52 protein-coding genes (2 of these 52 only partly in view) are annotated in these 57,671 nt (G+C 45.2%); 27 read left to right on the top strand and 25 right to left on the bottom strand.

Annotated features, from left to right (window positions below; genetic code table 11):
- The 3 genes from ACH59B_RS01525 to ACH59B_RS01515 all read right to left on the bottom strand — a co-directional run.
- Positions 1–72: the 5' end (the start) of a LacI family DNA-binding transcriptional regulator gene (locus tag ACH59B_RS01525; protein ID WP_404303177.1), read on the bottom strand. 951 nt of this gene lie to the left of the window's left edge; 72 of the gene's 1,023 nt are visible here — the first part of the coding sequence; it begins with the start codon at positions 70–72; its stop codon lies off the left edge, out of view.
- Between the two features lie 167 nt (positions 73–239).
- Complete coding sequence (locus ACH59B_RS01520) at positions 240–1,082, bottom strand: aldo/keto reductase (protein ID WP_019685849.1); 843 nt, start codon at positions 1,080–1,082, stop codon at positions 240–242.
- Between the two features lie 31 nt (positions 1,083–1,113).
- Positions 1,114–2,310, bottom strand: a complete 1,197-nt coding sequence (locus tag ACH59B_RS01515; RefSeq protein WP_019685848.1) for an MFS transporter — start codon at positions 2,308–2,310, stop codon at positions 1,114–1,116.
- Positions 2,311–2,450: 140 nt separating this feature from the next.
- On the opposite strand from ACH59B_RS01515, the gene ACH59B_RS01510 reads away from it, so the two are divergent.
- Positions 2,451–2,816, top strand: coding sequence for a helix-turn-helix domain-containing protein (locus ACH59B_RS01510; RefSeq protein WP_013368959.1), 366 nt, complete (start codon positions 2,451–2,453; stop codon positions 2,814–2,816).
- Between the two features lie 81 nt (positions 2,817–2,897).
- Here ACH59B_RS01510 and adhP read toward each other — a convergent pair whose 3' ends face one another.
- The gene (adhP, locus tag ACH59B_RS01505) at positions 2,898–3,914 is read right to left on the bottom strand and encodes an alcohol dehydrogenase AdhP (protein ID WP_016820203.1); all 1,017 of its coding nucleotides are present in this window, start codon (positions 3,912–3,914) and stop codon (positions 2,898–2,900) included.
- A 242-nt stretch (positions 3,915–4,156) separates the two neighbouring features.
- On the opposite strand from adhP, the gene ACH59B_RS01500 reads away from it, so the two are divergent.
- A complete protein-coding gene (locus ACH59B_RS01500; RefSeq protein WP_045244955.1) occupies positions 4,157–4,990 on the top strand; it encodes a carbonic anhydrase in 834 nt (277 codons plus the stop codon).
- A gap of 260 nt (positions 4,991–5,250) precedes the next feature.
- Positions 5,251–5,778 carry a hypothetical protein gene (locus ACH59B_RS01495; protein ID WP_143069152.1) on the top strand — a complete coding sequence of 176 codons (528 nt, stop codon included), beginning with the start codon at positions 5,251–5,253 and terminating at the stop codon, positions 5,776–5,778.
- A gap of 107 nt (positions 5,779–5,885) precedes the next feature.
- Here ACH59B_RS01495 and ACH59B_RS01490 read toward each other — a convergent pair whose 3' ends face one another.
- Positions 5,886–7,172, bottom strand: coding sequence for a Gfo/Idh/MocA family protein (locus ACH59B_RS01490; RefSeq protein WP_017425665.1), 1,287 nt, complete (start codon positions 7,170–7,172; stop codon positions 5,886–5,888).
- Positions 7,173–7,309: 137 nt separating this feature from the next.
- On the opposite strand from ACH59B_RS01490, the gene ACH59B_RS01485 reads away from it, so the two are divergent.
- On the top strand, positions 7,310–8,146 hold the full coding sequence (locus ACH59B_RS01485) for an AraC family transcriptional regulator (protein WP_017425664.1): 837 nt from the start codon (positions 7,310–7,312) through the stop codon (positions 8,144–8,146).
- 9 nt (positions 8,147–8,155) lie between these two features.
- Here the strand turns inward: ACH59B_RS01485 and ACH59B_RS01480 are convergent, their stop codons facing one another.
- From ACH59B_RS01480 to ACH59B_RS01465, 4 genes are all read right to left on the bottom strand, one after another.
- Complete coding sequence (locus ACH59B_RS01480; protein ID WP_017425663.1) at positions 8,156–8,986, bottom strand: carbohydrate ABC transporter permease; 831 nt, start codon at positions 8,984–8,986, stop codon at positions 8,156–8,158.
- Complete coding sequence (locus ACH59B_RS01475; RefSeq protein WP_031462639.1) at positions 8,976–9,848, bottom strand: carbohydrate ABC transporter permease; 873 nt, start codon at positions 9,846–9,848, stop codon at positions 8,976–8,978. The genes ACH59B_RS01480 and ACH59B_RS01475 overlap by 11 nt, the downstream gene beginning before the upstream one ends.
- 38 nt (positions 9,849–9,886) lie before the next feature.
- A complete protein-coding gene (locus ACH59B_RS01470; protein WP_016820197.1) occupies positions 9,887–11,185 on the bottom strand; it encodes a sugar ABC transporter substrate-binding protein in 1,299 nt (432 codons plus the stop codon).
- A 267-nt stretch (positions 11,186–11,452) separates the two neighbouring features.
- Positions 11,453–12,010: an N-acetyltransferase gene (locus ACH59B_RS01465; protein ID WP_019685841.1), complete on the bottom strand. Its 558-nt coding sequence runs from the start codon at positions 12,008–12,010 to the stop codon at positions 11,453–11,455.
- Between the two features lie 352 nt (positions 12,011–12,362).
- Between ACH59B_RS01465 and ACH59B_RS01460 the strand changes: the two genes are divergently transcribed.
- The 3 genes from ACH59B_RS01460 (at position 12,363) to ACH59B_RS01450 (ending at position 13,772) form a co-directional block, all read left to right on the top strand.
- Positions 12,363–12,695 (top strand): hypothetical protein, encoded by a 333-nt coding sequence (locus ACH59B_RS01460; RefSeq protein ID WP_017425660.1) that lies wholly within the window; start codon positions 12,363–12,365, stop codon positions 12,693–12,695.
- Entirely contained in the window at positions 12,647–12,862 is a 216-nt protein-coding gene (locus ACH59B_RS01455; RefSeq protein ID WP_225164832.1) for a helix-turn-helix domain-containing protein, read from the top strand. The genes ACH59B_RS01460 and ACH59B_RS01455 overlap by 49 nt, the downstream gene beginning before the upstream one ends.
- 445 nt (positions 12,863–13,307) lie before the next feature.
- Positions 13,308–13,772, top strand: coding sequence for a hypothetical protein (locus tag ACH59B_RS01450; RefSeq protein ID WP_017425658.1), 465 nt, complete (start codon positions 13,308–13,310; stop codon positions 13,770–13,772).
- Positions 13,773–13,841: 69 nt separating this feature from the next.
- Here ACH59B_RS01450 and ACH59B_RS01445 read toward each other — a convergent pair whose 3' ends face one another.
- Positions 13,842–14,333, bottom strand: coding sequence for a hypothetical protein (locus ACH59B_RS01445; RefSeq protein ID WP_038978234.1), 492 nt, complete (start codon positions 14,331–14,333; stop codon positions 13,842–13,844).
- A 1,193-nt stretch (positions 14,334–15,526) separates the two neighbouring features.
- Here ACH59B_RS01445 and ACH59B_RS01440 point away from each other — a divergent pair.
- From ACH59B_RS01440 to ACH59B_RS01430, 3 genes are all read left to right on the top strand, one after another.
- Positions 15,527–15,859: a hypothetical protein gene (locus tag ACH59B_RS01440; RefSeq protein WP_017425654.1), complete on the top strand. Its 333-nt coding sequence runs from the start codon at positions 15,527–15,529 to the stop codon at positions 15,857–15,859.
- Entirely contained in the window at positions 15,811–16,026 is a 216-nt protein-coding gene (locus tag ACH59B_RS01435) for a hypothetical protein (RefSeq protein ID WP_225164831.1), read from the top strand. The genes ACH59B_RS01440 and ACH59B_RS01435 overlap by 49 nt, the downstream gene beginning before the upstream one ends.
- A 368-nt stretch (positions 16,027–16,394) precedes the next feature.
- Positions 16,395–16,793, top strand: coding sequence for a hypothetical protein (locus tag ACH59B_RS01430; RefSeq protein ID WP_017425652.1), 399 nt, complete (start codon positions 16,395–16,397; stop codon positions 16,791–16,793).
- A 28-nt stretch (positions 16,794–16,821) separates the two neighbouring features.
- Here ACH59B_RS01430 and ACH59B_RS01425 read toward each other — a convergent pair whose 3' ends face one another.
- Positions 16,822–17,184: a hypothetical protein gene (locus ACH59B_RS01425; RefSeq protein WP_017425651.1), complete on the bottom strand. Its 363-nt coding sequence runs from the start codon at positions 17,182–17,184 to the stop codon at positions 16,822–16,824.
- Between the two features lie 1,017 nt (positions 17,185–18,201).
- Between ACH59B_RS01425 and ACH59B_RS01420 the strand changes: the two genes are divergently transcribed.
- Positions 18,202–19,089 carry a copper amine oxidase N-terminal domain-containing protein gene (locus ACH59B_RS01420; RefSeq protein WP_017425650.1) on the top strand — a complete coding sequence of 296 codons (888 nt, stop codon included), beginning with the start codon at positions 18,202–18,204 and terminating at the stop codon, positions 19,087–19,089.
- Positions 19,090–19,742: 653 nt separating this feature from the next.
- Here the strand turns inward: ACH59B_RS01420 and ACH59B_RS01415 are convergent.
- From ACH59B_RS01415 to ACH59B_RS01375, 9 genes are all read right to left on the bottom strand, one after another.
- Positions 19,743–20,195, bottom strand: coding sequence for a hypothetical protein (locus ACH59B_RS01415; RefSeq protein WP_017425649.1), 453 nt, complete (start codon positions 20,193–20,195; stop codon positions 19,743–19,745).
- Positions 20,196–20,242: 47 nt separating this feature from the next.
- Positions 20,243–21,214 (bottom strand): ABC transporter ATP-binding protein, encoded by a 972-nt coding sequence (locus ACH59B_RS01410; protein ID WP_172494045.1) that lies wholly within the window; start codon positions 21,212–21,214, stop codon positions 20,243–20,245.
- A complete protein-coding gene (locus ACH59B_RS01405; RefSeq protein ID WP_017425647.1) occupies positions 21,201–22,238 on the bottom strand; it encodes an ABC transporter ATP-binding protein in 1,038 nt (345 codons plus the stop codon). Before ACH59B_RS01405 ends, ACH59B_RS01410 begins: the two co-directional genes overlap by 14 nt.
- A gap of 59 nt (positions 22,239–22,297) precedes the next feature.
- Positions 22,298–23,143, bottom strand: coding sequence for an ABC transporter permease (locus ACH59B_RS01400; protein WP_016820191.1), 846 nt, complete (start codon positions 23,141–23,143; stop codon positions 22,298–22,300).
- 4 nt (positions 23,144–23,147) lie between these two features.
- Positions 23,148–24,098: an ABC transporter permease gene (locus ACH59B_RS01395; protein WP_016820190.1), complete on the bottom strand. Its 951-nt coding sequence runs from the start codon at positions 24,096–24,098 to the stop codon at positions 23,148–23,150.
- A gap of 73 nt (positions 24,099–24,171) precedes the next feature.
- On the bottom strand, positions 24,172–25,791 hold the full coding sequence (locus tag ACH59B_RS01390) for an ABC transporter substrate-binding protein (RefSeq protein WP_019685838.1): 1,620 nt from the start codon (positions 25,789–25,791) through the stop codon (positions 24,172–24,174).
- Positions 25,792–25,950: 159 nt separating this feature from the next.
- Positions 25,951–26,313 carry a DUF1304 domain-containing protein gene (locus ACH59B_RS01385; protein ID WP_026065336.1) on the bottom strand — a complete coding sequence of 121 codons (363 nt, stop codon included), beginning with the start codon at positions 26,311–26,313 and terminating at the stop codon, positions 25,951–25,953.
- A gap of 135 nt (positions 26,314–26,448) precedes the next feature.
- Complete coding sequence (locus tag ACH59B_RS01380) at positions 26,449–27,960, bottom strand: PAS domain-containing protein (RefSeq protein ID WP_017425644.1); 1,512 nt, start codon at positions 27,958–27,960, stop codon at positions 26,449–26,451.
- A gap of 259 nt (positions 27,961–28,219) precedes the next feature.
- The gene (locus ACH59B_RS01375; RefSeq protein WP_017425643.1) at positions 28,220–29,473 is read right to left on the bottom strand and encodes a cation:dicarboxylate symporter family transporter; all 1,254 of its coding nucleotides are present in this window, start codon (positions 29,471–29,473) and stop codon (positions 28,220–28,222) included.
- A gap of 211 nt (positions 29,474–29,684) precedes the next feature.
- Between ACH59B_RS01375 and ACH59B_RS01370 the strand changes: the two genes are divergently transcribed.
- Together ACH59B_RS01370 and ACH59B_RS01365 are read left to right on the top strand one after the other, a co-directional pair.
- A complete protein-coding gene (locus ACH59B_RS01370) occupies positions 29,685–30,989 on the top strand; it encodes a sensor histidine kinase (protein ID WP_038978235.1) in 1,305 nt (434 codons plus the stop codon).
- Between the two features lie 5 nt (positions 30,990–30,994).
- A complete protein-coding gene (locus tag ACH59B_RS01365) occupies positions 30,995–31,924 on the top strand; it encodes a response regulator (protein ID WP_038978236.1) in 930 nt (309 codons plus the stop codon).
- Positions 31,925–32,026: 102 nt separating this feature from the next.
- Here ACH59B_RS01365 and ACH59B_RS01360 read toward each other — a convergent pair whose 3' ends face one another.
- Together ACH59B_RS01360 and ACH59B_RS01355 are read right to left on the bottom strand one after the other, a co-directional pair.
- Complete coding sequence (locus tag ACH59B_RS01360) at positions 32,027–32,509, bottom strand: MarR family transcriptional regulator (RefSeq protein ID WP_017425640.1); 483 nt, start codon at positions 32,507–32,509, stop codon at positions 32,027–32,029.
- 102 nt (positions 32,510–32,611) lie between these two features.
- Positions 32,612–34,105 carry a monooxygenase gene (locus ACH59B_RS01355; RefSeq protein ID WP_017425639.1) on the bottom strand — a complete coding sequence of 498 codons (1,494 nt, stop codon included), beginning with the start codon at positions 34,103–34,105 and terminating at the stop codon, positions 32,612–32,614.
- A gap of 306 nt (positions 34,106–34,411) precedes the next feature.
- On the opposite strand from ACH59B_RS01355, the gene ACH59B_RS01350 reads away from it, so the two are divergent.
- Together ACH59B_RS01350 and ACH59B_RS01345 are read left to right on the top strand one after the other, a co-directional pair.
- The gene (locus ACH59B_RS01350) at positions 34,412–34,909 is read left to right on the top strand and encodes a DinB family protein (protein WP_016820181.1); all 498 of its coding nucleotides are present in this window, start codon (positions 34,412–34,414) and stop codon (positions 34,907–34,909) included.
- A 185-nt stretch (positions 34,910–35,094) separates the two neighbouring features.
- Positions 35,095–36,294, top strand: coding sequence for an MFS transporter (locus ACH59B_RS01345; RefSeq protein ID WP_017425638.1), 1,200 nt, complete (start codon positions 35,095–35,097; stop codon positions 36,292–36,294).
- A gap of 23 nt (positions 36,295–36,317) precedes the next feature.
- On the opposite strand, the gene ACH59B_RS01340 is transcribed toward ACH59B_RS01345, so the two are convergent.
- Together ACH59B_RS01340 and ACH59B_RS01335 are read right to left on the bottom strand one after the other, a co-directional pair.
- Positions 36,318–37,139, bottom strand: coding sequence for an endonuclease/exonuclease/phosphatase family protein (locus tag ACH59B_RS01340; protein WP_017425637.1), 822 nt, complete (start codon positions 37,137–37,139; stop codon positions 36,318–36,320).
- Positions 37,140–37,144: 5 nt separating this feature from the next.
- On the bottom strand, positions 37,145–38,809 hold the full coding sequence (locus ACH59B_RS01335; protein WP_016820178.1) for a PTS transporter subunit IIBC: 1,665 nt from the start codon (positions 38,807–38,809) through the stop codon (positions 37,145–37,147).
- A 245-nt stretch (positions 38,810–39,054) separates the two neighbouring features.
- Between ACH59B_RS01335 and ACH59B_RS01330 the strand changes: the two genes are divergently transcribed.
- The 9 genes from ACH59B_RS01330 (at position 39,055) to ACH59B_RS01290 (ending at position 52,385) form a co-directional block, all read left to right on the top strand.
- Complete coding sequence (locus ACH59B_RS01330; protein ID WP_017425636.1) at positions 39,055–40,062, top strand: LacI family DNA-binding transcriptional regulator; 1,008 nt, start codon at positions 39,055–39,057, stop codon at positions 40,060–40,062.
- Between the two features lie 155 nt (positions 40,063–40,217).
- Complete coding sequence (locus ACH59B_RS01325; RefSeq protein WP_016820176.1) at positions 40,218–42,500, top strand: glycoside hydrolase family 65 protein; 2,283 nt, start codon at positions 40,218–40,220, stop codon at positions 42,498–42,500.
- 24 nt (positions 42,501–42,524) lie between these two features.
- A complete protein-coding gene (gene pgmB, locus ACH59B_RS01320; protein ID WP_017425635.1) occupies positions 42,525–43,190 on the top strand; it encodes a beta-phosphoglucomutase in 666 nt (221 codons plus the stop codon).
- 165 nt (positions 43,191–43,355) lie between these two features.
- Positions 43,356–44,834 carry a spore germination protein gene (locus ACH59B_RS01315; protein ID WP_017425634.1) on the top strand — a complete coding sequence of 493 codons (1,479 nt, stop codon included), beginning with the start codon at positions 43,356–43,358 and terminating at the stop codon, positions 44,832–44,834.
- A gap of 4 nt (positions 44,835–44,838) precedes the next feature.
- Positions 44,839–45,993, top strand: coding sequence for a Ger(x)C family spore germination protein (locus ACH59B_RS01310; protein ID WP_404303160.1), 1,155 nt, complete (start codon positions 44,839–44,841; stop codon positions 45,991–45,993).
- The gene (locus ACH59B_RS01305) at positions 45,993–47,111 is read left to right on the top strand and encodes a GerAB/ArcD/ProY family transporter (RefSeq protein WP_017425632.1); all 1,119 of its coding nucleotides are present in this window, start codon (positions 45,993–45,995) and stop codon (positions 47,109–47,111) included. The genes ACH59B_RS01310 and ACH59B_RS01305 overlap by 1 nt, the downstream gene beginning before the upstream one ends.
- Before the next feature lie 201 nt (positions 47,112–47,312).
- A complete protein-coding gene (locus ACH59B_RS01300) occupies positions 47,313–48,968 on the top strand; it encodes an SWIM zinc finger domain-containing protein (RefSeq protein ID WP_017425631.1) in 1,656 nt (551 codons plus the stop codon).
- Positions 48,965–51,928, top strand: coding sequence for a DEAD/DEAH box helicase (locus ACH59B_RS01295; RefSeq protein ID WP_404303157.1), 2,964 nt, complete (start codon positions 48,965–48,967; stop codon positions 51,926–51,928). The genes ACH59B_RS01300 and ACH59B_RS01295 overlap by 4 nt, the downstream gene beginning before the upstream one ends.
- Before the next feature lie 112 nt (positions 51,929–52,040).
- Positions 52,041–52,385 (top strand): hypothetical protein, encoded by a 345-nt coding sequence (locus ACH59B_RS01290; RefSeq protein WP_016820169.1) that lies wholly within the window; start codon positions 52,041–52,043, stop codon positions 52,383–52,385.
- 91 nt (positions 52,386–52,476) lie between these two features.
- On the opposite strand, the gene ACH59B_RS01285 is transcribed toward ACH59B_RS01290, so the two are convergent.
- Positions 52,477–54,570 (bottom strand): family 16 glycoside hydrolase, encoded by a 2,094-nt coding sequence (locus tag ACH59B_RS01285; protein WP_044786833.1) that lies wholly within the window; start codon positions 54,568–54,570, stop codon positions 52,477–52,479.
- Positions 54,571–54,911: 341 nt separating this feature from the next.
- Between ACH59B_RS01285 and ACH59B_RS01280 the strand changes: the two genes are divergently transcribed.
- The 3 genes from ACH59B_RS01280 to ACH59B_RS01270 all read left to right on the top strand — a co-directional run.
- On the top strand, positions 54,912–55,433 hold the full coding sequence (locus ACH59B_RS01280; protein ID WP_044786831.1) for a ClbS/DfsB family four-helix bundle protein: 522 nt from the start codon (positions 54,912–54,914) through the stop codon (positions 55,431–55,433).
- 75 nt (positions 55,434–55,508) lie between these two features.
- On the top strand, positions 55,509–56,144 hold the full coding sequence (gene udk / locus ACH59B_RS01275) for a uridine kinase (RefSeq protein WP_013368919.1): 636 nt from the start codon (positions 55,509–55,511) through the stop codon (positions 56,142–56,144).
- Positions 56,145–56,380: 236 nt separating this feature from the next.
- Positions 56,381–57,671: the 5' portion of a response regulator transcription factor gene (locus ACH59B_RS01270; protein WP_016820165.1), read on the top strand. 275 nt of this gene lie beyond the right edge of the window; the window shows 1,291 of its 1,566 coding nt (coding positions 1–1,291); the start codon lies at positions 56,381–56,383; its stop codon lies off the right edge, out of view.

Raw genomic sequence — 57,671 nt, 5'->3', positions numbered from 1 at the left:
GTTCAAAAAACGGGATACGGTGCTCTTGGATACACCAGCCATTTGGGCTATATCTGCAATTGTCTTATTCATGAGGTCCCCCGGAGATTTTCATTTTCATAAGCGTCCAAAACTTCTCATTTCATATAATTCTATAATACCATATGGCAGGATTGGATTGCTGTAGCTTCAGTTTCACTATGCACAAAAAGCCGTCCCTTCCATGAAGAAGGAAACGGCGTTTTATGATGGACTGAATTTTAAAAATCAAAGTTGTCCGGATCTGGACCTACCCGAAGATTGGCATTTAACTCCTGAATTTGATCCATATCCTCACGCGTCAATTCAAAGTCAAAAATATCGGCATTTTCGACGATTCGATGCGCCTTGGTGGACTTGGGAATAGTGACGACTCCCTGCTGTACATCCCAGCGTAAAATCACTTGAGCCACCGATTTACCGTGCTTGTTCGCTATGTCTTGCAGCACCGGATGATCGAGCAATTGACCCTGCATGAGCGGGGACCAGGCTTCCATTTGGATGTTGTTCTTTTGACAGAATTGCAGCAGCTCGGTTTGGGTTAGCTGCGGGTGAAATTCCACCTGATTGACCATTGGCTTGATTTCTGCATCCTGCATGAGATCTTCCAAATGATGAATTTGGAAGTTGCTGACTCCGATGGCCTTAATCCGTCCTTCTTTATACAAGGACTCCAAAGCTCTCCAAGCTTCTTTGTACTTCCCTTGAACCGGCCAATGAATCAGATATAGATCCAGATAGTCCAGTCCCAGTTTGTTTAGGCTTGCTTCATAAGCCGCTCGTGTCTCTTCATAGCCTAAATCTGCATTCCACACTTTGGAGGTGACGAATAGTTCTTCTCTGGACAGATTATTCTCCGAGAGGGCTTCCTGAATAGCCTGTCCTACACTGTTTTCATTCGCATAGATTGCCGCTGTATCTATACTGCGGTAGCCATGCTTTACAGCAGCCTTCACAGCATTGACCAGCTCTGAACCTTCTTCTACTTTAAATACCCCGATGCCAAACCAAGGCATGCGAACTCCGTTGTGCAATGTTGTTGTGCTTTGTAGGTTTTGTGTCATTTTGTATCTTCCTCTCTATTTTTTAAAAGTTTTAGCCTACCAAGGCGGTTGTATCCCTTTTTTCGAGCATACGACTCCAGACTGTCAGTAGAACCGCCACCAAAACCATTACCCCACCGACCCAAGTTGTATGCATGAGACCCATTGAATCTGTCACAATACCTCCCACATATGCTCCGATTGCGATCCCTGCATTGAAGGCCGCAATATTAACAGCAGAGGCGACATCGACCGCTTTGGGTGCAAAACGTTCGGCTAACATAACTACATACACCTGTAGACCAGGCACATTCATAAACGCAAGCAATCCCATAAAGAAAATCGTCACCAGACCTGCCGTTTGAAATGGCACGGTAAACCACAGCAGAAACAGGATCACAGCCTGAATCAAAAACATGTAAAACAAAGCTGAAAGCGGTCTGCGGTTCGCAGCTTTTCCACCGATGACATTCCCGATAGCAATGGCGATTCCATACAATAAGAGAATGAACGTTACCGTATTTTCTCCAAAACCGGTTATGTCATGAAGTAATGGAGATAAATAAGTAAACACGACAAATGTGCCCCCATATCCCAAGGCAGTAATGATAAATGCAAGTAGCAAGCGACCATTCGTAACCAGTTTGACCTGCTCGCTGAAAGGAGTCTTATTCCCTTTTCGGAGCGTAGAGGGCAGCAGAATCAGATTGGCAATGAGGGCCACAACACCGACGACCACAATAGCCATAAATGCAGCCCGCCAACCCCATTGCTGCCCAACGTAGGTGCCCAATGGTACCCCTGTCACGGTGGCAACGGTCAAGCCGGAGAACATAATCGAAATAGCACTCGCCCGCCGATCATCGGGAACAAGGTCGGCCGCGATGGTGGACCCGATGGACATGAACACTCCATGGGAGAATGCCGAGATGACACGTGCAATCAGCAGCAGGGTGATTCCGCTAGAGACCGCAGCAAGGCTGTTGCCTGCTATAAACACAATCATGATCCACAGCAGTAGCGTTTTACGAGGAACACTCGATGTTAACGAGGTCAACACAGGTGCCCCAATGGTAACCCCTAATGCATACAGCGTTACAGTTAGTGCGGACATTGTTACGGATATGTGCAAGTCTTCAGCGATCAGGGGAAGCAATCCTACGCTGATGAACTCAGTGGTCCCAATGGCAAAGGCGCTTACGGCTAAAGCCAGTAATGGCCAGATACTTCGTTTGGATTCTGGCGACATGTTTTTCACTCCTATCTATAGTAATCTTCGACCAGCAGATGTTATTATGAGTTATTCAATCAATTATGAACAGTACGTACTTTTTAGTGATATAGGTACCAAAAAGTACCCTACAGGTGACATACACGGAGGGATCGGCATTGGGGAAGAAAAAATACAATATCTCTGTTGAGGCGACATTAGAGGTGATCGGGGGAAAATGGAAGTGTGTGATTCTGTGTCATTTGACCCATGGAAAGATGCGAACAAGTGAATTAAAGCGAATGATGCCTTCCATAACACAAAAAATGCTGACTCAACAGCTTCGTGAATTAGAGGAAGACGGCATTGTCAATCGGATTAGCTATAATCAGGTTCCACCCAAAGTGGAGTACGAGCTTAGTGAATATGGATGTAGTTTGAAAAGCATTTTGGATTCACTTTGTGCCTGGGGAGAAAGACATATTATTAAAGAATACGGGGATAAATCTGCGGTTTTGGAGGATAACATTCTGAATAAGCTGTAAAGAAAAAAAAAAGCGTCTGCACTAGATTAGCAGGCGCTTTCTCTCTCTTACAATTCCAAGAGTTACGAATTGGACATCATTTTATTTGGTAAAATCAATGACCATACGTCCTTGGATTTTGCCATGCTCCATCTCTTCGAAGATCTCATTGATGTCTTCAAGCGGACGTTTTTGTACAAGAGGAACAACTTTACCTTCTGCAGCAAACTGGAACGCTTCTTTAAGGTCTTCACGAGTACCGACCAAAGAACCGATTACTTGAATGCCGTCCAGAACCAGACGCGGAATGTCCAGATCCATTTTATCGGTTGGAAGACCTACAGCTACGACACGCGCGCCAGCCTTCACAACGTCAATAGCTTGGTTGAAAGGTGTTTTGGCAACAGCAGTAACCACGGTTGCATCCAGACCAGCACCGTTCGTTAATTCCTTAGCTCGGGCGACTGGATCTTCTTTCATGCTGTTAACAATATAATCAGCACCAATTTTTTTGGCCAGTTCGAGTTTTTCATCACTGATGTCAAAGGCTACAACTTTAGCATTGAATACATTTTTAGCGTATTGCACAGCCAGGTTACCCAAGCCGCCGATACCGAAGATACCGATCCATTGTCCTGGTCTGATATCGCTTACTTTAACTGCTTTATATGTTGTAACCCCTGCGCAAGTTACACTGCTCGCAGCGGCAGGATCAAGATTATCTGGTACTTTGACCGCATAGTCAGCTGTGACAATACATTGTTCTGCCATTGCACCATCTACCGTGTATCCGGCATTTTTAACTTCACGGCACAAAGTTTCCCGTCCGGTTAAACAATATTCGCAGTGACCGCAGCTTTCGAACATCCAGGCAATACTTACGCGATCGCCAATTTTAAGACTGGTCACTCCTTCACCTAATTCAATGACTTTCCCAATACCTTCATGTCCCAGAACTCTGCCTGTGACATCACCGAAATCTGCATTTTTTACGTGTAAATCTGTGTGGCAAACCCCACAATATTCAACTTGGACTAACGCTTCCCCATGTTTCAGGGAGCGCAAAGGTTTCTCTTCTACACTAACTTTCTTGTCTTTTGTAACAATTGCTGCTTTCATGTAGATCTCTCCTTTGAGTGGATATGGAATTATTTTGTAACGCACACCCCACTATTATAGTTACTTCCCCCAAAGAGGACAAACAAATATTTCACCACTCCATTATTCTCTCTACATCCCGGTAATAATAAGCAACCATTTCTACCTTTTTCCTAAGTCCTTGTACCCTTGCAGGAACTTTGTACAATAATTTACAATGTAAAAAGTTTCACATACTCTATTTGGAAGAAGGATAAAGAAACATGAAAAAACATTGGAGAGGTTGCTTGTTCAGCATATTTTCCATAATCTTGGCACTGTCGGTAACAGGATGTACATCACCCACCACTTCTAGTACTACTCGCGCATCATCGTCATCAGCTAACAGCGCTCATGCAGTTGTTCAGAAAAGCCCGCACTGGTCCTACGAAGGGGATGAAGGACCGGAGCATTGGGGGGAGCTGGAAAAGGATTTTGTCGCTTGTGGTAACGGTCAGGAACAATCTCCCATCAACATAGAGCATTCCCATCTGGAAGCTTCGCATACGCAGCAGCCGTTGCAGGTTCATTATTCAACCACTAAAGTATCCATACTAAATAATGGACATACCGTCCAAGTCAATGCGGCTAGTCCCAGCAATAATATTGTCGTGGACGGCACTACATTCACCTTAAAGCAGTTCCATTTTCATCATCCAAGTGAACACCAAATAGACGGTAAAAATGCTGAAATGGAGCTTCATTTTGTTCATCAAAGCGACAACGGAAGCACAGCTGTCTTAGGGGTTCTTATACAAAGTGGCAAAGAAAACAAGGCCTTCAACCGCATCTGGTCCAAACTGCCAAAAGGTATCTCTCAAGAAGCGAACTTGGAGGGAGAAATAAATCTTGCCTCGCTGCTGCCAAAAGACCTGCACTCCGTTCGCTACAACGGATCACTGACTACCCCGCCATGTACAGAACATGTGAATTGGACGGTATTGGAACAGCCTATTGAAATGTCCGCAGACCAAATCAATCAGTTTGCTGCCATTTTTCCCGACAACCATCGACCTGTACAACAGCTGGGAACCCGTGAGCTGAAGACCGATAAATAATAAAATATGTCTGGACCAAAGTCTTCAGGCCAGTAGTAATACTGACCATCTTCATCACAGCGTCAGGAATCTTCACGATCAGATCAAGAGACACAGCCCCCCTCTTTCGGGTAGTTTCACTGTGTCTTTCCCACCGGTTGCCTTGTCACTCACTATAATATAAACGGGAATATAGTAGAAATTATGTGCCGATAACTAACACTCTCTAAATGAGAGCCACATACTTTATACTAACTATTTATAGTAAAGGAGTTGGCAAGATGTCTGTTAAAAGAGTTAGCCGCCGGACTAAAAAAGTTGTCCCTCCAATTCTTAGATATCGAACTAAACGTCAAACTAAATTTAGAGTTACTCAAGTACGTAACGGGAGTTTTGAAAATAGTTCCTTTTCGCCATGGCGTCCTGTAGGTAATGTATCTCTCTCGCGCGTTCGTCCTCATACAGGCAGGGCAAATGCCCGCTATTCGGTTCTGCCAGGTCAAAGTGCATCATTAACTCAAACTCTTTCTCTAAGTCCCTTTCGTTCATATCGATTAACATTTTTTGCTGAATCACCAAGTTCCACTGGTATCCTCCGGGTTAGACTTCTAGGTAGCACATTTTCAGGTGGAGTACTAAACCTCATAAGTATTCCTTCAGGAAGATACCAAAGTTATAGTTTGACTATTCCAGCAGCTTCTTTATTAGGCCGTTCAGTCTTTAATTTAGAATTCCAAGTTACTGGTACAGGAACAGGTTCCCAGCTGTCAGTATTAAATCTTGATACTGTTTCTATGGTTTCTATATAATAAACCAAATATAAAGGCCGCCTTATATATAATACAAACAAGAAGCCTCCTCATCCATCTGATAGAGGAGGCTTCTTGTTATTAAAGTTGCTGTCTACTTACCATCGTTATAATCGCACCAGTTGCTCCACCTTCACCGGCAGACCTGTGCGCATAGAGCGGTTGGCAGCGATGCCTGTTAAAATGGACCATGCGCCATCAATATGGGAGGCCGCACGATGAAACCGATCCTCTGCCGGCTTATCGAAAATATCCCGCAGCATGACCGGATCTCCTCCGCCATGTCCCCCCACGCCTTCCTCTACTTCGACCTCGTAAGGTGCTGCAAAGTGAGGATAGATCGTGATGGTTTTCTCTTTTAGCGCCCCCTCATCTGCCTTGCTGCCACCGGAATTAACATAGGATTGCTCGGACACCCGAACTTCCATCCGTCCCTTGGTGCCGTTAAATACGATGATAAAGCCCTCCCAAGGCATATAAGCGTTCAGTGAATAGTTCATTACCGTTTTATTCTGATACTTCACCATGACACTGAGCGTATCCTCAATACTGATATTGTCGCCAAATACGCTTTGGTCCCGCACATATCCATCCTCATGCTCCGCATCCAGATACATACTTTTTAGATGCTCGTTACGATCCAGGTGTAAGGCAAAAGGGTCATTCTCCGCCGCCTTGCTGCCGTAAGCCCGTTGATAGAACTCCGTCACGCCACGCTGCTCCGCATTCTCCCGGCCATAAAATTTCAAATCACCCAGCGCATACACCGTCTCCGGCTTCGAGCCAAGCCAGAAGTTCATCAGATCAAAATGATGGGTTGATTTGTGCACCAACAGACCGCCGCTATTGCGCTTGTCCCGGTGCCAGCGGCGGAAATAATCCGCGCCATGCTGGGTATTCAGCAGCCATTCAAAATTGACTGATAAGATGTCACCCAGTGTCCCGTCCATGATAACCTCACGGATTTTCGTATTATGCGGGGCATAGCGATAGTTAAAGGTGACGCGCAGTTTCCGTCCCGTGCGTTCTATAGCATCCAGAATGTCTTGGCATTTGTCCTCGTCAACTGTCATCGGCTTCTCGGAAATGACATCACAGCCCAGCTCCATCGCCCGGATAATATACCGATGATGCACCCGGTCAATGGTAGTGACGATGACGATATCCGGCTTCACCTCCGCGATCATCCGATCAAATTCGTGAGCTTTATAGGTTGGAATCAGCTGGTGCTCGTATTTCTCTTGCAACAGCCGATTGGCATAGTCCATTCTCGTCTGGTTGACGTCACAGAACGCGACCAGCTCTGATGTATCTTTGAAAACGGTAACAACTTCACCGTAAAAAAATTCAGCTCTTCCTCCGGTGCCCACAAGTGCATATTTGATTTTAGCCAATAGGTTCACACCCTTTACATGAATTACTTCTATTTTATAGTATAAGAAAGAGCGAAATCTTCGCTTTTATTGTGAATCGGTCCAAAAAGTATGCATATATTATCCTCATGAATATTTTCATAAAGGAGCACGTCGTTATGATCGCCACTCCCCATTTTGCTATCGAGCAAGCGCTTCGGACGGTGCCATTTAGCATGTCTGCTGACCATGTCCATCAAGCGCATGAAATCTATTATCTGCTGGCAGGAGAGCGTTACTACTACATTAATCAGCGTGTATACGCACTACAAAAGGGCGATCTGATCTGGATTAGCAAACATGATTTCCACCGTACGAGTAACAAAGGGAACGGCAGCCATGAGCGAATTTTGATCAACTTTGATGAAGCGTTTGTAGGCTCGTCCACGTCTGTCACTCCATCCGGCGATCAGAATCACCTGCTATTGCCTGAAAAAAGCTTTTTGCTTCGCCCCTCTGCAGCAGAACAACGCGAGTTGGAGCATCTGTTCCAGCAAATGCTGGATGAATACCATCAAGAGCATGCCTACCGATATATGTATCTTCAAAGCCTGCTGCTGCAGCTACTGATACGAATCCGCCGCATACAATCAGCGGCTCCTGAGACCATAGCGCCGGAACGCAGCGAGAAGCAGCAGCGCGTGTACTCGGTGATTGAGTATCTGCATATCCACTATGCCGAGAAGCTATCGTTGGAGCAACTGGCAGGACACTTTTATATTAGCAGCACATATCTGTGCCGCATTTTCAAGCAGACCACAGGTTTTACGTTGGTCGAGTATCTTCAGGATGTACGGGTCCAGCAGGCTCGGGCGTATTTGAAGGAAACAAACTGGAAAGTGACCGCCATTGCTGAAAAGACGGGCTTTGACAGCATTGCTCACTTTGGCCGTGTATTCAAGCATTTCACCGGGCGTACTCCATTACAGTATCGGAAAGTACACAAAAAGGAGTAGGGAAATGCCCTACCCCTTGATTCCTGTTAAGGTAATGCCTTCAATAATTTGCTTTTGGGCGATGATATAGACGATGAGCACCGGGACGACGGAGATGGTGGTACCTGCCATCATCAGTGACCAATCGGCGGTATATAGTCCTTTGAAATTGTTGAGCAAAAGTGGAACTGTAAATTTCTCTGGTGTATTGAGATAGATCAGCGGATCAAGAAAGCTGTTCCAGGCACCCAAAAAAGTGAAAATCCCGATCGCCGCCAATGCCGGACGAATGAGTGGCAGAATGACACTCCAGTAAATGCGAATGTATCCCGCCCCGTCCATGACTGCTGCTTCCTCCAGATCGCGTGGAATTCCCATGACGAATTGACGGAGCAAAAACACCGCGAATGCATTAAACAAGGCTCCAGGTACAATCAGAGACCAATGCGTATCCAGCCAGCCGATACGATCCATCACCAAGTAAAGCGGAATCATCGTTACCTGCTTAGGAACCATCATCGTAGCGAGGAACAAAATAAACAATATATCCGAACCCGGAAAACGGATTTTAGCAAAGGCATACGCTGCCATAGATGCGCTAATCAGCGTCGCTGTCACGATGATAAACGTAATGTAAAAGCTGTTCATGTACGCCTGCACGAAGGGCATGGCCTCCAGCGATGCCGGATAGTTGCTCCATACAAACGGATCGGGAATCCATTGTGGCGGAACGACAAAAATTTGAGAGATATCCTTTAAAGAACTGAGGATGGTCCATAGAAATGGAAAAAACATGATTAAAGAGCCGACAGCGAGCAGCACATGGCGCAGGAGCATCCTGCCTCTGCAACTAATCTCCATAGTGCACCCACCTCTTTTGCATTTTAAATTGCAGCAGTGTAAATATGAGAATAATAACGAACAAAATCATTGCCGCTGCCGCACTTTCTCCCATCGTGAAATCAATGAATGCCTGATCGTAAATGTGATACACAAGCGTATAGCTTGCTTTGGCTGGTCCGCCATTTGTCATGACGAACGCCTGATCGAACACCTGAAAAGAGCTGATGACCATCATAATGGTGACAAAAAAGGTTGTTGGTGACAATAGCGGCAATGTGATATACCTTAGCTGCTGGAACTTGCTGGCCCCGTCAATTTCGGCTGCCTCGTAATAGCTTTTGGAGATGCTCTGAAGTCCTGCCAAAAAAATGACCATGTTGTATCCCAGTCCCAGCCATATGCTAAGTAGGGCAATCGATGGGATCACCCAATGCGTATCGGTAAGCCACATCGGGCCTACAATCCCAATCGCTCGCAGCAAGTGGTTTAAAATGCCAAATTCACCATTCAGTATCCACATCCAGATGACCCCCACCGATACCGAACTGGTTACGACAGGCATGAAAAAAAACAAGCGATAGATTTCCCTGCCCTTCACTTTATTGAGTACGATGGCTACGAGCAGAGCCAACACAATCCCCACCGGAATGACCAGCACCATATAGTACACCGTATTAATGAGTGCCTTCCAAAAATCAGGATCAGATAATTGACCTTTAAAATTGTCCAAGCCGACAAACAAAGGTACCCCAAAACCATCCCAATTGACAAAGCTTAAGTAAAACGCATACAGCAAGGGCAGCAGTGAAAAACATAACAGACCAAGAAACTGGGGGCCAATAAATAGATAGCCCCACAGCGCTTGATGCTTTTTCTGCATCTTGTCACCTTCCTCCCTGGTCACGGCGCATCCCGTGTTTACTTGACCGCCTTGGATATGATCTGGTTCAACTTCTCAATAGTTGTCGCAGCATCCTGCTTGCCCAGGAACATCAGGTCAATGGTTTCCGTGATATCGGAGTTCAACCCGGGCACCTGTGCATCATATGCCAATGCGGAACCATAAGCATGCCCTTTATCACGTCCCTCAGTCAGATAGCCCGAGTGCTCAATCGTCGCCTTTTTCATGATGCTCTCATCTGCGGCAGCAAGCGTACCCATGGCATTGCCACCTTCAACCAGCCGCGCCTCCTGCCCTTTCACAGAGACGTAGAAAGCTGCCAGCTTCATGGCCTCTTGCACATGCGGACTGTTTTTGTTGACAGCTACATATGCAACCGGGATGGCGACAGGCTCATTTTTACCAGTGTTGGAGGGCCAGTAGATATAATCAAAGTCGAGGCTTTTATTTTGGCTAAACAAGGGCTCCAGCCATCTTCCTGCCGCCAGCATGCCGACCTGATTGGACATGAACATGGCATCTGCCCCCTGCCCTTTTGGGAGTGAGCCAAGGTATACCGCATTTCCCTTTTTCACCATATCGTACATAAAAGCGAACGCTTCCTTGCCCTTTTCATTGTGGTCCAGCACATACTTGCCTTGTTCATCAAAGATCCGGCCACCATTCGACCACACCCATGAATACCAGTGAGCCCACCAGTTTTCCGCAATATAGCCCTGCTTTCCGGCGGCCTTCAGCTTGGATGTAACCTCCTCAAAGGCGTCCCAGTTCCACTTGCCCTCATCATAGTATTCCTGCGGTGTTTTCACACCTGCTTCCTTAAATACCTTTTTGTTGTAGTACATGACCATCGGGTTTGAGTCAGGAGTGACCCCATAGATTTCCCCATCACGCTTGGCCGGACCCCATAATCCTTCCGGAAAATCCTCGGCCTTCACGTCACTTGCCTCACTTTTTAAAAATTCACCCAAAGGCTGCACCTGTTTTGCTCCGATCAAACGCGCAATCGTCGACTCATATGAATAAAAGACATCCGGTCCGCGACTTCCCTGTAGCTGTGTCAACAGCTTTTGCTCATATTGGTCTCCCGGTACTGGTACCAGCTTAACTTCGATATTCGGATTCTCTTTTTCAAATGCATCCAGTGCCCGCTGATACACCTTCACCTCCGCAGGGTTACCCCAAACCTGCATCGCAAGCCGCACCTTTTGTCCATCTGTATTCTCTATTTTGGGGGAAGTGCTGCATGCCGTTGCAAGTAAAAACAGAATGCTGAGGAAAAATCCAATTTTTATCCAACTCATGTAATTGTCCACCTTAACCGCCTCCTGTAGCTTCGCATGGTTGTATATCATCCTTTTTTTGAAGCGCTTACAAAACTTTCCCTATCATCATATGTAGAAGGAGAAAGCGCGATATCCCCATTTTCATTTTTATATAAATTTTTTTCTTTTGAGTGGCTCTGATATGACAGTAACCAAGAGAAAGACATCACGAGGACGTAAAGGTCTGCACAACAAAAAAAGAAGAATGCAGATCACCTGCTTCCTTCTTTTGTATTCCTCCAATTATGATTCCGTTTTCTATGACTTTATTAGCATCTTTTCAAAAGTGTTATAGCCATTTGTTTCGCCTATATAAGTATAGCCACATTGTTGGTAAAAACCGCTAAGCTTGTCATTGCCCGCAATACAATCCAGACGGATTCGATCCTTGCCTGCGAAGCGGATACCTTGCTCAATCCACTGCATAAGCTCACGGCCCAGTCCCTTCCCCGTGTTATCGCGATCTACAACCAAACGATGCAGATACACAGAGGTACCTCCCTCGGAATTCATCCCGTCTAATCCCCACAATCTACAATCCCAAGCACTGGGCTGCTGCTGTAAGATCACTGCGCCTGCCAAGCGATGATCGTCTGAGGTTCGGAAAATAACCACTTCTCCGCGTGAAATAGCACCACCCAGATTGTGATCATCTTCTCCTTTTAGTAATTTGCCCCATTGCGTGGAACCCTTGCTGTGCAGCCATCTGGCCGTCTTTAAAATTAACTCCTGAATCTCAGCCTGATCTTCATTACTTGCCTGATAAGCCACTAATCCTGGTTTGACGGATGGATCGACAATCGTCATTGATGTCATGCTGCACCTCAACTCTATTTTTTTATGTATAAAATATAGCATAAAAAAATAGAGTTTGACTTCATCTGTTCTTTTTTGCAACAGCGGTTCCTTCCGCTTGCCGGAAATGATTCTTTTTGCTCCTGCTCATCAGCCATACCAGCATACACTTGATCTTCTAGTAGTAGCTTTCCCATATCGCCCAAGCCCTTTACAGAATTTCAATGGTTTCTACACTGAAATTTCAAATAGTCTCAAAATAATATTATATTCGCTAAAAAAAGAATATTACTTCTATAAATTGGTTGTTATATTGATTTTGAGAACTCCTACCTTATATGTACGTATATGAATAAAAGGGAGGAAATTTCAGATGGGTGCTATCGAAGATTACCGAAGCGAGCTTTATAGAATTGCTTGGAGAATGCAGTATCGTACAAAACGCAATCGGAAACGTGAAATTTCTTTAGAATCCAAGCCTAATCTCTTTCAAACCTCGTTTTCGGAAGAGTCTGATAACAAAATAATGATGCAATCATATATTAATAGATTAAGGTCTGAGACAGGTAAAAAAGTCATCTATGAAATTTACATAAACGATAAAGCAGAAGGCCAAGTTGCCAAGGAACTCCATATTACACAACAGGCGGTGAACAAATGGAAAAAGAAGGCGCTTCACGATTTATGTCAGATGATGAGTTTATGAAATTAGTAGAACTCGCTCAAACCAAATCTGATGTAGAGGCTATGAATGCAATTTTCCAATATTTCGATCCAGATATTAAACGATTAAGTAAATTTATCCGGATGCCAAAAGAGGATGCCATCCAGACCATGAAAACTGAACTTCTAGAGTTCATCATGAAAAAATAATGTGTCCTTGGCGATAAGCTGCTTGTGGTTACTCTACCAGAGGCAGCTTATTTAGCTTTTGCTGTAGTCAAGTTGAAAAGGACTCCTCAACTCTTCTCACATCTTGAACATAATACAGGATAAATTAAAGATTTATCCCAGCACCTATTCTAGCTAGAGGGGCTATTCAAATTCAGAGGGGAATTTTCCTAATCTAGAAAAAATTCATATTCGGTTGTGTAGTTACAGCCCCCAACTCCTATATAAGTGTAGGGGATAATCGAGCAAAGTACATGAATTAAAAAATTTATGTACTTTGCAATTTTCATGATTTGGTTGTAATTTACAGCCTTAAATCACCTACATAAGTGAGAGGGAATTGAAGACTAGCATCAAAGAATGTGGAGCCATTTAGATGGTAGCGACTCCATCAATTCCTCACAAAAAATCAGGAGGGTGATATATTATGGCAAGATCACGAGAGTATGCAGCAACAGTAACGGCAAGTCCGTATCAATTACTAAAAATGAGTGAAGCACAACGTGTCGCATTAGAGAGCGGGAATTTCAGAGGTGGTTCTGCCAACACAGCTGCAATCGTAGCAGGGCTGACAGGAATAACAGCTACGGTTCTGGGGCTGGTCTTCGTTGCAAGCACACCAGTAGGGGTAGCAATGGGAATTGCTTCCCTCGCCTCTACGCTATTTGCCTCAGGCACGGGTTCGACAGTCGAAAATGTCATTAGCAACGGTATTGCGGGCATTGATAAAATCAACAATCAAATTGCCCTTTACGGTGGAAGATACGATCTTTATCAGATTAAATTCCCGTTCCTTGAGTACACTCTACAAGACGGTACCGTTATCCGTTTTATTTCGGGTAATGGCGTTGTGCAAAAAGCACACTCCGGAAATGGATGGGAAGTTTTCTAAGAATGATTCCCAAATAACTGAGAAAAAGGTCGGTTGAGTTTGACAACCGACCTTTTTTATACAAACTAACTACTCCTTCTGGAAAGGTTTATCGATTGAATTTTTGAACGAATGGTAGTCGAATTCGTTTGTTATCATATATTCCTGCCTATTATTTTTTTCCTGATCAAAGATAGATACTAACTTATTATTCTTAAATGTAATTTCATACTTCGATGTTGAATCCTGATTGCTTTTCGGGCGGATGATAATAGTATAGTAAAAAGGAACTTTATCCCCGTTATTCATTCCGTTTGTTTTTTTAAGCTCAATGCCAGATAATTGATCCAATATTGTTTTAACTCCACTCTTTTCCATCACATGCACGTTATAATCGGTTGGTTCATTAGTAATTTTAGTGTGCGTTCTTATGATCTGAAGGTAGACATTATCCATATCGACCTGATCTAACACAGCTTTTTGAATAGAGGTCTTTAAATTCAAAAAATAATAAGTGCCATAAATGCCCCATGCTAGTACTAAAACAATAACAACTGCAATCTTAATAGTTCGATTCTTCATCAATTCACTTCCTTATTTTTTAGTATGATCTCTTTAAAAATATAGCTACTGTAAACGAGGAAATAGGATTCACCGATTAGAAAAAGCAACTTATGTATCCATGTTTCTTGTGACATAATTAAAAATAGGATAATTCCCAATGAGATCATAACCATAATCACTTCTACAATCGTATCGGTTACATTACTGCTCCTATGCTTAATTTGGTATTTTTCGTACAACATCCGACCAATCAAACGGATGGCGTATATACCCATCAACCAATCATAAATATAATGGGGTGGATTATTATATACAATTCGCACTGTTAGGGTAGCCAAGAAAATTATCAAAATAAGAAAATTGGATTCTTCAGCTTCGTCAGCATAGTTCTCTCATCTCAATCCATTTACAATTATTATACATTATCTATTTGATATTTTCATAAAAATAAACATACTTCGCAAAAGAAGGTAATTTTTCGCAATAAAAGGGTGTTTCTGAATCATTCCAGGAGCACCCTTTTTTTATGAGCCGGTTGCAACCCTAAAGGCTGGTTAAAACCAGCCGGGGTATCTGTAGCAAGTAGAATGGCTGATCGGTAGGTAAGGGAGTGAGCCAAGACAAGAGCGGGGAGGCTGGCTCATGCTACTGCTCTAAGGCGGGAAGAGAGTCCATCTAAGAGCCAGTATATACCGCTGGGGCGCTATTCACGCCGATAACTAGAGCGCCTAAGCCGGGAGAGAGCACCCCGACCAAGGCGCTCTACGTTCCTGTCGTTCGTCTTACGCAGCCCACAGAGCGTAAGAGCTGTGGGCTGAATCAAAGAGGGCATGCATACATCATGAGACGCTACGCCGGAGCTTCGTTAATCAACATTGTATGCATGCAAAGAGCAGCACCATGATTCCGCTGCACTCCATCGTCGTGCCCCTGTAAAAGGCTAAATCCCTAGGAATTTTGAAGAGAAGTAAGGAGGTTCTTGAAGAAATCTAGGAACATGACTTGCTTCGCTGCAAGATATTTTCCCTGGTGTTCACTTATCACAGCCTACAAGAGCAAAAAGGAGATTTTCGATAATGTTACAATAACAGCAAACAAAATATATTTTTTTACAAAGAAGGAATCTTCATTCTATTTAACGGTTGTTAAATAGAATTTGATAACTCCCTCCCTTATATACACGTATATGAACATAAGGGAGGTAAATTTCGTTGGGAGCCATTGAACATTATAGACGCGAACTTTATAGAATTGCTTGGCGAATGCAGTATCGGGAAAAACGTGATCGCAAACGTGAAGTTTCTATGGAATGCAGTCCTGACCTCTTCCAACTCTCTTTTTCGGAAGAATCTGATAATAAAGTGATGTTACAATCTTATATTAATAAATTAGAGTGTGAAACAAGCAAAAAGGTCATCTATGAAATTTACATAAACGACAAAACAGAGGCCCAGGTAGCCAGAGAACTCAAAATCACTCAACAGGCGGTGAACAAATGGAAGAAAAAGGCTCTTTGCGAATTATGTCAGATGATGAGTTTATAAAGTTAGTAAAACTTGCCCAAACCCAATCCGATGTAGAGGCCATGAATGCAATCTTTCAATATTTCGATCAAGATATTAAACGATTAAGCAAACTTTTACGTATGCCAAAAGTGGATGCTACTCAGAGTATGAAAACCCAACTTCTTAAACTAATCATGAAAAAATAAGAAATCCTTTATCGAAAGCTGTTTCTGGAACCTACCGGAAGCAGCTTATTTCGTTTTTGCTTCGACATTCTTCAGCATGGGCTAAACAGTTCAAAAGGCATTTTCTTTGATCAGAAAAAAATTCATTGTGCGGTTGTGTAGTTACACTCCCCAACTCCTATATAAGTGTAGGGGATAAATCGGGCAAAGTACATGAATCTCAAAAGGTTATGTCTTCGCAGTTTCCGCAATTTGGTTGTAATTTACAGCCTTAAATCACCTACATAAGTGAAAGGGAATTGAAGACTGATATCAAATAAATGTGGAGCCATTTAGATGTCAGCGACTCCATCAATTCTCGTCTAAAAAAAATTTGGAGGTAGCTAAATATGGCACAAGTTCATTCTCAACACACACAATATCTTTCAAAAGATCAATTAAAGGAAATGGTCGAACAATATACTGGAAAATCGGCTTCTTCATTAGGATGGGCAATCGGTTCATTTGGAATTAAAATGTGTGCTAAAGCTATTCAGGCAAAACTTCCGCCTGTGGTCTATGCATGGATTGGGGCTATTACTACAGTTGTAGCTGGTGCAGCCCTTCTTCGTGATATCAGTACCTATACTGAAAGACAGGATTTTGTAGGCCTGCTGCAAAATCTTATCGACAATCCTAGACAGTTCAACAGATTCAAAGTAGTGTCAACAATTTGGATGGAATGGCATGAAGGCCCGACAATGGGATACTACACTTACTATACGACAGTTTCCTATGATGTAGCCTAAGAAGTAACACACAAAAAGAGAGGGTGGATCAATTCCACCCTTTTTTTATGATTTCTTTAGAATTTATGCCGATGTGAATGAGGAAATATGATTCTGCTATGAGAAAAAGCGACTTATGCCACCATGTTTCTTGTGACATAAATAAAAATAGGATAATTCCGAGTGAGATCATAAGCATAATCAGTTCTACAATCGTGTCGGTTATAATACTGGTTCTATGACTGTTCTGATACTTTTCGTACATCGTTCGACCAATCAAACGAACGGCGTATGCACCCATCAACCAATCATAAATATAGTCGGGCGGATTATTATATACAATTCGCACCGTGAAGGTAGCCAAGAAAATCATCAAAATAAGAAAAATGGGATTCTTCAGCTTCGTCAGCATAGTTCTCTCCTCTCACTCCATTTACAATTATTATACATTATCCGTTTAGAATTTTCATAAAATAAACATACTTCTCAAAAGAAGGTAATTTGTCACGATAAAGGGGTGTTTCTGGATCAATCCAGGAACACCCCTTTTTTTATGAGCCGTTTGAAACCCTAAAGGCTGGTTTTAACCGGCCGGGGTATCTATAGCAAATAGGCTCGCTGATCGGCAAGTAAGGGAGCGAGCAGGGAAGCTGGCTCATGCTAGTGACTCTAAACGCCCGCTTAAGAGTCAGTACGCACCGCTGGTCCGTTATTCACGCCGATAATTAGAGACGCTTAGGCCGGGCGAGAACACCCCGGCCAAAACGCTTTACGTTCCTGTCGTTCATTTCACGCAGCCCAGGGAGCGTAAGAGCCGTGGGCGGAATCAAAGATGGCAAGCACACATCATGAACCGCTACGCTAATCATCATGTATGCATGCACAGGGCAGTACCATGATTCCGCTGCGTTCCATCATTGTGCTATGGAAGTAGAGGCGAAGAAGAAGGGATGTTCATTCTATTTAACGGTTGTTAACTAAATTGATAACTCCCTCCCCTATGTACACGTATGAACATAAGGGCGGTAAATTTCGTTAGAAGTTATTGAACAGTATAGACGCTAACTTTATAGAATTGCTTAGCGAATATGGTATTGGGAAAGACGTGATCACAAACGTGAAATTTCTATGGAATGCAGTCCTAACCTCTTCCAGCCCTCTTTTGCGGAAGAATCTGATAACAAAGTGATGTTACAATCTTATATTAATAAATTAGAGTGTGAAGCAAGATTTCCGGAACTGCACTGGTTTAAGGGAAAATCAGGAATAAAGTAAGCCTGTCAGATACTAAAACAAGGATCTACAACAGTAAGAAGAGTCACGGAATTTGATTCATATAATCCATTTTATGTTATAATCATTAAATGGAGGCAACATTTATCTTTTTTATCCATCTATAACAACAAATACATTTTTGGAGGTAAAAAGAATGAATTTCATCTCAAAAATTGCATGTATTTCTGTTTTGAGTCTTACTTTAAGTGCGGGAGCAGTATGGGCTTCTTCGGTACATATTATCGTAAATAATTTGAATATCCCCTCTGATGATGTTTATCAATCTCACGGCACTACGATGGTCCCGTTAAATGCTGTTCAAAGTTTACCCGAGGTATCCATTACATGGAATAATACTACTAAAACAGTGATAATAGATCGTAGTGGTAAAAAAACAATTTTGAAAGTTGGACAAAAAAATATAACCATTGGTTCAAAAAAAATTACATTGCCTGTTGCTCCAACTTTAAGAAACGGACGAGTTATGGTGCCTCTGCGATTTATAGCCGATTCATCCGGTGCGTATGTCTCCTGGAATCAAAAATCTCAAACGGCATATGTAGCAAAGGCAAGCAATGAAATAAAAAAGAAATATACATCTGATAAGCTTAATGTATCCAGAGGAGCAGTAATCAAACTCCCTAAAATTAGCAATTTAAAAGAATTTACCCCCAAAGGGTACGAAAATCTAAACACAGACTATTATTTTCCTGAAGGTAAATCAGATTCGTTTTTCATTCAGGAAATGGATGTAATCTCTTTCTATAAAGCTAGCAACGATCATGTTGAATTAATATGGACGGCACGCTTTGACTCAACAAAAAAAGAAAGCAATGGTCTATCTTTTTTGCCATATAAGTTATTAGAACAAGATGGTCTGAGACCTACGATTCAAAATCGAGTAGCCCATTTTAACTTTATGTCCGCCATTGGAGAAATCAGTTACAGTGTCATTGACAATAATGGGAAGGAAATAACCCAGGGACAAAAACTAGTTGATCCAACAAATTTCTTCATTGATATCCCAGGCGAACAAAAATAAACCAAAAAAAGGCTATGTCTTTCTAAATTATTGCGCATAGACATTATGAATAACGTAGTGCTTCAATCCACACACCTTCTAAATCGGGGTCTTCTGTCCGCAGATAGGTAAGCGCGAGAGTGCCTAAACCGGTGCACCTAATCGGCCTAGACACTCTCACATCAACCTAATTATATCGCCTATTTTCCCCAGTAAATGTTTCGGAATTTGGTAAAAAAATTTTAAACATACTGGCTTAGCCTATAGCAAAATATTTAGACAATTATTAGTTCCTCATATAGCAAATATGAGATCATGCGCTTCCTGCATAGTCAGATTATTCGTCTTTACGCCCTCTCTTATCTCTTAGGTGGTATAATAGCCAGTTAGAAGAATCCTACCTACTACGTTTAAATAAACTACATTAGTCACGAACGAGTTTTTTGCTCCATATTTCACAGGGGTTTTGAATTCCCGAACACTTCACCATTATATAAAATAGATTTTTTTGTCTTGATGTAAATTTCGCATATATTTAGGTGAAATCCCCTTATATATATTTATTCATAATAAAAAAACGAAATAAAGTATTATCCAGAAAGATTATGTCTTATAGTAACATTTATACCGCAACCTTCCACATCTGTTGCTTTTGCAGAACGAGCTCTACAAAGTCAACTTTTAATCTGTGCAGCAGGCACAATGCGGTACAATCCTGCAGTATCGCCAGTTGCGGGCCGTACCTCCTGAATGACCCAACCTAACGACAGCACCTGCTCCAGCCGATCATATTCGGCCTGCGTCAGTTCGGATGTGACAGCTTCGCTTCCTTCCTCCAGAGACAGCTCTGGCTCACCTCCAAGCGCCACGGCAATCCACGTACGAATGCCACGGATCGTATTGTACTTGATCTGATACCCGTCTGTTACCGCGCTGACAAACACCTCCGGTTCATTGGCCGCCAGCCCGGTGGCAAGCTCCGCATAATCAAATTGTCCGTCCGTTGGCAGCTCATTTTGCTGCACCCGACGGATGAGTTCCTCAGGGGACCAGCCTAATGAACGTAAAGATTCCAGCATGAGCGCGTCCCACTGGGAAATACGTACTCTATTCGTTGATTCAGTCATCGTTTTTTACCTCCTATAGGTTATGTACACGTACAACCAATCTTAACCTAACGGCTAACCGGGTACGCCACATAATGTCCGGGACTAATTTCTTTCAGCTCGCCAGCATCGTTGCTATCCTTGTCCCATACCCATGAACCGTCGGGTTGAGCCAAGCTATTCTGCCGCTCGCCGACCGCTCTCGGATCAGGCACAGGGATGGAGGAGAGCAGCGCCTGCGTGTAGGGGTGAGCGGGCTGCTCATACAGTTCATCTGCGTCGGCTACCTCCACCAACCGTCCATGATACATCACGCCGATTCGATCCGAAATATGCCGCACCATCGACAAGTCGTGAGCGATGAACAGATACGTCAGTCCGAACTCCTGCTGGAGATCCTCCAGCGTGTTAATGACCTGCGCCTGGATGGACACATCCAGGGCCGAAATCGGTTCATCACAGACGATGAACTCGGGATTCACGGATAAGGCACGAGCGATGGAAATCCGCTGGCGTTGACCGCCGCTAAACTCGTGCGAATAGCGGTACAGGTGCTCTCGCTTCAGCCCTACCTTCTCCAGTAAAGCCACTACGGCATCCTTACGCTCACTGCCCTGATGCAATCTGTGAATATCCATCGGCTCACCAATCAGGTCAAGCACGTTCATACCCGGATTAAGCGAGGAATATGGGTCCTGAAAAATGCTCTGAATACGCCGACGTAGCGGCTTGAGCTGCTTGTCATTCAGCTTGGAAATATCCTGACCGTCAAAGCGTACCGTACCTTCCGTATAATCGTATAACCGTGTCAGGCAGCGTCCAACTGTCGATTTGCCACTACCGGACTCACCAACCAATCCGAACGTCTCGCCGCGCTTGATGTGGAAGCTTACGCCGTCAACCGCCTTGAGCACCTCGGAGCTGCGCCCTAACAAATCCTTTGCGGTCACAAAATGCTTCTTAAGCTGGTGTACCTCCACCAAGGGCTGATCCTCACCCGCCACATGGTTGGCCTCTCTCAACGCTTCATTCACCGTCATTCCCCTCCTCTGCACGATCCGCTTCGGACGTCTCGTAGACTCCGGCAGGCACAGCGTCCGGCTCGTTCAGCCAGCAGGCTGCTCGCTGCTCAGGGCGCAGCTCCACCATCGGCGGCCGCTCCGCACAGCGGGCAAACGCGTGCGGGCACCGTTCCATGAACGGACAGCCTGATGGCGAGTTCAGCAGATCGGGGGGCGTGCCCTCAATCGGCACCAGCCGCTCACGGAAGCCGTTCGTACGCTGGGGTACAGAGCGCAGCAGACCCTGCGTATATGGATGCCCAGGACGATAGAAGATATCGTCCACACGCCCCTCCTCCATCACCATGCCTCCGTACATTACGATGACACGGCTGCACACCTGGGCGACGACGCCCAGATCATGGGTGATCAGGGCAATCGCCATATCGGATTGCTGCTTGAGCGTCTTGAGCAGCTCCAAGATTTGCGCCTGAATCGTCACATCCAGCGCTGTAGTCGGCTCATCTGCAATCAGCAGTTCCGGACTGCACGAGAGCGCCATTGCGATCATCACCCGCTGACGCATCCCTCCGCTGAATTGATGCGGGTATTGATTCATTCGACGCTCCGGTTCAGTAATACCTACCTGTCGCAGTAGCTCCACAGCTGCCTGCGTAGCTGCTTCCTTGCTCAATCCTCGATGCCTGCGAATCACCTCGACCAGGTGATAGCCTACTTTTTTGACCGGATTCAGCGAGGTCATCGGGTCCTGAAACACCATTGCGATTTGGTTACCGCGTATTTTACGCCATTGTTTTTCTGTCAGCGCGGTCAAACTTTCTCCACGGTAACGGATATCGCCGTTCAGCCGCTTGCCGGGCGGGGCAATCATCGACATGATCGCTTTCGCCGTAACGCTTTTGCCGCTACCGGATTCTCCTACAATTCCTACCGTTTCTCCAGCATCAATATGAAAGCTAACCCCTCGAACGGCCTGATTCTCCCCCTCACGAGTGAAAAACGAGACCTCCAGCTGTTCGACGGACAGCAGATGTTCTGTCATTGTGTTTTCGCCCCTTCCTGTCGCTCCTGGAGCCATTGTTAATGGATCTATGCTGTAAATCACCGTTTTACTAATTTGGGCTCAAAGCCTACACGCAGTACATCTCCCAGTACATTAAAGCTCAACACGGTCAGTAAAATAAGCAGTCCCGGAAACAATGCCATATATGGTGCCTGTGCAATATAACCTTGGGCATTATTCAGCATACTGCCCCACGTAGCGTTCGGCAGTTGAACACCAAAGCCGAGAAAGCTCAGTGATGATTCCATCATAATGGCTGAAGCGATATTGTTCGTCGCTCCTACGATAATGACTGGAATCAGATTGGGAACGATGTGCTTCAGGATAATGCCAAATGTACTTTGTCCTGAAGCCTTAGCGTATAGTACATACTCCCGTTCGCGCAGCGTCATCGTCTCTGCCCGCACCACCCGGGCGATATTCATCCACATGAGCAGGGCGATAATGACAATGATATTGCCAACGCCTGGCTTCAAAAACACACTAAGCAGCAATATAACCAGAAAAGACGGAATCGACATGATTAGCTCCAAAATCCGCATAAGCAGGTTGTCAATCCACCCGCCAAAATAGCCGCTCACAATGCCTACCACTGCACCAATACTGGTCGCAATAATCATAGACGCAAAGCCAACCAGCAATGATACACGACCGCCATACAGCGCTCTTGTAAAATAGTCCCGACCGTAATCGTCCGTTCCAAACCAGTGTGCGCCTCCGGGTGGTTGGAGGCGCTCCAGTACGTTCAGCTTATTCGGGTCCTGCGGTGATAAAAATGCGAAAATCGCTCCCAGCGAGAATACGATCAATAGTATGAGGGCGACGGCGCCCATTTTGCTCGTCATCAGCTCGATCCCGATGTTGCGCCATTTGCTCCGATTCATGTTTTCACCTCGTTGATTTAATTCTCGGGTCCGCCATGCTGTACAAGATATCTGCCAGCAGATTGCCCAGGATCAGCAGCAAAGCGGAAAATAAAGTAATCCCCATAATGACGGGATAATCCATTCCTTTTACAGCCGTCATACCCAGCGAGCCAATGCCCGGCCAGGAAAATACCGTCTCCGTCACAATGGCTCCCGCCACCAGGTCCGCAACCGACATACCAAGCAGCGTAATGATGGGCAGCAGCACATGCTTGAGCACGTGTCGAAACAAAACCAGTCGTTGTCCAGACCCGAACGCGTATTGAATCTGCACGTACTCTTCCTTAAGCTGCGTAATCGTGCTGGAACGGATGTACCTCACATAGACAGATAGAAAGCCAAAGGCCAGTACAAAACATGGCAAAATGCCATGCTTGATCACATCCAGCACCGAATCCGTTCCGATCGTACGCATCCCTGTACTTGGAAGCCAATGCAAATAAATTGCAAACAGATAAATAAGCAAAATGCCAAGCCAAAACAATGGGACTGAAATACCGATGTACGACATTAAATTAATGAGCTTGTCGATCCAGCGATTCCGATTGGCCGCAGCAATCAAACCAAGTGGAATTGCAATCAACACAGCGAGTATGATGGAGGCGCCCATTAACCCCGCTGTCGCCGGGAGACGGTCGAGAATCTGATCCAGTACAGGCTGATGATTAATTAGCGAATAACCTAGATCTCCTGTCAGGCTTTTTTTAAGCCATAATATGTACTGTACATAAGCGGGCTGGTCCAGCCCCAAGCTATGCCTCATTCTTTCAATATCTTCCAGATGCATATTCGGTGTAACAAAAGAGAGAACCGGATCACCTGGAGCCAGCTTGATCAAGCCGAAGCAGACGATGGACACAAAAAATAGCATCGGTATAACTTGCAGCAACCTTCTGGCGATGAGTTGTCTCATACGTTTTCCTTCCCCTTGCTGTTTTCGAAAAAAATAAGCTGGTTACCCCAGCTTATTTTTTGAAAACCCTGTCTTATTTGTGATAAATTTTGGACAAATCCTCGAAAATCACGACCGGCTTCAACACAGCCTGATCAATACCGCCATACTGCTTGTCGAAGGCCACAATCGTTTTGGTGTATGCAATTGGGTAGATAACCGCATCATCAGCCAAAATTTCTTGTACCTTTTTATAAATTTCTCCACGTTTAGTCGTATCCGACTCACCCGCGCCCTCTTCCAACAACTTATCTACTTCTTTATTAGAATAATGCGAATAGTTGGAGGACGATCCCGTGCTATACAAAATACGATACGCATCAGGGTCATACCCCATGATATAGCCGCTGATCGCCAGATCGAAATCCTTGGCATTCGTATCAACGAATTTTTGCGACCACGCTGAGGAATCCATACTGTTCACATCCAGCTGAACGCCAATATCCTTGAACTTCTGCTGGATATACAGCGCCTGTGCTTCCTGAACCTTGTTGCCGCCCGGAATGATAATGCGCAGCTTCAGCCCTTCAGCGCCGGCCGATTTCAGCAGCTCCTTCGCCTTGTTCACATCATTATTGAAAAATGCAACATCATTCGTGTGATACAGTACATCCTGTGTCAAAGCGGACTTTGCAGTATCTGCATAATCTTTGGAGCCATACGATACCTGGATCAATTCATCCTGATTCAGTGCATAAGAAAGCGCCTGACGTACTTCTTTTTTGTTCAACTGCTTTGTATCACTGTTTTCATTAAACATCAGGTAAGCCAAGCGGCCTTCGCTGTAAGGGAAAATGTCAAACTTATCTGTCGCTTTAATGGTGTCTACGTTTTGTGGGTCGAGATAGTTTACATTGATTTCACCATTTTGCAGGGCTAAATTGGCAGCATTCGAATCTTTAACAATTCGATATGTCACAGAATCCAGATGCGGCTTGCCGCCAAAATAGTTATCGAACCGTTCAAGTGTAACGTACTCGCCAGTTTTGTACTCTTTAAATTTGAAAGGACCTGATCCAACCGGAGTGTTGTTTTTCGTGCTTTTCTCAATATCCGCTTCATTCTCAAAAATGTGCTTCGGAATCGGGGATACCTGTACCAGGGCCGCCTCAAAAGCTGGGGCTGGCTGAGGAAGCTTGAAGTCCACCGTCGTATCATCAACCTTGCTCGCCTGTACCGGCTTGCCGTTGACCATAAAATTACTTCTCAAGAAGCTGTGCTGCTTCTCATCTAAAATTTTGTTAATCGTGAAAACGACATCGTCAGCTGTCAGCTTCTCGCCATCATGCCAAGTCAGATCCTTTTTCAGTTTTAGTGTATAGGTCAACTTGTCTGCCGAAGGAGTCAGGCTATCTGCCAAATAAAACGTCTTCTTGCCATTGTTCACTTGGAACAAAGGTGCAAATATCGCTTGATCTATCGTCAGACTTACCCGGTCACCCGCATAGTTCGGATTCAGCACCACCGGATCGGCTTGCACGCCGATAATCAGGCTGCCACCATCTTTGGGCTGTCCGTTATCGGCTGTAGTTGCATCTGTGCCAGACGCACTACCATTCGTCGCAGACGAAGATCCCGAATTTCCGCCGGAGCATGCACTTACTACCAACATTAATACGATGAATACGAATATACCTGTCAAATTACGACGCATCGCTCTAGCCTCCAAATTCTTTAAGTATGTATTGAAAAATATTATAAATCGGAATAGTCGGATTTACAATCGTTCAAAAACTGTTTATTCCCCTTGTCATTAGCATTGCAGACATTATGTGATCGAATTAGCAAAAAAGACACCCGTTAAGGGCGTCTTTTAGAAGACCAGCAAACTGATTAATGCCAAGATGGCAGGCAGACCTTGCTTTAATAAAATAGACTTATTAGCCGTTAATGCACCATACACTGCAGCCACTACTACGCAAATGACAAAAAATAATTCGATTTGCTGCCCGATCACAGGATCGGGATAGATCAAGCCCCACACCAATCCAGCAGCCAGAAATCCGTTATACAGCCCCTGATTGGCTGCCAAGGATTTGGTCACTCCTGCCAGTTCCTTCGAGGTACCGAACGTACGCATCGCGCGTGGAGTCGTCCACAAAAACATTTCCAATACTAAAATGTACACGTGCTCCAGCGCTACAATTCCAACCAATATTGAACTAAGTAGGCTCAAATCGCTTCCTCTTTTCCACATGAAATTACTCTGAGGTCATCTTAGATTGATCCTCAAAAGTATAGTTCATCTACCAAAAGCAGTAAAGAGACCGAGCCTATGGCCCGGTCTACTATTTACATGAAGTCTAAAGCCTTACATCGTTCTCGCAAAATCCAACAAAGCTTTGGACATACTGTTGATCTCGTCCGTAGATGCATTGACTTGCTGTGTTAGCGCGGCTTGTGTTTGTGTCAGCGTAGACATATTCCCGATGTTGTGCAGAATTCGCTCGATGAGTGTTTTCATTTCGTCCAGACTGGTCTCGATATTCCCGGTCGCATCCGCACTATGGATGGCAAGTTTTCTGACTTCATCTGCAACTACTGCAAACCCCCGTCCCTGCTCGCCTGCACGCGATGCCTCGATTGCAGCATTCAGACCCAATAGATTCGTTTGATTCGCAATCTCTTTAATGAAGTTCGAAATGTTTTGCGTCTCTTCTGCACTGACTTTGGCCTGATTCGCTGCCTCTGTCGATTGCTCTTGAGCCGTAGCCAATTCCTGTGCCTGGTTACTAACCGAGTTAACACCGTTCACCATTTCTGTAATGGAATCGGAGAGATGCTGAATTTTGAGCGTAAGCTCGTCTGCAACAGCCTGCTTTTCCTTTTCCACTGTGATATCACGGATGGTTCCGGCAATGCGAATAGGCACTCCTTTGCTATCGCGTATGCTTCTTCCACTGTTTTGATACCAGCGATATTCTCCATTTTTACTTTGTAGGCGACATACCATATCATATGGCGTACGATCTGAATAGTCATTTAAATGATCGACTACAGCCTTAACTGCATGTTCGGCATCATCAGGATGTATACGCGAACTCCAGCTGCTTAATACACTTGGAAAGTCCTTCTCGTCTGTAAAGCCCAAGGTGTTGCGGAATTGCTGGGACCACCAAAATATATTATCCGGGTGCTCAATGTCTCCATCCACCAAAATGACGTCATAGGGTGCCTCCACCAAAACACGATTGATGAGATCAAATCTGGTAACTAGCGCCTGAAGCTCCTCGGACTTAATCTTCTGATCGTGCACATCCAACAGAGCGCCCGCAATACGAAGCGGCACTCCCTGCTGGTCACGGATCGTCGTTCCGGTAGCCCGGAACCAGCGATATTCTCCATGCTTCAGCCTCAAACGATACTGTACGTCATAAGGGGTTTTCCCCGTAGTATCCAGTAAATGATCAGACAATTCTGCCAAAGATCTGTCATAGTCTTCGGGGTGTAGTTGAGATGACCAGCTGTCCAATACATTGGGGAATTCCTTTTCGCTCTGATATCCCAGCATAGAACGGAATTCTTCGGACCATGTGAACGTATTACTTGGATTGACGGGATCACCCGCAATGACCTCCATGTCCCATAAGCCAATCTCTATCGCCTTGGTAACAAGCTTCAAACGGATATCAACATGTTGAGCATCATTTTTCATGGACTCTATCGCTTGGTTGACATTGTTTGCGATTTCTTGAATTTCAGGAGATGCTGAGGAAACCTGTATTGCAGCAGAATAATCCTTTTGCTGTATTCTTTGTGAGAGTTTGCGGCTTTCTTCTACTAAAGGAGCAAGTGATTGAGACTCATTTTTCTTGAGAAACATATATGATCTTCCCTTCTAAGCCAGTTATATAAAACGGTATAATTTAATATCGGAATTTTATTAAGAATCATTATAAATAAATCTATAATCGTATAGGTATTAAGACTTATTTTTCGTGTCCATATACCTATATATCCATACAAAAAACATCGAAAAATGTCGAAAAAGGAAGTATGTTAACAAGTCTGGAAACAAAAAGAACACCTCTGCATTACTTCGCAAAGGTGCTCTTGGTATCCACTATTCGGTTCAATGTATCTTATTTAATTGAAGCAACGTATTCCTCGCCTTTTTCTTTATCATATTGTCCTTCCCATTTGGACATGACTACAGCCGCAAGCGAGTTTCCTAAAACATTGACTACCGTACGCGCCATATCCAGAATACGATCAATACCAGCGATAAAGGCCAGACCTTCCAGCGGGAGATTCACTGCTCCCAGCGTAGCGAGCAACACGACAAAGGAAGCGCCCGGCACGCCTGCAATCCCTTTGGAGGAAATGATCAGCACGAGTACCAGCGTGATTTGGGTCGTGATCGGCATATCAATGCCATACATTTGGGCAATGAAAATTGCAGCCAGTGCTTGATACAGCGTGGAGCCGTCCAGATTAAAAGAATATCCGATCGGAATGACAAAGGATGTGATTCCTTTCGGACACCCGAATTTCTCCATCTTCTCCATGATCTTAGGCAGAACACTTTCCGAGCTGGCCGTCGAATATGCAAGCAACAGCTCACTTTTCAAAATTTTAACCATCGTCCAGAGACGGGTACCGCAAAGCTTGGCGATAATTCCAAAGACAACCACAATAAACAGTAACATGGAGCCATACACTGACAGTACAAGCTTCAATAACGGCCATAACGAGGCTAATCCAAACTTGGCCACTGTCGTGCCAATCAGTGCAAATACACCGAACGGAGCGAGGCGCATGACCTGATTGGTTACCCAGAACATGGCGTCGGCTACACCTTCAAAGAAATTCAGCACAGGCTTGCCCTTGTTACCAATCGCTGCCACTCCTAGTCCGAACAATACAGAGAAGAATATAATAGCCAGCATATCTCCTTCGCCCAGGGCTTGAATAACATTGGTAGGTACGATGTGCACAATCGTATCTATAAAGTTATGGCCTGACTTTTCCGCAGTCTCCACATAGGAATGGATATCGCTCTTGGCCAGGTGGGACATGTCCACGCCCTCACCGGGACGAACCAGATTGGCAACAAGCAGACCAAACAGGATCGCAATGGTCGTTACAATTTCGAAGTACAGAATCGACTTCCCGCCGAGTTTCCCCAGTTTCTTCATATCTCCGACGCCGGCTACACCAATAATGAGCGTTGAGATTACAATAGGTACGACAATCATCTTGATTAAGCGGATGAAAATATCACCGATCGGCTTTAAGTAGACTTCCACCCCTGAATTGCCGTAAAATAAGGCACCAACAATAATACCTAAAGCCAGACCGATAAAGATTTGCATTGTTAAATTAATCTTTTTCACTTCATGTCCCCCCTGGCTGGTTTGTATATTTTTGCAGTATGCAGCTCTTAATATTCAGATGATGTTATTTATACTACAATCCGAACTATAAAAACCGACAGTTATCTACACATGTATTTGTTTTTTTCTATAAATTCACAAGTATTAATGCTAAGCCTGTGAATTTATCTTACATTGACTTTCTGAAACAAATACCCGGAGGTGAATATGGATGAAGCTAAATACCCTTCTTTTCCTGCTGATGCTTATCTTTGTACCCCTAGCAGGTGAGTTGAATATTCACCCGTTCGATAATACATTTCGTCTCAGCTTTGGTACGCCCGTATTTTTTTTCTTTCTGTTATCTATACGTCATATTCCACCTGCATTATCGGGAGTGTTTGCAGGGATAGCAGTAGTTGCATTTCGTATTTCACTCAATCATTACCTTCATCCCGGCTCTTCCTTTGAAGAATTAATGACCTTGCATGGACCTACCTTTTTTTATTATATGGTTTATGGCCTGCTCTTTCAGGTTCTTAACATTAATGCTGAGCCTTACCGCGCACTGCGTGTGGGCATCCTCTCTGTGGGAATTGAGGTTGCCGCAAGTGTGGCAGAGCTTAGTGTCCGGCGAAGCATTGACGGTGATTTCTGGGACATCGTTAAGATCAGCAAAGTGGCTTTTATGGCCATGATCCGCAGCTTCTTTGTGCTTGGGTTCTATAATATGATTCGATTAAATCAATCTGTTCAGCATGAAGAGGCACAAAGACAGCAAACGGAGCGAATTTTACTCCTGGTATCGGACTTGTATGAGGAGTCAGTCCAGTTAGGCAAAACTTTGTCACATGCAGAGCAAATCACCCGTGAAAGCTATGAGCTATACCGCGAGCTGCAGCAGGATGAATCTCTGAAAGATAGAGAACATTACGCCAGACAGGCACTTCGTATTTCCGGACAAGTCCATGAGATTAAAAAAGACAGCCAGCGGATTTTTGCCGGTTTGTCCAAGCTCATTGATTCGGAAAGCGACGTGCATTATATGACCTCACAGGAACTTGGCGAGCTGATCGTCCGAACGAACAGCAAATACGCTCAATCGCTAGGCAAGTCTATCCGTTTCACGCTGAATTTCGATCCTTTGTTGCCCAAACTGCATGTTTATACAGTTCTCACTCTGATTAACAATCTGACCTCCAATTCAGTAGAAGCGATGAAAGACAGTGGAAGGATTGACGTCTCCATTCATTTTCTACCAGGACAAGAGGATATAATATCCTTTAGTGTCACCGATAACGGTCCAGGTATTCCTCAGCGCAAACGGGAAATGATCTTCACACCGGGATACACGACCAAGTATGATGAGGGAGGACAGCCTTCGACCGGCATGGGTTTATTTTATGTGCGTGAAGTCGCGGAGAGTCTTGATGGAACGCTTGAACTACTACAGAATGAAGATGAGCATACAGATAAATTACAGACCACTTTTAGAATCATATTACCTTTACGGAAACTCACGGAGAAAGGAAGATAGCCCGGATGCGTTTTTATATTGTAGATGACGATCAGGGGATTCGTTCGATGCTGGCAGACATTATTGAAGACGAGGGTTTAGGAGAGGTTGTTGGGGAAGCGGAGGATGGTTCCTACGTGAATAGCGGCCTGCTGGAGCTGAACCGAATTGATGTATTGCTGATTGACCTGCTGATGCCGCTTCGTGACGGCATTCAGACCGTGCGTGCACTCGGTGATCAATTTAGCGGAAAAATCATTATGATTTCTCGGATTGAATCCAAAAACATGATCGGTGAGGCGTACTCACTCGGTATTGAATATTATATTGCCAAGCCCTTAAACCGACTGGAAATTATTGCAGTTATCCAAAAAGTAACCGAACGCCTGCGCATGCAGCAGTCGATTACAGATATTCAGCGCACATTGCAAGGACTGTCGATGTTCACATCGAATAGCCCATCATCTACACTGGAACCGACTCGAAACATTGTAAGTTCGGGACAGTTTCTGCTCTCCGAAATGGGGATGATTGGCGAAGCCGGAAGTGTAGATTTACTGGATATGTTGGAATACTTGGACCAATATGAGGAGGAAACAGGCAATCTATCCCCCTATCTGTTTCCCTCGCTAAAGGATATATTTGCTAATATAGCGTTGAAACGATTAGGAGACTCAGCTTCAGCAATAGAGCTAAGCAAGGAAATCAAGGCATCGGAGCAGCGTGTCCGCCGCGCTATTTTCCAGACATTAAGCCATATTGTATCGCTCGGGTTGACCGACTATACCCATCCTAAGTTTGAAAATTATGCATCCAAATTTTTTGATTTTACAGAAATCCGCAAAAAAATGTTGGAACTGCAAAACAATGTGGAGCCTTCACTATCTCAAGCCCGCATTAATACGAAAAAGTTCGTGCAGGTGCTCTATATGGAAGCAAAACGGCTATTGCATTAAAAGAAAAGCACCCGCATCTCTCCATGTGGCTATCACATGAAGAATAAACAGGTGCACATTGTCGATGATTTAAATGTCCTTTGAATTGAGACTCATCTTCTGCTACTCCATAGCTTCCAAGAAACCTACGCCATCGGACAGCAGACGCTTCAAGACATTTAGTTCTTCCGAGCTGTAACGATCTAAAAATTGAAATAACTGATGCTGTGCCTTAGCATGCAGCCGATCATGTACAAGAAAGAGCTTTTTCCCCAACGGGGTTAGCCGAAAATAAATCTCTTTTTTGTTGTCGTTCAGCTGGGTTCTGCGAATCCAGCCTTCCTTGAGCAGCTTGGTGCTAACTTTCGAAACGGTCCCCTTGCTCAGCTCCATTCGTTCCGCTAAGGTTGTAACATTGATCGGCTCATGCCTCCCAATACAATCCATAACGTGCACATCCGTCATATTGAGCGAAGTCATTCCGTCAAAGTGCTCGCGGATTTCCTCGAGAAAGATCATGCCCTCTCTCTGCTGATGCTGCTCCAGCTGGTGATTCATCTTAATAAGCAAATCATAGACATGCTGAACCGATGTCGCCTTCTCCATACGAACAAGTAGTCACTCCTTTGGCATACTCCTCCTTTCATTATAGCCCACATTTGTTTCACAGGAAACAATATGGTCATGATCATACCTTTTTCCTTTATATTAACGTGACAATGCATCCTTAATAACACTCAATATATCCGTTTGTTTCACAGAAACAGCCCAAGCGATATACCCATCCGGACGGATGAGAACCGTATGCACATCTCTCCATCCAACGGGCAATTCTTCAGCTACGGCCTCCACATATGAAATATGTGAAAGTGAGATATGGCGAAACTCATTCGATACCTTAGTATCCTGTGCAAGATGGAGAAGCACAAATCGGCCTTCATGAAGAAGATCGTAAGCATACGATGTCACTCCGTTAGGCAACCGCAATTCAAAATCAGCAAACCGTTTCCCGTTCAGCGGATGCTGCGGTATATTGCCAGCCCCTGGATAACATACATCCAGTGCACTAATCTGCTCTGCCATAGACCGATTAATTTCCGGATGGCGGAACCATTCCTCATGTAATTGGCGGTGCGCCAAGACAGCAGGCGTAAAATCCATTAAGCGGGTCTGAACCTCGGTATTCCGTAAAAACTGCGTATTAACCGGATAGCGTTCGTCATGATAGCTATTCAGCAGCGTGTCTGGAGCCCAGCCACGAATCACTCCTGCTAGCTTCCATCCCAGATTCGCAGCCTCTTGCAAGCCAACATTCATTCCCTGCCCACCTGCCGGGAAGTGGATATGCGCAGCATCACCTGCTAGCAGGATTCTCCCTTTACGATAGGTCTGCGCCTGCCGCGTTGCATTCCCAAATCGAGATAACCAGCGAGGATTGGATACGCCAAGATCCGTACCAAGCAGATCGTACAGCTCTGTGCGCACTTCTTCCAGCGTTACAGGTGCGTCTTTCGGGACATCCATCAATCGAAGTGTAGTCAAAATAACCCGATAAATACCTGGAGACACGGGGGCAATCATCACCCCGCCTCGTTTACTATATTCGGAATGTACGCCATTTTCAGGCGGATTGGCTAACTCTACATCCGCTAATACAGCAGTCAGAGTAGTATCCGTGCCCGGAAAAGCAATCCCCGCTTGTTTCCGCACGATGCTCCCGGCCCCATCCGCTCCTACGACATAGGCAGCAGTCATCACCGATACATTGGCTTGTGGTCCAGACGCGCGTACACTCACCACTTCTACGCCCTGCTCCTGCTCCCGTACAGATACCACTTCCATGCCACGATGGACGACAACTCCCAGCTTGAGCGCATGCTCCTCAATCAACTGCTCTGTAATCACCTGTGGGATAAACAATGTATAATTGGAGGAACTATCAAGCACAGAAAAATCCAAGCGGGTATCCAGCATGGCAAAGTGACCTGTACGTATAGGTCTGCCGTGCTTCATAAACCGCTCCTTCAATCCACGCATATCAAACATCTCAAGTGTCCGTGGATGTAGCGTAAGCGCACGCGACTGGCGAATAGGCTCCTCCAAACGTTCAATTACACATACGCTTACCCTCGCCAATGCCAACTCAGCAGCCAACCACATCCCAACGGGTCCGCCGCCTACAACAATCACTTCGTAATCCATGTTCACACCCCTATCTAAAAACTTTATTCCCACCACATATTGTTTCAACAGAAACAATATATATATACAGAAAGCTCCCCTTAACGTTTCCGTATATACTAAACAACACATATAAATGTCGTTTATTGTTTCCGTTGAAACAATACTATTGTAATTTAATTGAGAACAATTATCAACTACTTTATTAAAATGATTTCTGCCCTTTATTTTAAACCACGTATTCATTTACATTTTGGAAAATATAATTGTATAATCGTAAAATAAGACTAAGCTAGAAACAAGCTCTCATAGAAGGGATGATCCTACATGTCGGATGCCAACCAATTATTCGGTCAAGCGCTGGTTAAATCACTGGTCGGGGAACGTGGACATATTCGCGTGGCTCGGGCTTTGCCAGATATTAACGTCGAGCTAGCAGGGAAGAAAAACGCAGAAATGCCCTACAGCATTTATCAACTACTGAAACATATGATTTACTGGCAGCAATTTATGTTGGAGCATTTGGAAGGACGGAAGCCCCAGCTTCCGGGCAATGTCATGGAAAGCTGGCCCGAAGAAACTGGACCGCAAAGCGAAGAGGCATGGCAGGCTGTCATTAATGAATTTTTACAAGGCGTAGATCGGGCAGTGCAAATTGCCGAAACCGCGCAACTGGATGAATCACTGGCTCATTTCCCAGGTGAAACAAAAGCGGGATTGCTGCGAAATATCGCTTCCCACAATTCCTATCATTTGGGTGAAATTGTACTGCTGCGCCGTATTTATGGAGCTTGGCCACCACCAGGAGGCGGCTTTCCTGCATAAAGGCACACCTACCCTTGCCATACGTGTCACAACTCCAAAATGGCATTGGGATTTAGGCACAGCGTAGAGTACGCCTGCGTATCCTATGAAGGAACCCGCTAGCGAATGGAAGCCGTTCATGCATAATCAGGAGTCATCGGAAAAACGGTTCCCATAATGCAAGCTCAAAGAGAGGCTTCTAGGATATGGTAAGAAACTTATATTTAAATCGTAATATTGCCTGTATGATCGTGATCAGCCTTATTGCTAACATGAGTGGAAGCATGATCCTTCCACTCTTTGCTATTTATGTAGAGCAATTCGGGATATCAACACTTGGCATGAGCATTTTATTTTCTTTGTTTTATGTGGGAAGATTTCTTGGTGGAGGCATGGCAGGACAAATATATGAAAAGATCGGTGCAAAACGCTTGGGGTTGAGCTTACTCATCGCCGAAATTGTTTGTATGCTTCTGTTCCCGGTTGCAGGAAGCTTCATTGTTTTATCTATACTTAGACTTCTTCAAGGCTTGGTGGCTATAGGGCTAACCGTCTTCGTCAGAGTCACGATCAACCATATGAGCACCGCAGAGAATCGAGGCACGCTCAATGGATATATCAGCAGCAGTGAAGGTGCTGGTATGATTTTAGGCCCTCTTATAAGTGGAGTTATCGTTTTTTATTTTTCTTTATCCTTTCCATTCTATTTCGTTGCTTTTTTTGCCTGTATATCCTTCGTTGCCGTTTCAAGAATGACTTTCGCTAATTCTCTCTTAAAGCCACAGCCACAGCATCCCCCCTTTCAAAAATCGCAGAGAAGAATCAAATTAACGAAACAGTTGTTGCTTTATTCCACCGTTCATTTTCTTGAAATGAGTGCATTTGCTATATTTTTAACATACTTCTCAGTATATGCGACCTACAAGCTCCATTGGAGTCCAGCAGAAATCAGCTTAGCCTTTACAATCATCGGCATATCAACCTTTGTATCAGCACCCTTTATTGGCAAAATATCTGATATACTCAAGGATCGCTTGCTGCTATGTATCATCGGTCTATTGTTGATCATGATGGAAATCATCCTATTTCTGTGGTTCACAGAACCGTGGATCGTATACTTAGGGATGTTCATCGGAGGTATAGGAGGAGCCAGCTATCTGGATTCCTTTTACTCGCAGCTAGGAGATGTTATTCCTGAAGACAATAGAAGCTCATTTATCGGCAATGTCGTATCTTTATCCGAATTGGGGGCCATTGCGTCTCCGATCATCGCAGGTGCACTCATGGAACGTTTTAGCCTCAGTACCCCCTTTTATTACAATATGATATTAGTATTGATTGCGATTGTTATTCAATATGTCATTCGATTAAAATCGAACTCCGTAAAAAAAAGGCCAATCGCATAAGCAACTGGCCTCCTTTGTGTTCATCACAGTTCCAACTCGACTGCAACGCCGAAATGATCGGATACAACGGGTCCTGTTTTCCCGTTCAGTACGACCGTTGAAGATTGAACATGTGCGGCCTTATTGGAAAAGATGTAGTCAATACGGAGCGGCTCCGCATTACTTTCCCAGCCAGCAATAGCCTTGATAACCGTGTGTCCTGCATCACGTACAGCTGCATTCGAATAGGTGTCCGACCAACCGGATTGCAACACATAGTCATATCCTTCTCCGCGCACTTCAGCCGCGTTGTTGAAATCCCCCATCACAAACATAGGAGCCGGAGCTAAAGGAGCGAGCACTTCGATTGTACGATCCCATAGTCCGCGGAAGGATTCCTCATCATTCCACCAGTTATAATGCCCACTGACAAACCAGGCCTGCACTCCGTCCACCACAGTCTGAATGCCCACAATTTTACGCGAGCGGTAGTTGTCATAGTCCTGTACCGAGGAAACATATTCGTTCACCGTAGCTGTAATCGGTGCTTTGGACAGAATCGCCAAACCCTCGTCATATTTGGCAAAACCCACATGCGCAGGAGCCCACGTCCAGTGATAGGCATCGGACAATAGCCCATTCAGTACATAAGCATAGTTATCACGTTTAATGACAACTTCAGGATCTGCACTATAGTACGCGCCCAAATCGTCCGCTGACAAAGGAGTCTCTTTCATGGACTGATTCACTTCCTGCAAAGCAATGACATCAAACTGCTGTTCATCAATAAAAGCAGCCAATTGCTTCAGCTTATCGTGCTGGTTTTCTTCCATCCAAGCATGTGCATTTAAGGTTAACAATTTCAAGCTAATCACCTATTGAGTATGTCTTGTATATCTGATTTAAGCACATCGGCCTTTGGTCCGTAAACCGCTTGTACCCCATTATCTACTTTAATTAAGCCCAAGGCGCCTAGCGCTTTCCACGTCTTTTCATCCCCGACAGCTTCTGTATCCTTCACCGTCACACGCAGACGGGTCATGCAAGCATCCACCTCGACAATGTTCTGCTCACCCCCAAGTGTCTTGATGATATCCGCAGCCAATTGATTTTGAGTTGAAACCGCTGCCACACCATCCGTTAATGTACTCTCTGCCTCGGAAGTCGCTTGAGGCTCCTCATCCGTATAGTTCCCCAGTCTTCCTGGCGTAGCCATTTTGAATTTACCGATCATAAAATACGCGATAAAGTAGGTTGCTACCGCAAACACAACACAAGTCAGCACGAAGTTGATTATATCCTGTACCAACCCCGCATTTATAGACAATGGCAATCGAGTCAGCAGTTCAATCATACCAAATGAATGTAAACGCAGATGTATGATATCAGCCATTCCGAACGCGATTCCGGTAAGAATAGCATAAACTACATACAACACGGGCGCTACGAACATAAACATGAACTCCAGCGGCTCCGTCACCCCTGTTAAAAAGACGGCTGCTGCTGCAGAGAAAATCATTGACTTGTACTTGCTGCGTTTATCTTTATCTACGCGGCGATACATAGCCACGGCCAGCCCCATAAGGATACCCGCTCCGCCGATCATCTGTCCTACTTTGAAGCGGGCAGGCGTTACGTCTCCCAGCAAGCTGTTGTAGGCTGCCGGATCCGTACCACGAAGTGCACTGAGATCACTAGCCCAAGCCAGCCACAGCGGGTCTTGCCCAGCAACAACGCTTCCTGCTCCAGAACCCGTGAGCACCGTGTAAACGCCACCAAGTTGAGTATAGTTAATAGGAACGGTCAGCATATGATGAAGACCAAAAGGAATCAGCAGTCTTTCTAGTGTACCATAGACAAACGGCGCTACAAAAGGAGCCGACTCTCCCGAAGTCGCCAACCAGACGCCAAATTGGTTAATCCCTCCTTGGACAAATGGCCAGACAGCAGACATGATCAAACTAACGATTACAGACCATAAAATCACGACAAAAGGAACAAAACGCTTACCGTTAAAAAAAGCTAGAGCATCGGGGAGCTTGCGGTAATTATAATATTTATTAAATACCACGGCCCCAACGAAGCCGGAGATGATACCGACAAACACGCCCATATTGAGTGCAGGCGCCCCCAAAATAGAGGTGAAATAACCACTAACTGGAATCGTTGCACCGAAGAGGGTATGGGTAGTTGCTCCCTCTTGTGTTAGCATCTTCGAGGATACGCCCAAAATCGTTCCTGTTGAAATATTGATGAGAACAAAAGCAATTAAGGCCGCAAAAGCTCCGCCCGCTCGTTCCTTAGCCCAGGAACCACCAATCGCCACGGCAAACAGGATGTGTAAGTTGTTGATAATACCCCAACCCAGATTCTCCATGACCCCGCCGACAGTCACCCAGAAATGAATATCGCCAGCCAACATCGCTACTACTTTACCAAGTGAAATCATAATCCCGGCTGCTGGCATGACAGCAACAACCACAAGAAGTGCCTTCCCAAGCTTTTGCCAAAAATCAAATGATAGAAGTTTTTTCATGCTCGTTCAGTCTCCATCCCTTATAGTATGTATAGCATGGGTAGTGCTCAATAAAAAATATTATGCAATCGGTTGCACGATTATTATAATGATATCGCTTTCTATTGGCAATACCCTAGTTATAAATATCTTGGTTAATGATGATAGAAATACTCGAAAAAGCCGCTAATTTGTTGAAATTGGAGCAATATCGTATGATAGAACATAATATTTTCTGCTTGAGATAGCAAAAGGAGACGAAGACGATGGCAGTAACCATCAAAGATGTCGCAAAACGTGCTAAAGTTGCTACTTCCACCGTATCCCGTGTCATTCAAGACAGCCCCAAAATCAGCGAAGCCACCAAGGCACGCGTTCGCAAAGAAATGAAGGCGCTTGGCTATGAACCCAACTATTCCGCTCAAAGCCTGGCTAACCGTGTCACACAGTCGATAGGCATTATTATGCCTGAATCGGACGTGGCGATCTTTCAGAATCCTTTCTTTCCAGAAAGCCTACGCGGGATCAGCGAATGGGTAAACGAGCACAACTATACACTGTCGATTGTCACAGGCAAGACGAGTGATGAATTGCTATCCCGCGTAAAGTTGATGACCCGGACCGGACGCGTTGACGGCTACATTGTCCTGTACTCCAAGCAAAAGGACAGCATCGTGGAGTATCTTCATAAAGAGAAAATCCCCTATACCGTCATCGGCAAGCCTCAGCAGTTTGTCAGTGAAACTACCCATGTAGACAACGATAACTACCAGGCTGCCAAAGATGTGGTCACTTATTTGACGGGGCTGAAGCATGAGCGCATTGCTTATGTTGGCGGTGATCAGGAACACATCGTAAATCTTGAAAGACTCCGAGGCTACCAAGATGCACTACGAGAGGCTGGCTTGCCTCTACCAAAAGAATACGTGGTTAGGGAGCCCTTTAATCTGGAGGACATGCGCACGTTATTACAGGCTTCCCCGCCACCTACAGCGATGATCGTTAGCGATGACCTTGTAGCCATGGCCGTACAGAAAATGCTTGCTCAGTTAGGCGTATCCATGCCAGAGCAGCTCTCCATGGTGAGCTTTAATAACTTGATGCTGGCTGAGCTGATGAATCCCCCTCTTACTTCCGTGGATATTGATATCTTCAGCCTTGGTTATCAGGCTGCCAAAAGTCTGATCGAAAAAATTAAAGACCCGAAAGAATTGACCAAGCACATCATTGTTCCCCACCGAATTGTAGAGCGCAAATCAAGCCAGACACTATGAATCTCTAAGAAATGAACAAGAACTGATTTTGTGGATATTCATAAAATCAGTTTTTTTTGCGTTGACAGGGCAAACGGTTGCACTATATACTGAACTCGCTCATATATTGGTTCCGTTAAAACAACGATCTCATTTTCCGAGAGGGGTACGCAATCATGGTTTACAACCGATTATTTGACGTAGATAGTTGGAAGCTGACAACACACACTCTACATAGCACACACATGCGATTACAGGAAAGCTTAACGTCCATAGGCAACGGTTATATGGGCATGCGCGGCAATTTTGAAGAAACTTATTCAGGGGATCATCATCAAGGGACGTATATCTCCGGTATATGGTTCCCTGACAAAACAAAGGTAGGCTGGTGGAAGAACGGCTATCCTGAATATTTTGGCAAGGTCATCAATGCCATGAATTTCATCGGCATCCGTCTGATTGTAAACCAAGAGGAAGTGGACTTATTTACGGCACAGATCAGCGATTTTGTGCAGGAGCTGGACATGAAGCAGGGAATCCTGCGGCGCGCTTGTACTGTGAACGACCAGGTTCGTATCACTACAGAGCGTTTTCTGAGCATTACTACACGTGAATTATGCCTGATTGATTATCAGGTCGAAAATATAAGCGATCAGCCTTTAAGCATTGAGCTTGTTCCTTATTTGGACGGCAATACGAAAAATGAGGACACCAACTATGACGAGGTATTTTGGCTGGAAGAGGCCCGTGAGGTTCAAGAGCAATTCATCAGCCTGTCCACAACGACGATAGATAATCCCTTCGGTATTCCGCGCTTTACCGTAAACGCTACCATGGGTATTGTAACCGAGGGGCAAGATGAGCAGACGACGGAAGAGGGCTTTTTGTATGCTGCACGCCACTATCAATATAACGTCTCGCCAGGTGACCGTATCCAACTGCAAAAAATTGTAGCCGTCACCACTTCACGCGATATGGAAAAGGATGCATTGATTCCGCAAGGTGAACGCATCGCCGTGGAAGCTGTCAACAAAGGCTACACCTCTCTAAAGCAAGAGCATATCGACGCTTGGGCCAGACGCTGGGACAAGGCAGATGTCGAAATTGAGGGGGATACGGAGGCCCAACAGGGAATACGTTTTAACATTTTTCAGCTATTCTCTACGTACTACGGTGAAGATGCCCGTCTAAATATTGGACCGAAGGGCTTTACGGGTGAAAAATATGGCGGTGCCACCTATTGGGATACAGAAGCATATGCCGTACCTATGTACCTGGCGCTTGCAGACCCGGACGTAACGCGAAATCTGTTGCTGTACCGTCACCAACAACTGGAAGGTGCCAAGCATAACGCAGCCCAGCAAGGGCTTCGAGGGGCATTGTACCCTATGGTCACTTTTACAGGCGTGGAATGCCATAACGAATGGGAAATTACCTTCGAGGAAATTCATCGTAACGGTGCGATTGCTTATGCCATTTACAATTACACCAATTATACGGGGGACTTGACCTATCTGCATGACTACGGAATCGATGTACTAGTCGAAATTAGCCGCTTCTGGGCCGATCGAGTTCATTTTTCTAACAGTCGTCAGCAGTATATGATCCACGGGGTTACCGGGCCGAACGAATACGAGAATAACGTCAATAACAACTGGTATACCAATACGTTGGCTGCGTGGGTTCTGAAATATACATTATCGGTCTTGCCTCAAATTTCGACTGAGAAAGCGCAGCGTCTGGCAGTTACAGCTGATGAGCTTGCACATTGGCAAGATATCATCAACAACATGTATTATCCGTATGATGAAGAGCGGGGCGTCTTCGTACAGCACGATACTTTTATGGATAAAGATTTGCAGCCTGTATCCACTTTGCATCCGAGCAATCTGCCACTTAATCAGAAATGGTCATGGGATAAAATCCTACGTTCCTGCTTCATTAAGCAAGCAGATGTGCTGCAAGGGCTCTATTTCTTTGGAGACCAGTTCACGCTGGAGGAAAAAGCGCGAAATTTTGCATTTTACGAGCCGATGACCGTTCATGAATCCAGTCTATCTCCTTCGATTCATGCCGTGCTGGCCGCTGAACTCAAAATGGAAGATAAGGCAGTCGAAATGTATAAACGGACGGCCCGTCTGGATCTGGATAACTATAATAACGATACCGAAGACGGACTCCATATCACCTCCATGACAGGAAGCTGGCTGGCGATTGTACAGGGATTTGCCGGGATGAGAACCTATAATGAAACACTCAGCTTTTCCCCTTTTCTACCGAAGGACTGGAACAAATATACGTTTAAAATCAACTATCGCGGCCGCTTGCTAAGTATTCTCGTACAGGAGGGTGAAGTAATCATTACCCTGCTGGACGGAGAACCGCTGACGCTGGAGCTGTATGGACAGCCAACGCACATTACCAGTGGGCAATCGTTAATGGCGAACAGTGCTTCATAAATGGACCAGACAGGGGGAAAGCATATGAAAGCAGTTATTTTTGATCTGGACGGAGTCATTACAGATACGGCTGAATATCATTTTCAGGCATGGGGCAGCTTGGCGGCAGCGCTCAGCATCCCTTTTGATCGGGAATTTAATGAACAGTTAAAAGGAATCAGCCGTACGGAATCACTCGAAAAAATACTAGTGCGTGGTAACCTGTCCGATACGTTATCAGAAGAAGGCAAGCAAGAACTGGCCATGCAAAAAAACACCGAGTATCAGCGGCTTATCTCAGCTTTAACTCCCGCAGACGTTCTTCCCGGTATTAAAGCGCTTCTGAAGGAGCTTCGTGAAGCCCGAATCGGCATCGCGCTCGCCTCTGCGAGCAAAAATGCAGCGTTTATACTGGATCGGCTGGAGCTAGCACACTATTTTGACAGTGTGGTGGATGTTACGGCCATTCGGAATGGCAAGCCTGACCCAGAAATTTTCCTCGCCGGAGCTGCGAATTTGGGCGTTCAGCCTGCCGATTGTATCGGCATAGAAGACGCACAGGCCGGCATTCAGGCGATCAAGGGCGCCGGGATGTTCGCGGTCGGTGTAGGAACGCCTTCGCAAATGCAAGGTGCGGATATCGTGGTAGCCACTACAGCCGAGCTTTCTTTGAGTATGCTGGAGGAACATTTTTACGAGTTCAAAAAATGATCTCATTCTGATTAAGTTCATATGACGTTATGTATGACTAGAGACGAACACCATTAGGTGTTCGTTTTTTTCTTGTACTGTACAAAAGGATTCATGAATATTTATCACTATTTTACACATATTACATGCATATCATGCTTAAGTTTTTTGAAGGGGGAAACGTCATTGGCAAGACCACTCAAGGCGAAATTGGACCATCTAAAAAAGACCCTGGGTCATCTTCCTGATGTCGTCTTCAAAAAAATGAATGTAGGCCAAACGGGAATTCATGTCATTATGATCTATCTCTCCGGTATTGCGGATACAAGTATGATTAACGAACAAATCGTCAAGCCGCTCATTTTAACTGGAGTCCGTGAAAACCACTCCCCAGTTAATCCTGAGAAAATAAAGGAGGAGTTGATACAGCAGACAGCATTTACGATCGATATGACAGAAGGGACAGACCTTGAGACGTGTGTAAGCAAAGTATTATCGGGATATACTTGTCTGCTGATCGAAGGAACGGATGATGTTTTTTTTGCTTCTACAGGCAAATTTCCTTCGCGAAGTGTTGATGAACCCAGCACCGAAACTTTGGTTAGAGGACCAAGGGAAGGTTTTATTGAGGATTTGGAAAGTAACCTGGCAATGGTTAGAAGGCACATCAAAGATATTAGTTTCAGAATAGACAAAATAACCATTGGAAGGAGATCCTCCCGTAAATTAGCAATCTTGTACATATCGGATATCACAAATCCGGAGCTAGTTCAGGAAGTGAAGCGAAGAGTCAAAACGATTGATGTGGATGATGCTTCTGATACCGGGGTTATTGAGCAATGGATCGAGGAACATCCATGGTCTCCGTTTCCCCAGATTCAAGCCTCTGAACGCTCGGATAAAGCGATAACGGCCTTAATGTCAGGGAGGGTTGTCATTATGCTAGATGGCACCCCTTTTGTCCTAATTGCTCCCATGACCTTCTGGATGCTGGCTCAATCCCCAGAGGATTATTATGAGCGTTTTCCTTTAGGAACATTTTTCCGTATGCTTCGTTTAATGGCGTTGTTCATTGCAACATTCCTGCCTTCGTTGTACGTTGCACTCATTTCTTTCCATCCTGGATTAATCCCGCCTGAGCTGGTCATATCTATCGTTGCCTCAAGGGAGGGAATCCCTTTTCCCGTTTTTGTGGAGGCTTTAATTATGGAAGTGGCATTGGAAATATTGCGTGAGGCAAGTCTGCGGCTACCCAAAGGGATAGGACAGGTCATCGGTATTGTAGGCGGTCTTGTTATTGGACAAGCAGCTGTCGAGGCGGCGGTTGTAAGTGCTTTTCTGATTATTGTTGTTGGTCTTACTGCCATTGCGTCCTTTGCAAGCCCGCAGTACAGCGGCAGTATCGGAATCCGGCTTCTTCGTTTTCCCATTATGATGATCGCAGGGGTTTATGGGCTGTATGGAGTAATTTTAGCCTTTATTTTTTTAGGCGTACACATGGTCCAGATCAAAAGCTTTGGAGTTCCTTACATGTCACCCCTGGCCCCTGTTCGGCTAAGAGATCAACAAGACACCTTGATACGGGTTCCTTTTAAATACCTCAGAAAGCGTCCGATCATGCTAAAAACACAGGACGAAACACATTCTAACAGGAAAAGGAAGTAAACCTATGATTTCTTACGCCTTTCTGTTTCGTCGCACCCTCTGGGTGCAAAAATGCTTTGCCGCATGGATCGTGTGTGCTCTCCTCACCGGTTGTTGGGATAGCAGAGAGATCGATAACTTGAGTATTATTCAAGGTGTCGCCATTGATATGGATCAGCAGGATATGCTGGAACTTACCTACCAGCACTTAATCGCGCAGAAATCCAAAAAAAATATGTACAGCAACGTAACAACCTTTAACAAGGATTCCATCCAGTCTGCTTCCAGGGAACAGGCCAAGCAGGTATCCCGTGCTCCTTTATATAGTTTTATTCGCCTGATTTTGATTAGTGACCAAGCTATACAAAAAAGAAGAATCGACCAGTTGTTAGATACGTTTACTCGCTCCTATAAACCAAGTCGAAAATCACTTGTTATGATCATAAAAGGCAATGCAAAAGAAGCGCTCAATAAGATCGGTAAACATCAAGAGATCCCTTCTATTGACCTTGAAGCAATGGCTAAAAACAGCAATTTAAACTCAAAAATACCTTATAGAATAACATTAGGGGAAATTTCTACGCATATCTCACAAGGAGCTGACTTCATCGTTCAAGGCATAGAAACCAATGGAGGCAACCACTTCTCTGGCGCAGCTCTGGTCAGCGGCAAAACGAAGAAATTTGCTTATTGGCTGGACGAAGAGGATGTCATCGGAATCAACTGGATGCTGGGAAAAACGAAGGGCTCAATTATTAGAATTGAGGACTCAAAAACGAAACAACACATGGTCTTTGAAGTTGAGGATGTCCATAGAAAACTTATTCCCCACCTCAATGGACAGGATCTCTCATTCACAGTTCGTATTAAAGCAGATATCAAATTAAACGAAAATTCGGTTGATCTTGAGGACTTCTTGAAGGAATCGTTCATCCGAACCGCTACACAAGAGGCACAGGATGAAATCAAACATACCGTATCCCAATCGCTAAACACACTCCAGAAAGAAATGAGAGCAGATGTGGTCGGTTTTGGCACAAAAGTAAAAGTGAACTATCCCGCTTACTGGGATCAGGTAAAGGAAAATTGGCAAGATACATTCAGTCAAATACCAATCGATGTTAAGGCTAAAGTACAGATCGAGCGAACTGGTGCTTATACAAAAGGAGAGGGTGAATAATGTCTAATATACCTTCCATGAAAAAGGAAAAAATATCCACCCTGCAAGCCTTATTTACCGTCACTTCGACCGTGTATGCTGTGGGTATTGTCAGCTTACCAAGAACCATTGCGGAGAAGACGCACACGCCCGACGTGTGGCAGGGACTTTTGCTGGCAACTCTGCTTGGAATCGTTGTCATTTTTATCCATGTTAAATTGTGCCATAGATTCCCAGGGAAGACGTTCTATGAGTTCAATCCTGTGATTGCAGGTAAATTCATCGGCTTTCTGATCAATATCGCATTTATTGTGTTTTGCACGATGATCTGCTCTCTTGTATGTAGAATGATGGCGGAATTCCTCAAAGGTCTTGCACTGGAGAGAACCCCAATAAGCATGATTCTCTTGCCGTTTCTTCTGCTTATTGGGTATTTGACCTGGGGCGGTCTCCATGCAATGGTTCGATTGATCGAGCTTTTTTTTCCTTTAACCTTTATTGTTTTTTTATTGTTGATCATTCTTAATATCAACCATTTTAATCTTGATAATTTGCGCCCTGTTTTCCATAAAGGTTGGCGTCCGATCTTTGAATCACTTAAAGTTATACCTTTCTCTACAATGGGTTTTGAATCGATCCTTATATTAACTAATGTGATGACCCACCCACAAAAAGCATGGAAGGCTGGGTGGATTGGCTACTCGATTGCAATGGGTTTGTATATTTTAATGGTAACGATGGTCATTGGCTGTATGTCAGTAGAAGAAGTTTCCCGATTGCAGTGGCCCGTCGTTTCTTTTGCACAGCAAATTGAATTCCCCGGTGCGTTCCTGGAACGATTTGAAATATTATTTATTATTTTGTGGACGATCAAAATCTTCATGACCGCCTCAAATTATTATTTCTATATTGTTACTGGAATCAGCCAGCTCACCCAAAAGTGGAACAAGTATATCTGTTATCTCCCGTTAATTATATTATTTTGCCTGAGCATGTATCCCCAAAATTTTATTGAAATAGGCAACTTCGATAAAATAATAGGTTATGTTGGAATTGTTGTATGTGCAGCAGTACCTTCAGTGCTTCTTGTCATCTCTATGGTCTTCCATCGAACAGAGAGTCCGGATGGGAAACAGTAGAGGATACTTCCTCCTCGTTCTTGCCAATGCCCCCCTTATGCTATAGCGTAAGGGGTTTTACTTTTTAGACAGCGGTTATTCCTCGAAATTTTCCAACTGCCCCCTCCACTCAATTACATTCGTGAACTGATATAATGGAAGAGTTAAGCTACTATTAGATCAATATCAGATCAACTATTCTCTCTTAGGAGACTATTGCATATGAAACCAACCTATCTTATGGATGATATACAGTGGCAGCAGCTCATTCAAAACGTGGCTGACCATTTTAATGATGTGACAATCAAACGAGGTTTTCAGTACTTTAAGCAGGGAAAGGTCAAAGAATTCGTAATGCCTAATGCTGACCATATCGCGGCTGTCGTGGACGGGAACGAGCTCTATGAAGTGGATCTTCACTTGAGCGCTTTTGCTGCCAGCAGATGTACATGCCCTGTTCGCACCAACTGCAAGCATATGATCGCTGTATTACTGAATTACGCGAATGAACAGGAACGTTCGGTACACGCATTAGTGAACGCTCATTCGGCGGGATTTGCACGGTTGGCTACAAAAGCAGACACCCGTACCACACCTGCTTTCCGGTCGAACCCTTCGCCGGATCACAAGGAAGCAACAAGAGATGCTCTCCGTAAAAAAGCAAGCAACCTACCGGACATGCCCGTTTCCGAATGGCATGATCTGTTCGATCAGTGTATCGCCCTTAATCATGTGCACACTCAAAATTCCCAATATGTGCAAAGTGCTTTAGCTTCGATCTATGCTGTGAAGCCGCCGCTCTCACCCGGTATGCAGCAGCTATATGGACTGCATGCCCATCTGCGTGTACTGGAGAAGCTGGTACCTCAGGCCCCCAGGACGGGTTACCCCACTCATACCTATATGGGCTACTACACACAAATTGCCGCAGATGAGCTGAAAGAGGCGATTGAGCGTGATTTTGAAAGTCCACTGGAGCTGACTGATGAACCGATGCACGAAGCCCGTATGGCAGAAACTTTAGCTTATTTGCGCCAGAAAATGCTGATAGAGTCGCGGAACGGTACTTATTTTTCAGACGCATATTATCAGTTCTGGCTGTACTGGGTGCATCCTGCAAGGCGGGACTCTAGCATATATACGGAAGAATTACAGCATTTACATGCAGCTGAAGAGGAGCGTAGTGCTACGTTGGCACGCCTTCCGTGGATGCTGGCTCGGAGCTGGATGTATGTTTACCAAGCGCAGGATCCTAAAGCCTGGGAGCTGCTACATGAGGCAGAACAAGCTTTTCCACTAAACATCTCCTCCAGCCAATTGCTATTGTTCTTACATGCGTTGCGACAGGGCGAAGATTGGATACGTCTCAAAGACGGCCTGCGACATATCGGTCCCCTGCTTCATAGTCATCGGGATGATCATTTACAGGATTATATGCATCATTGGGAGCTGGTTTTGCAACATCTCCCAGAAGCAGAGCAGGACATGTGGAACACGCTGGTGGATATGCTTCCATTTGCGGGTGGGCTGTATGAAGAGGCCCTGCTTGCTCATGAGAAATGGCGGCAATGGATCGACTATCAGCTAAGCATACGCAGTGAACCTTTAAGTTTTCGGGTGAGCGTGCTGCAACCTATTGAAAAGAATGCTCCCGAGTTGCTGCTACCCTTTTACCATCAAGCGGTAGAACGATATGTGCTGGAAAAAAACAGGGCCAGCTACAAAGCAGCCGTTAAGCTGTTAAAGCGATTGTTTAAGCTGTACAAAAAAATGAAGCAAGAAACACGCTGGGAGCTGTTCTTCACGACCTTTACCAGCCGTCACAGCCGCCTGCGTGCGCTACAGGAGGAATTGCGGAAAGGGAAATTGTTATCATGAGCCAATATACCGAAACGATTACGGTGCACATCCAATTAACTACCTATGGAGACGCGCTAATTTATGGCGATTCCTCCATGAACTATAGCATTTCCGGTCAAATGTTGAAGCAACGTTTGTTTGCTTGGCATGAGGCTTCATTCTATGGCACCGAGCTAGAGATTCAGCATGTTCAAGACACAGATATTATCGTGCTGCCCTCGGAGCAAGTGATTCCTTTTCTGGCAGAGCAGGAGTTGCTGAAGCACATCGAATGGATCTGGGACGAGGCCAATGCCCCGTGGCTTCGGCTGATCCCTCTGTTGGCTCACTGCATTGAAACGAAAGCCTATGTGCCCAGCTTCACATCGTTTCAAGCGGGGAAGCTGCAATGGGAATGGGATGCAGAAGCATTGGAAAATGTCCAACCGGCAGAGCTTGCCTTGCTGGACAGCCTGGATGAGAACGAGCGCGATGGACTGGTAGCGGCGTTCTCGGCCGCTGTATTTCAGCGCTGGTACGGCACCGAAGCGGAAGCCGCCGATTTGCGAAGAGAGTATCCGGTTCTCTTCGCCCCCAATCGACAGGTTGCGGCGGGCCTGGATGCTCAGGCATGGCTAATCGCCATTGGCTGGAAGGCCGATACGGCGCCGTTCCGTCCGCTTCTGCAACTGCTGGAGCCAGAGCTGGAGGACGACGAGCCGTCCTGGCAGCTCAAGCTTGTGTTGCAGGACAAGCAGGACCCGGCCTTGCTGGTGCCTGTACAGCTCGCCGCTGATGGCTATGCATCCGGATCATGGCCTGATGCATGGACGGCGCATGTGCGTGAGCGCTCAGGCGGATGGCTGGAAAGCTTGACCGCCATTTTGCCCGCAGGGCAGCGTGCCGGAAGCCGCGATGACATACTGAGCCGCCCGCTCTCTGACGAAGCCGCGTGGCAATTCCTGACGACCGACAGCCAGCGTCTGCTGGAAAGCGGTTGGCAGGTACTGCTGCCGGCCTGGTGGGAGGCAGCCACCCGCAAGAAGCCAAAGCTGCGGGCCAAGGTTCGCCCAGGCGAAGGTGCGGGAGAGCGCTCGAAGGGCAGCTCGCTGTTCGGACTGGACTCCATTGTCCAGTTCGATTGGCGTGTGGCCATCGGCGATGCCGATCTGAGCGAGTCGGAGTTCGCCGAGCTCGTGGCTCGCAACGAGCGCTTGGTGCGCTTCCGCGGCCAATGGATCGCGCTCGACCCTGCGCTGCTGGCGCAAATCCGCCGCGCCATGGCCGGGATCGACAGCACTCAGGGATTGTCCTTTCAGGACATCCTGCAGCTGCATCTGCTTGGTAACACCGACGAGCCTGAAGGCGACGCCTCGGGCGAGCAGCCGGAGGACCCGGCACGCTTCCGACTGGAAGTAGAGCTGAACGCTCATCTACTGAAGCTGATCAGCCAGCTCGGACGGCAATCGGAATGGCCCGCTTTGGACGTACCCGATGGGCTGCAAGCCGAGCTGCGGACGTATCAGCAGGACGGGTATGCATGGCTTGCCTTTTTGCGACGCTTCGGATTGGGCGCGTGCCTAGCCGATGATATGGGACTCGGCAAAACGGTGCAGTTTATCACTTATTTACTGCACCTACAGGACATTGCCGCCGAGACAGGTGTGCGCTCCAGTTCGCTGCTGATTTGCCCGACTTCGGTGTTGGGCAACTGGCAGAAGGAGCTCAGCCGCTTCGCTCCTTCCTTGAAGGTCATGCTGCACTATGGAAGCAAGCGAGAACAAGGAGACTTGTTCCGCGAAAAAGTCGAGCAAGCTGATGTCATCCTGACCTCCTTCGCTACGGCAACTCTGGACCAAGAGCTGCTGCAGAGCATGACTTGGGATTCGATCTGTCTGGATGAAGCGCAAAACATTAAAAATGCTCAAACCAAGCAATCCACAGCTGTGCGCAGCTTCCCTGCACGTCATCGTATCGCGTTGACAGGAACACCTATTGAAAATCGGCTGTCCGAGCTATGGTCCATTTATGATTTTATCAATCCAGGTTATTTGGGCAGCTCACGCGCCTTTAGCAATCGCTTCATGAATGCTATTGAAAAAGAACATAATGAGCAGCGCACGCTGGATTTGCAAAAGCTGGTTCAGCCCTTCATGCTACGTCGCAAAAAGAAGGACCCTGCGATACAGCTTGATTTGCCTGACAAGAATGAGATGAAAACGTACATTCACCTCACCTCCGAGCAGGGTGCGCTCTATGATCAGATTGTTAAAGAACTGATGGAACGGATGCAGAAGCTGGAGGGGATTGAGCGTAAAGGAGCTATTTTATCAGCCCTGACCCAGTTGAAGCAGCTTTGTAACCACCCTGCTCTCTTAACCAAGGAGGCGCTCCTGGATGCAGCAGCTTCTGGTTATAGTCAGCCCGATCTTGAAGCGGTTATTAGCCGTTCATCCAAGCTGGAGCGCATTCTGGCTATGGTCAAGGAGCTGCGGGAAGAGGGCGAGCGCTGTCTTATTTTTACGCAGTATATTGGTATGGGTCAGATGCTTCAGCAGGTACTCGCTCAGGAACTTCAAGAACCCGTGCTCTATCTGAACGGTAGTACATCCAAAACTGCGCGTGACCGAATGATTGATCAATTCCAATCGCACACGCTTCCCCCTGACGAGCAACCATCCGTGTTTATTTTATCGCTCAAGGCCGGAGGGGTGGGCCTCAATCTGACAGCTGCCAACCATGTCTTTCACTTTGATCGCTGGTGGAATCCAGCTGTGGAAAATCAAGCTACAGACCGAGCCTACCGGATGGGACAAACCAAAGATGTTCAGGTTCACAAATTTATCTCGTTGGGTACGCTGGAGGAACGCATTGACGAGATGCTGGAGAGCAAGCAGCAGCTCAGCGACCAAATCATCACCAGCACCGAGGGCTGGATTACTGAGCTGTCTACAGACGCGTTAAAAGACCTCTTCACGCTACGGCGCGATTGGGCATAATGAGGTGCTAAGTTCGTTATATGCCTATTTTAAGGAAGAGTAGTTTATAGCACGGTCCAACACTCCTTTGTGTGCATTTAATATCTCATCACAACAAAGGAGTTGATTTGAAGTGGCCATTCGTCCTCCACAAACGCTGAAATCTACGGGCAGAAAGGTTCCTGTTACGAGATATCGCAATGTGAGTCCAACACAAACCCTTCGTAGATTTACAGTTATCTGGGCTAACAATGATGGTGTACCTTTTAACACGTCTGGATTTTTTGCAACACTCCGGCGTTTAGATGGAACCTTTGTGCAAGCTGCAGGCTTCGACCGCTTTGGTACTGCCCGATTCAACAGAGTCCGCACACCTACGAACCAGCCTTATATTCTGCGTACTTTTAGAGATGATGGAGTATTATTCCGCGTTAGATCCGTACCTGCTGGCGTGTCCTCATTTGTCGTTATTGGTTAAGTTCGTACCGAACGCAGCCTAAACGTGTTTAACAAAAAAAGCAGTCAGAACAGAGCGCATCTGTCCTGACTGCTTTTTTCAAACTACCTACCTACTCGGAATCTTCTTCCACTTGTACGTCTTTCGTAGCGGCTGTATTGTACACCGTTTTGAGCCAGTTCTCACTCGACCAGTTCAGCTTGCCTGCGCCCGCTCCGTCCTTGGCCTGCAATTGAGCAACCAAGTTGGCAGGGTCTTCGGCTGTATAGCTGTATGGCAACGTTGTGAACCCATTCCAAGAGAAGCTCTTAGCCTTTGCTGGATAAGGAGCTAATGGGCTATTCGCAGCGTCACTGCCGCCTCTGAACACGGCACCGTTGTCCGACAAGATAACATCCTCGGCTTTGATTTTACCTGTATAATCCGCTTTATTAGGGTCTTTTTGATTGTTACGCACCGGAGAAAACACATCTATTAAATACGATTTTTCTAGCAGCACCGCGCCGTTTTCTGTTGAAATCGCACCATTACCCACGACGTCAAAATGGTACCCTTTGGCAGCGATCGCTTTGGTCATGTCGGACGTAATTCTTTTTTTGGATCTGGCCAATCCAGCATCATCCATAACGATGTTATATGCATGAGCATTACCACCACGCAAACGTGGCATACGGTCCTGAATATCCAGATAATAATTATGATGCAGCGTCACTTCCAAATCCGCATTGTCGCCTGCCATTTCCGTGGCACCCACCAGATGCGCTTTCTTTTGTCCTGCTGCAATATCAATGATATCTTCTTTACTCATGCCTACTGCACTGCTTCTCAAATAAGCGTACATAGGATAGGAGGACTTATCTGCTTCCATCGCGTTGACTTGTTGGGTTACCCAGCTGTTGGAACTGCGGTCATCTCCTTTGAACAAGGACCAGGAAATCGTAACTCCGTTACTTCCCTTTTTCACATCTACCAGGCCATCATAGGCTTTGTTAAATGTACAATGGTCGATCCATACCTTGGAGCTTGCACCTTCGATTGTAATATAATCCCAGTCATTTTTGTCATAGTTTCCTTTGGTTGCTTCATCCCATTCCCAAAGTTCATCAAATTCAAGGTTACGGAAAATCAAATTAGAGCTTCGTTTGATGACAAAACCGGCATGCTTGATTTTCGCACCATTGGCCGAGAAGATTGTAACTCCATTCATATTCTCGATATAGACTTTGCTCACCCCTGTCTTTTTCAGAACAGGATGTGTTTGTACAGGATTGTTGGCGCTAAATGGCATTGTCTTCGCAGCGCTAGGAATTTCATTCCAGCCAAGGTCCAGATCATTCATAATCTCAATCACTTTAACCTTGCTGCCTTTTTTCAGTGCTTCGTTAAGATCTACAGCATTGTACACCTTTTTGTAATTGGCATCCGTATTGGCAATGTTCCCTCCGCCTGTATTACCATACGAAAAGCCAGTCAAATTATAGTTATTTTTGGAGGTTACACTAGGCTCCACCCCAGGAGTCGGTTGTTCTGTACCCGGTGTCGGCTTCACAGGTGGTGTACTTGTACCCCCTTCTGAAGAAGCACCGGATACAATCACATTATCGAACTGAGCAACTGTTTTAGACGTTACCAGACCCATGGCTCCAGCTGTGAGGCTGGTGTCTGTTGCGGACAGCTCCAGCTGATCATTAACATACATTTTGATTTCCGGACCAGATAGCTCCAGCTTCACTCTGTACCATGTATGGGTGTCCAGTTTGTATTTTTTATTGGTAGCCAGTGTCTTCATAGATCCATTAACTTTTTTACGAATCTCAAGGGCTCCGCCTTTCTTGTTGTACAACGATGCTGCATAGAAGTTGTTAGAATCCGTGTATCTACCTGCCACATATACTCGATTAGAGCCATTAAAATCATTTACATATACATCTGCTTGCACACTATAATTTGTCCATGAGGTATTGCCTTTTACGGAATGGCTTTCGCTTCGACTAGATTGTTGGTATGTAGAACCATTCCCGTCCTTGACCACAGACCAGTTCCCCGAATCTGCAGACCAGCCTTGAGCTTCTCCTTGTTCAAAATCATCACTTACCTGTACATTCTCATCAGCCTGTGCGTGGCCTAATAGCGGTAATGATAAAGACAGTGCCAACGTACTGCTTAACATTACACTTGCGCATTTTTTTAACAAACTCGATTTCATATCACAATTCCCTTCTCAATTGGATTTATGAATACTAAAGCAAACGGTATATAACGTATTGATGGAGGAAATCATATCCATGCACCAATGAGGGCCCCTAATCGCTATACTCCAATAATTATAGGCACTTAAATAAATATTAAAATATGTCTAATTACTTATCTTTTGTCTTAATTTTTCTATTAATTTTTCGTTCTTTTTCGCGAACACACCAAATGATGTTTCATAAAATCACAAAAAACGAGATTTTTTTATTTTTGAATAAGACATACGGTTGTCATATTGAGAATGGTACATATAAAGGGGTGAGTATCACCAATATCATGTAAAGGAGCGATTAGATGTCTAGCTACGACTACGCTTCCAAATCAGAGTTAAAAGAAGCCATTCATACCTCCTACTTACGATTTGACGGTGAGTTCCAGGAGATCGACGAAAGCCACAAGGATACTCGAATCGACGAAGTAGATAAAACACCCGCAGAAATGATAGCCTATCAGCTCGGATGGCTTCATCTTGTCATGAGTTGGGACAGAGACGAACGAGAAGGGAAAACCGTCATCATGCCTGCCCCGAATTATAAGTGGAATAGACTAGGCGAACTATACCAATCATTCTACAAGACCTATTCCCACTACTCTCTGTATGAATTACGCGATAAGTTCAAGTTGGCTGAGCAAACGTGGCTGGATTGGGTGGACACACTCAGTCATGAAGAGCTCTTCACCCAGGGCATTCACAAGTGGACAGGCACTAATCCGAACTGGCCTATGGCGAGATGGATTCACATCAACTCCGTAGCACCGTTTAAAACATTCAGAGCCAAGATACGGAAATGGAAGAAATACAACGTGCAACAGTGATGAAAAAAAGTGTGCATTGTGCTACAATACTTGAGTTGTATCGGGATACATTTAGGGAAGGGTAAGTGAAACGCCATGCTTATTATTGGTATTGCCGGCGGTACAGGTTCCGGTAAATCGACGGTAGCACGCGCCGTCGTTGAGCGTCTGGGATCTAATAAAGTGACTTTCATATCTCAGGATAACTACTATAAAGACCATTCACATCTGAGTTATGACGAACGTGCTTTGGTCAACTATGATCATCCGTTTGCCTTTGACAACGACTTGCTGATTGAGCATCTTCAATGTCTAAAAAAAGGACAAGCGACTCAAGCGCCCGTGTATGACTTTACGGTTCATGCTCGTTCCACGGACGAGACGGTAGAGCTTCTGCCGAATCATATCGTTATGTTGGAAGGTCTGCACGTGCTGTCAGACGAAAAACTCCGCAGCCTGCTTGATATTAAGGTATTTGTGGATACGGACCCTGATGTGCGCATTCTCCGTCGGGTTCTTCGCGATATTGAGGAACGCGGTCGCACCATCCATTCGATCCATGATCACTATTTGACGACGGTTAAGCCGATGCACGAGGCATTTATTGAGCCTTCCAAGAAATACGCCGACCTGATCCTGCCTGAGGGAGGACATAACGAGGTTGGTATTCAACTGCTGTCTATTTTGACTGAAAAATATTTGGCAGGAGATCGGACATGGGGTACTGTATAAAGTAATCCCGGTTGTTCAGGCTGTCGAGATTTTCTCGGCAGCCTTTTTTGTCTTTTGTATGCCATTTGAACTAAATTATCTTTGGAATCACCCTGCCGTTTATGTTAGCATGTAAAGATTAAAAGCTTTAGATTTTAGTTAAAGTTGGAAGCGTTATCAACTATGTCCGTCAGATGATTAGGCCCTCGCCTTAATGGCGTCTTTTTTGAATAGATATAATTATGGAGAGTGCTGTCATGAATGAGCTATGCAACATTTTAATTGTAGATGATGAAATATTGGTACGGCAAGGGATCAAACATCATTTGTCGTGGGAACAATACGGATTTCGAATTGTAGGTGAGGCCTCCAATGGGAAAGAGGCGCTGGAGCTGATTGAAGCCTTGCGTCCTCATATTGTCATTACGGATATCGTAATGCCGATCATGGATGGTGAGGAGCTGACACGCATCGTCAGACAGAACTATCCAGATATCGAGGTGATTGTGCTCAGCAGCTACGGCGAGTTTAATTACGTACGCTCCACCTTTCAGCAAGGTGTGGCTGACTATATTTTAAAGCCCAAGCTGGACACAGATGAGCTGCTTCAGGTGCTCCAGCGAACAGCCCGCAAAATTCCATCCATTCAATATCAGGAAGATGCCGGGAATAATCAAATCACGATGGATCATGTGATCGAAAAATTGATCTCTGGCTATAGCATAGATTATGACGTTGAGCTGGTGAAGCAAGCATTTCCTTACGCCCGTTTTGCGCTCATAGGTATAGAACAGTCGGTACAGCAAGATAAGGGACGCTCTACCAATCCCTCGGCTTCGGACCTATTTTCCAAGCTTACAGACCGAGTAGCCTCTGCCTGTGAACACATCGTTCTGCGACAGCTGCCATCGGATGGGTATGCGGCCGTTTTTTTAGCCAATCTGGGGCCACGGGAATTAGATGCCTGGATGGCTGCGGTTAGGGAAGTTGCTCAAGAGACAAAGCAGCTCGATCCACAGACAGGCTGGGCGGTCAGTCATCTATTTGATGATTTTAATCAGATTAGCAGTGTCTATCAGGATGAACTGCCCAAATTACTAAGCTACCGCTTTTATTTCCCAGAGACAGCGCTGCTGATCGAAGATGAACTCCCTCAGCCTGTTCAGGTGAATCGTTCGTTTAACTTAAAACAGTTTACGGAAGAGATGAAGCGTGAGCATTTTGATACAGCTTTTCAGGATTTGAGGTCCTATGTAGCCGCCATGTCCGGCAACTACACATCGACCGCTTTTGAATTCAAATCGCTGCTCGGAAATATCGTGTTCAACATTACAATTTTGCTCGGGAATCAGGGGTATGATATGAAGGAACTGGATGCGGCGAAATATTCGTATTTCAAAACAATTAATGATGCCCCTCATGTACATGAAGCCGTACGGTTGCTGGAGACTTTTTTAGAGGAAGCGAACCGACAGATCCTGGCTAAGACGCAGCAAGGAAGTAGTGCAAGCATGAAAAAATTGCTGGAGTATATTGAGGAACATCATG

The sequence above is a fragment of the Paenibacillus sp. DP01 genome (assembly GCF_044784315.1).
Taxonomy (GTDB): Bacteria; Bacillota; Bacilli; order Paenibacillales; family Paenibacillaceae; genus Paenibacillus; species Paenibacillus polymyxa.
This window is presented reverse-complemented; position numbering and strand designations above follow the sequence as displayed.

Coding starts and splice junctions, on each gene's coding strand:
- ACH59B_RS01520 (WP_019685849.1), bottom strand. CDS start 1,082: ATGACACAAAACCTACAAAGCACAACAACATTGCACAACGGAGTTCGC.
- ACH59B_RS01515 (WP_019685848.1), bottom strand. CDS start 2,310: ATGTCGCCAGAATCCAAACGAAGTATCTGGCCATTACTGGCTTTAGCC.
- adhP (WP_016820203.1), bottom strand. CDS start 3,914: ATGAAAGCAGCAATTGTTACAAAAGACAAGAAAGTTAGTGTAGAAGAG.
- ACH59B_RS01500 (WP_045244955.1), top strand. CDS start 4,157: ATGAAAAAACATTGGAGAGGTTGCTTGTTCAGCATATTTTCCATAATC.
- ACH59B_RS01495 (WP_143069152.1), top strand. CDS start 5,251: ATGTCTGTTAAAAGAGTTAGCCGCCGGACTAAAAAAGTTGTCCCTCCA.
- ACH59B_RS01485 (WP_017425664.1), top strand. CDS start 7,310: ATGATCGCCACTCCCCATTTTGCTATCGAGCAAGCGCTTCGGACGGTG.
- ACH59B_RS01480 (WP_017425663.1), bottom strand. CDS start 8,986: ATGGAGATTAGTTGCAGAGGCAGGATGCTCCTGCGCCATGTGCTGCTC.
- ACH59B_RS01475 (WP_031462639.1), bottom strand. CDS start 9,848: ATGCAGAAAAAGCATCAAGCGCTGTGGGGCTATCTATTTATTGGCCCC.
- ACH59B_RS01465 (WP_019685841.1), bottom strand. CDS start 12,010: ATGACATCAATGACGATTGTCGATCCATCCGTCAAACCAGGATTAGTG.
- ACH59B_RS01460 (WP_017425660.1), top strand. CDS start 12,363: ATGGGTGCTATCGAAGATTACCGAAGCGAGCTTTATAGAATTGCTTGG.
- ACH59B_RS01455 (WP_225164832.1), top strand. CDS start 12,647: ATGGAAAAAGAAGGCGCTTCACGATTTATGTCAGATGATGAGTTTATG.
- ACH59B_RS01450 (WP_017425658.1), top strand. CDS start 13,308: ATGGCAAGATCACGAGAGTATGCAGCAACAGTAACGGCAAGTCCGTAT.
- ACH59B_RS01445 (WP_038978234.1), bottom strand. CDS start 14,333: ATGAAGAATCGAACTATTAAGATTGCAGTTGTTATTGTTTTAGTACTA.
- ACH59B_RS01435 (WP_225164831.1), top strand. CDS start 15,811: ATGGAAGAAAAAGGCTCTTTGCGAATTATGTCAGATGATGAGTTTATA.
- ACH59B_RS01430 (WP_017425652.1), top strand. CDS start 16,395: ATGGCACAAGTTCATTCTCAACACACACAATATCTTTCAAAAGATCAA.
- ACH59B_RS01425 (WP_017425651.1), bottom strand. CDS start 17,184: ATGCTGACGAAGCTGAAGAATCCCATTTTTCTTATTTTGATGATTTTC.
- ACH59B_RS01420 (WP_017425650.1), top strand. CDS start 18,202: ATGAATTTCATCTCAAAAATTGCATGTATTTCTGTTTTGAGTCTTACT.
- ACH59B_RS01415 (WP_017425649.1), bottom strand. CDS start 20,195: ATGACTGAATCAACGAATAGAGTACGTATTTCCCAGTGGGACGCGCTC.
- ACH59B_RS01410 (WP_172494045.1), bottom strand. CDS start 21,214: ATGACGGTGAATGAAGCGTTGAGAGAGGCCAACCATGTGGCGGGTGAG.
- ACH59B_RS01405 (WP_017425647.1), bottom strand. CDS start 22,238: ATGACAGAACATCTGCTGTCCGTCGAACAGCTGGAGGTCTCGTTTTTC.
- ACH59B_RS01400 (WP_016820191.1), bottom strand. CDS start 23,143: ATGAATCGGAGCAAATGGCGCAACATCGGGATCGAGCTGATGACGAGC.
- ACH59B_RS01395 (WP_016820190.1), bottom strand. CDS start 24,098: ATGAGACAACTCATCGCCAGAAGGTTGCTGCAAGTTATACCGATGCTA.
- ACH59B_RS01390 (WP_019685838.1), bottom strand. CDS start 25,791: ATGCGTCGTAATTTGACAGGTATATTCGTATTCATCGTATTAATGTTG.
- ACH59B_RS01380 (WP_017425644.1), bottom strand. CDS start 27,960: ATGTTTCTCAAGAAAAATGAGTCTCAATCACTTGCTCCTTTAGTAGAA.
- ACH59B_RS01370 (WP_038978235.1), top strand. CDS start 29,685: ATGAAGCTAAATACCCTTCTTTTCCTGCTGATGCTTATCTTTGTACCC.
- ACH59B_RS01365 (WP_038978236.1), top strand. CDS start 30,995: ATGCGTTTTTATATTGTAGATGACGATCAGGGGATTCGTTCGATGCTG.
- ACH59B_RS01360 (WP_017425640.1), bottom strand. CDS start 32,509: ATGGAGAAGGCGACATCGGTTCAGCATGTCTATGATTTGCTTATTAAG.
- ACH59B_RS01355 (WP_017425639.1), bottom strand. CDS start 34,105: ATGGATTACGAAGTGATTGTTGTAGGCGGCGGACCCGTTGGGATGTGG.
- ACH59B_RS01350 (WP_016820181.1), top strand. CDS start 34,412: ATGTCGGATGCCAACCAATTATTCGGTCAAGCGCTGGTTAAATCACTG.
- ACH59B_RS01345 (WP_017425638.1), top strand. CDS start 35,095: ATGGTAAGAAACTTATATTTAAATCGTAATATTGCCTGTATGATCGTG.
- ACH59B_RS01335 (WP_016820178.1), bottom strand. CDS start 38,809: ATGAAAAAACTTCTATCATTTGATTTTTGGCAAAAGCTTGGGAAGGCA.
- ACH59B_RS01330 (WP_017425636.1), top strand. CDS start 39,055: ATGGCAGTAACCATCAAAGATGTCGCAAAACGTGCTAAAGTTGCTACT.
- ACH59B_RS01325 (WP_016820176.1), top strand. CDS start 40,218: ATGGTTTACAACCGATTATTTGACGTAGATAGTTGGAAGCTGACAACA.
- pgmB (WP_017425635.1), top strand. CDS start 42,525: ATGAAAGCAGTTATTTTTGATCTGGACGGAGTCATTACAGATACGGCT.
- ACH59B_RS01310 (WP_404303160.1), top strand. CDS start 44,839: ATGATTTCTTACGCCTTTCTGTTTCGTCGCACCCTCTGGGTGCAAAAA.
- ACH59B_RS01305 (WP_017425632.1), top strand. CDS start 45,993: ATGTCTAATATACCTTCCATGAAAAAGGAAAAAATATCCACCCTGCAA.
- ACH59B_RS01300 (WP_017425631.1), top strand. CDS start 47,313: ATGAAACCAACCTATCTTATGGATGATATACAGTGGCAGCAGCTCATT.
- ACH59B_RS01295 (WP_404303157.1), top strand. CDS start 48,965: ATGAGCCAATATACCGAAACGATTACGGTGCACATCCAATTAACTACC.
- ACH59B_RS01285 (WP_044786833.1), bottom strand. CDS start 54,570: ATGAAATCGAGTTTGTTAAAAAAATGCGCAAGTGTAATGTTAAGCAGT.
- ACH59B_RS01280 (WP_044786831.1), top strand. CDS start 54,912: ATGTCTAGCTACGACTACGCTTCCAAATCAGAGTTAAAAGAAGCCATT.
- udk (WP_013368919.1), top strand. CDS start 55,509: ATGCTTATTATTGGTATTGCCGGCGGTACAGGTTCCGGTAAATCGACG.